Origin of the sequence: Rhodococcus sp. NPDC057529, from assembly GCF_042802055.1 — a bacterium.
In the GTDB taxonomy this organism is placed as follows: Bacteria; Actinomycetota; Actinomycetes; order Mycobacteriales; family Mycobacteriaceae; genus Rhodococcus_F.
The window spans coordinates 55,031-111,205 of record NZ_JBHVEY010000017.1; the positions used below are offsets into that span (position 1 = coordinate 55,031).

Below are 56,175 nucleotides of genomic sequence, written 5' to 3' on the forward strand. Positions count from 1 at the left end.
CCTCGGGGATCACCGCGTACTGCATCGCCAGGCTGCCATCGCTGCCGCCGCCGGTCAAGAACACCGAGAGTCCGCTTCGGTCGATCGCCAGCGGTTTCACCTACGCCGCCAAGGACTCCGTGGTCGGAGGGACACTGCTCGTCGGCTTCTGCGCGATGATGCTGACCGGCTGGAACGTGCTGCTGCCCGCTTACACGAGCCAGGTTCTCCACGCCGGGCCGGCCGCCACCGGACTGCTCTACAGCGCTCCCGCCGTCGGCGCCCTCACCGGATCGCTCACGAGCGGCTGGACGGGAACCGCGCGGCGCGGTGGCCTGGTCGTGTTCCTCGCGGCCATGATCGCGTCGGCCGGACTGATCGGCGTCGGCGCCGTCCCGATGATCGCGGTCACGTTCCTCGGGCTCGCCGCGCACGGCTTCGGGCGCGTGCTCGGCGACATCCTCCGGTACGCGGTCATCCAGACCGAGACGCCCGAGGAGTACCGCGGTCGCGTCGCCGGCGTGTGGGGAGCCCAGATCTCCACGGGCTCGGCCGCCGGTGCGCTCGTCGCGGGCGCCGTCGGCGCGGCGGTGGGCCCGCGGGAGGCGTTCCTGCTCTACGGAGCCGGCGGCATCGTGGTGCTGGCGGTTCTCGCGCTGGCCCTGAAGGGACTGCGCACCTACAGCAGTGCCGCTGCCGAGGAGGACGACCTCTCGGCAGCGGCACAGTGACGCGCTCGGGTGAAAACTAGCCGGCCTGAGCGTTGTTCGCGGCCTGCGACAGCTGCGGGAGCAGCTTGTCCAGCAGCCACGGGACGCTGAGTACGTTCGGCGAGCTCGACGCGAACACCAGCGGCGGATCGGTCAGACCCACGTAGGCGTTGTCGCGCACGGCCTTCACGCCGGCGAACAGCGGGTTCGACTGCACCTCGTTCTGCAGTTCGGGCGAGAGGTACCAGGCGAGCAGCACATCCGGGTTGTACGTGGGCAGCAGTTCCAGGCTGACCGGGGCGGCGAACTTGGTCTGGTCACTGCTCTCCCGCAACTTCTCGGCGAGCGGGTCGACCGTGAAACCGAGGCTTGCCAGCATCTTCAGGCGAGGATCGGTGTCGAAGTAGAAGTTGTACGACCCCGGCTCGGTGCCGCTGCCGAAGGCCACCGTCTTGCCGGCGAATTCGGGGTGCTGCGACTTCGCCTGCGCCAGGGTGTCCTGCGTCTGCGTCACCAGCGCCTCGGCCTGTGCCGACCGGCCGAGGGCCTTGCCGACGGTGGTGATCTGGTCTTCCCAGCTGGTCGCCCAGCGACGCTCCGGGTACGCCACGGTGGGGGCGATCGCCGACAGCTTGTCGAACTGCTCCTGGTTCACACCGGAGTGCACGGCCAGGATCACGTCGGGCGCGAGTGCCGCGATCTGCTCGTACGGCATCTCCTTGCTCGACGCCGTCAGCAACGCGGGTTCCGCGTTCGGGTCGAGCTCTTCGAGCTTCGCGCGCGACCACGGCAGCAGGCCGTCGTCGGTTCCGGTGTCCGACTTCATGTTCTGCACGGCGACGGGCACGACGCCGAGCGACAGTGCCGCGTCCTCGCTGCCCCAGCCGAGCGTGACGACGCGTTCCGGTGCCTCCGGGATCTCGGCGGTGCCGAGCGCCGACGGAATCGACACGGGGAAGGCCGACGCGTCGGCCTGTCCGGTGGCGGATCCCGCCGCGTCGGTGGAGTCGGTCGTCGACTCGCTGCAGGCACCCGCGAACAGCGCGGTTGCCGCCATCATCACGATTCCGGCTCTACGCCAGTATCTTCCGGACGTTTTCATCGATCTCCCTGTTCTTTGTTGATGGGGTTCGTGTGCGAGCCGAACGAGGCGAGTGCCTCGTTCACGACGGAGCCGACTTCGCCGATCCAACGCGGCTGAGTCATGTCTTTGTGCTCGCAGTCGAGGTCGTGGTTGATGATGGTGCCGCTCAGGTAGGGCCGCCACAGGTCGTACGTCGCCGCGGTCGCAGGATTCCTCGCCGCGGTGAAGAAGAGCATGTCGGAGTCCACGACGATCTGTGAGGGTTCGGATTCGAGGCGCACGGCGTTCGCAAAGTTGTCGATCATCGCGGCCGGTGTGTGCTCGTTGATCCCGGCGAGCGCGCTGCCCTCGCCGCGCAGGATGTCGATCACCTGCTGCCGGTCGAGACCGTCCCGGAGAAGCGGTTCGGGGTCGTAGCCGACCATGTAGAGCAGAGCGGCGAGCGCGTCCTGCTCCGTCGGCATCGACGCCCACGCGTCCGACGGGAAGGAGTCGAGCATGACGAGCATGCCGAGCTCCTCACCCTGGTTCTGCAGCGCACCCGCGATGGCGTGCGCGACGACGCCGCCCAGCGACCACCCGAGGAGGTGGTACGGGCCCGTCGGCTGCACGGTCCGCATGTGCTCGATGTATTCGGCGGCCATGTCCTCGAGTGTTTCCGGCGGCCGCTTGGACGTCGACAGGTTGGACGCCTGCACGCCGTACAGCGGGTAGTCGTCGTCGATGTGCCGCAGCAGGCCCGAATAGCCCCAGCTGATCCCACCGGCGGGGTGGAAGCAGAACACCGGCGGCTTGGAGCCCTCGGTGCGGAACGGAAGGAGCACGGCGAGTGCGTCCGCGTCGTGATCGTCGTCGAGGCGGCCCGCCAGCTGGGCCACGGTCGGCGCCGCGAACAGCGACGCCACAGTCGCGGTGACGGACAGGCGCTTCGAGATCGCGCTCATCAACCCGGCCGCCATCAGCGAGTGGCCACCGAGGTCGAAGAAGCTGTCGTCGATGCCGACCCGCTCGATGCCGAGGGCCTCCGCGAACAATTGGCACAGCACCTCTTCGCGGGCCGTGCGCGGCCCCCGCTCGGACACCTGCAGCGACAGGTGCGGAACGGGCAGCGACGACTGGTCGAGTTTGCCGTTGGGGAGCGTCGGGAACTCGTCGACGGCGATGAACGCGGCCGGGATCATGTAGTCCGGCAACCGGCTGGCGGCGCGGCGGTGCAGCTGGTCGGGGTCGATCCGGCCGCCCGGCACCGACGTGGCGTACGCGACCAGCCGCTGATCACCGGGCCGGTCCTCGCGGACCACCACGACGATGTGCTCGACGTCCGGGTCACCGGACAGCACGGCCTCGATCTCGTTGAGTTCGATGCGGAATCCGCGCACCTTGACCTGCGAATCGGCCCGGCCGGTGAAGTAGATCTGACCGTCCCGGCCCCACCACACCACATCCGACGTCCGGTACATGCGGCTGCCCGGCTCGGCGAACGGGTCGGCGATGAACCGTTCCGCCGTCTTCGGAGTCTGGTTGCGGTATCCGCGGGTGACGCTGTCGCCCGCGAGATACAGCTCGCCGGACACGCCGGGAGGCACCGGCCGCAGCGCGTGGTCCAGGACGTAGGCGTGCTTGCCGGGGTCGACGACGCCGATGGGGACGGGACCTTCGTGTCCCGGTTCGACGAGGGCCAGCGTGGCGTTGACCGTGCACTCGGTGGGTCCGTACGCGTTGAACAGCCGGCGGCCGGGTGCGTACCGCTCGATCAGCTGCGGGGTGAGCTTCTCGGCGCCCAGCATCAGGTCGACGCCGTCCGGGATGGGATGCTCCGGCGGGAACGCGGCGGCGAAAGACGGTGGCACGCCGACGAAGTTCACGTCGTGCTCGTTGATGACGCGGGCGAGCGGCTCACCCGGAATGCGGTCGGCGTCCGTCGCGACCACCAGCGTCCCGCCCGAGAGCACGCCCCACATGATCTGCCAGAACGCGAGGTCGAAGCTGATGGACGAGAAGTGCAGCGCCCGCGTGGTGTGGTCCATGCCGATCACGTCCGCCTGCAGCGACAGCAGGTCCGCGATGCCCAGGTGGGGGACGACGACGCCCTTCGGCACCCCCGTCGAACCGGACGTGTAGATGAGATACGCGGCGTCGTCGAGTTGCAGCGGCCTGCTCCGGTCGGCGTCCGTGGGGGCGGTGACGGGCTGGGCGTCGAGCAGTGCCTGCAGGTCCGGATCGTCCAGGTCCAGAACGGGCACGGCGGTGCCCAGCGGCGTGCGGTCGGGCACACCGACCGAGGAGGTCAGGATCGCGACCGGGGCGCCGTCGGCGAGCATGTGCGCGATCCGGTCGGCCGGGTACGTCGGGTCGACGGGAAGATACGCGGCGCCGCTCTTCAGCACGGCGAGAACGCTGACGATCAACTCGGCGGAGCGGTCCAGTGCGAGCGCGACCACGTCGCCGGGCCCGGCGCCACGCGAGATCAGCAGGTGGGCAACCCGGTTCGCGCGTTCGTCGAGCTGCCGGTACGTGAGGGACACCGCAGGCCGCACGCTCGCGCCGACGGCGAGGGCCTCGGCGTCGGGTGTCTCCGCCACCTGCGCGGAGAAGTACTCGTCGAAGGTGCGGGCCGGGACGGAATGCCCCGCGTGCGACCATTCGCCGAGCACCCGGCCCCGCTCCTGCGGGGTCAGGATGTCGAGCCGGGCGATCCGCTGTTCGTGGTTCTCGACGAGGCGCTCGATCACCACGGCGAGGCGGTCGGCGAACGATTCGACGGTCGCTGCGTCGAAGAGTTCGGTGGCGTACTCGAATGTCACGTCGACCCCGCCGCTGTCCGGACGTTCCTGGAAGCGCAGCGCCAGATCGAATTTCGCGGACGTCGCGTCGAGCATCCGCACCTCGGCCGTCGTTCCGTCGAAACGCTCCGCGGCGCCGTCCTGCTTCCAGTGCGACAGCATCACCTGGAACAGGGGGTGACGGGCGGAGGAACGTGGGGGATTGACGAGTTCGACGATGCGGTTGAACGGCACGTCGGCGTGGTCGACGGCGTCGAGGTCGACCGTCTTGACCCGGTCCAGCAGTTCGTCGAACGTGGGGTCGCCCGACACGTCGGTCCGCAGGACCACCGTGTTGATGAAGCAGCCCACCATGGCGTCGAGATCGGGGTGGCTGCGACCGGCGACGGGCACCCCGAGGGCGATGTCCGCACCGGCGCCGAGCCTTTCGAGGAGCACAGCCACCGCGGCGTGGACGATCATGAAGAAGCTCGCGCGCCGCTCGGCGGCCAGCGCATCGACCGCCGCGTGCAGCGCCGGCGACAGCGTGCGGTGCACACTCGCGCCGCGGTTGGTCGGCAGGGCCGGCCGCGGGCGGTCGGTGCGCCAGCCCAGTTCGAGTGGCAGACCGGCGAGTTGCTCACGCCAGTAGTCGAGCTGGCCGGTCAGCAACGGGGTCGCGTCGTCGCCCGCGCCGATGCGTTCACGCTGCCACACGGCGACGTCCGGGTACTGCAGCGGCAGCGGCGTGAACTCCGGTGCCCGTCCGGCGCGGCGAGCGTTGTAGGCGAACGCGAGATCGTCGAGCAGCTTCGCCTGCGACCACTCGTCGCCGATGATGTGGTGCATCAACAGGACCAGCGTGTGCTGCGGTTCGTACAGCACGGCCCGCAGTGGCGGCTGGTCGGTCAGCCCGAGTCCGACGGTGGTCATCGCCGCGATGTGTCCCTCGATGTTGCCGACGTTGTCGACGCGCTCGAGCCGGACCTTCGCGTGTGCCGCGGGAAGCACGACCTGGTGGGGCATCGAGTCGACGAGGGGGAACACCGTCCGCAACGACTGGTGCCGGGTCACGACGTCCGCGAGCGCCGCGGACAGTGCATCCGGTTCGAGGCCGTCCCCGAAATCGACCGCCAGTGCCAGCAGGTACGTTCCGCCGCCGGCCGCGCTGTCGAGGAACCACAGGCGTTCCTGCGCGGGGGACAACGGCACCGGGGTGCCCTCGGGGAGGTCCCGCGGGGACGGCCTGCTCGCCTGCACCCGCTCGCCGGCGTCCTCCAGCTGCGCGGCGACGGCGGCCACGGTGGGATTCTCGAAGACCGTCGCGACCCGCAGCGGCACACCGAGTTCCGCGGTGATCGCGGACACGAGGGCGGCGGCGAGGAGAGAGTTTCCGCCGAGCGCGAAGAAGTCGTCGTGGACGCCGACCTGCTCGGCGCCGAGGATCGACGTGAACAGCGGGAGGATCCGGGCCTCGGTGTCGGTCCGCGGTGTGGCGTCGGACTGTCCGAGCCAACGAGGGGCGGGCAGCGCGTCCTTGTCGACCTTGCCGTTGTGGGTCAACGGCAAGCGGTCGAGCATTACCAGCGCGGACGGTGTCATGTACCCGGGTAGCGAGCGGACGAGGTGCGCGCGCACGTCCCCCTCGACCGCGTCGGGCGCGCTGCCCGGCCGGGGAACGACGTACCCGACGATCCGCTGGTCGCCGCCGGCCTGCTCGTGCACGGTCGCGACCGCCGCCTGCACGTCGGGAACCGCGGTCATCGCCGCGGTGATTTCGCCGAGTTCCACACGGTAACCGCGTAATTGGATCTGGTCGTCGATCCGGCCGTGGTAGTGGAGGGTGCCGGTCGCGTCGTACCGGGCGAGGTCGCCGGTCCGGTACATGCGCGTACCGGTCGAGGCGAACGGGTCGGCGACGAACCGCGCCGACGTCAGGTCGGGACGCCCGAGGTAGCCCGGGGACAGTCCGGGCCCGGACACGTAGATCTCCCCGGTCACGCCGGGCGGCACCGGACGTAGCCCCGGCCCGAGCACGTACGTGCACAGGTCGCCGAGCGGCACGCCGATGTCCACGACGTCGGCGGCGGTGACCTTCGTGGCGGTGACGTGGACGGTGGTCTCGGTGATGCCGTACATGTTGACCAGGGCCGTTTCCGTAGCCGGACCCGAGGCGGCGAACCAGGCGCGCAGGACCGCCGGATCGAGTGCCTCACCGCCGAACACGACGTACCGCAGTCGCAGCCGATCGAACGCCTCCGCGCGGACGAGAGCGTCGACGAGATGCCCGAATGCGGACGGCGTCTGGTTGAGCACGGTGACACCCTCGTCGACGAGAAGGGCGGCGAGGTCGGCCGGTGACGTGAGGGTGGTCTCGTCGACCGTGACGAGGCGGCCGCCGTGCAGCAGCGCCCCCCAGATCTCCCAGACGGAGAAGTCGAACGCATACGAGTGCAGCAGCGGCCAGCAGTCGTCCTCGGTGAAGGTGAACCATTCCCGGGACACCTCGAACAGGCGCAGCACGTTGCGGTGTGGAATCGGAACGCCCTTGGGCACACCGGTGGATCCGGACGTGTAGATGATGTACGCGATGTCGTCGGCACGCACCGTGCTGTCGAGTTCCCCGGCGCCGGACTGCGGCGCGCCCTCCTCGACGCGGGGAAGGTCGCCGAGCAGATCGGCGGATCCGATGCCCAGCGTCGGCTGCGCGTCCCGCAGGATGAACCGGGCCCGCTCGGCAGGGGAGGACGGATCGATCGGCAGGTAGGTCGCGCCGCTGCGGAGAATCGCGAGGACGGCGACGATCAGATCGGTGCCGCGGGGGAGGCTGACCGCCACGACCGTCCCGCGGCCGGCGCCTGCCGCCCTCAGCCGGCGGGCCAGGGCGGCGCTGCGATCCGAGAGTGCCCGGTACGTCAGGTCGTTCACCGCGGCCCGGTCAGGGTGGGCGCGCACCTGCGCGAGGAAGGCCGAGACGATGCTGTCGGGAAGTGCCGCTGCAGCCGCGCGCCGGTCGAGTCCGGCCGCCGACCGCCACGAGTGCAGTTCGTCCGGGGCGCAGACGTCCACGACGGCGACGGGTTCTGTTGCCACGGAGATGCTTCGGAGGTAGTGCGCGAAGCGGTGTGCGTGGTTCCGGATCTCGACGTCCGTGTAGACCCCGGGGTTTCCGGCCCATTCGAGCGTGAGTTCGTCGCCGGCGCCGGAGACGGAGATCACCACGTCCTCCACCGGACCGGTGGCCAGTTGGTGCACCGACCCGGAGGTGGGGCCGAAAGCGATTCTGGCGGCGAACGGTTTGACGTTCACCACCGCTCCGCCGGTGACGCGGCTCCCGGCGTCCCGGACGCGCTGGAACGGCCGGGTGTCGGACAGGGCTGCGGCCACCCGGCCGGTCACGTCGGCGAACGTCGGCCGGGCGTGGAGGGGGATGCGGAGCGGCACGATGTTCGTGGCCGTCACGGGCGATGCCAGCTCGATTCCGTTGCGGGCCAGCACCGGAATCCGGAGCGTCACCTCCTCGGCTCCCGTGTGGGAGCCCAGGTACGCGGCAGCGGCCGCGTACACCGCCTCCGCCCACGTGGTCGCCTGCGCGGCGGCCGCGGCGCGCAGGCTCCGTGCGACGTCGGGGTCGATCGGGATCGTGCACCGATGGGGATCGGGGGCAGGCCGGCGCACCGTGTCACTGAATCCGACCGGACGCGAGACGGCGGGCGGCGCGCCGGCTGGGGCCGCGGCGTCGAACTCCTGTGCCGCGCGGACGTGCTCGCGCAGCGGCGGAAACGTGGCAGGCCGGGGTTCGGTGCCCGCGAGCCGGGCCGCGTACAGCGCCGCTACACGGCGGGTGAGCAGCGAATACCCGTAGGCGTCCAGCAGTGCGTGGGGCGCGCGGAGGTACCAGATCGCACCGGATTCGGTGCTGATCAGCGCGGTCCGCACGAGGGGAGCGGTGGCGAAGTCGAGTGGTCGGCGCACGTCCTCGCGCATCCACTCCACGGCCGCGGCCCTGTCGAGGTCGAGGCACTCGAGTTCGGGTGCGTGATGTCGATCGTGCACCTGGATCACGTCGTCCGAATCGGCGTCCGGTGGGGCACCGGCCCGGCGGCGCATGTCGGGCTCGGCCTCGAATCGGATCGAGAGGACCTCGGCCTCCTCGATTACCGTGCGTATCGCCGCGGCGAGAGCGTCGAGGTCGACGGGGGCCGCGACCTCCACGTATTCGGCTGTCGTGAACGCCGACCGGGTCGGGTCCAGGTGGTGCCCGGCCCACAGTTCGCGCTGGGCGGCGGTCAAGCTGACGTCGGTGTCCGCCCCGGTCTGCAGGGTGGACGGCGACGATATCGAAAGGGACATCTAACAGGCACTCCTGATGCTTTCGGCTTTCGGGCTTGGGGCTTTCGGGCTTTCAGCTACTCAGCGTGTCAGGTTAGCCTAACCACATCGGCCGTGGTGATCCGACCGCCGACGCACACCGGCGCAGGCTTCGGAAGCGATGCACTGCGCCGGAGTGGGGCCTTCGCGGTCGACTCAGCCGACTTCGAGCGGGGACAGCGCCGAGACCAGCGCATCCGTGGTGGTCACGGAACCGCAGCGCTTGGCCGCGTACGTGAGCGCCATGAGGTGCTCGTCGCGGCTGAAATCCGCAGTCGCGTCGGCGACCAGGAACGGCTGGACGTCCGACATGAACGCCTCGGCGGCGCTCAGCATGCAGCCCATGTGCGTGTAGACACCCGTCACGATCAGCTGGTCGCGGCCGTGGTGACCGAGCAACTGCCGGAGGTCGGTGCGCTGGAAGGCCGAATACCGCCATTTGGTCACCTGGATGTCGCCGTCGCGGGGGGCGAGCGGCTCGACCACCTCGGTGTCGCGACCCGACGTCAGTCCCGGGCCCCAGAAGTCGGCGAGGATGCCGCGACGCGACGGGTGCTGGTCGCCCGGCTGCATCGTGTAGATCACGGGAATCCCGGCTTCCGAGCAGAGTTCGCGAATCCGGACCATGTTGGCCATCGCGGTCGACATCGGCTCCGCACGCACGTCGTACGCGTCGATGAAGTAGTTCTGCATGTCGTGGACCAGTAGTGCGGAGCGCCGGGGGTCGAGGCGCCAGGACACCTTCGATTCGGGGACCTCCTGGATCTCCGGAATCGTGTAGGTCGAAATGGGCGGGATGGCCATATGGTTCCTCACTGTCGGTTCTGTCGACTTCTGGGCGTATGCCGCGCGAATCGCGGTGAACGACAGCGCTCCGCCCCACCGCTCGCGCGTTCGGTTAGGCTAGCCTTTGCTACCTGGCTTCTGCAATCGCTAGGTGTGCGGGTGTGCGGCGCACAGTAAGGTGACTGACCGGTGGGGGGCCGGGCACCGGCCTCCCGAGCCGGATCCGCCGACCAGGAGAGATCGTTGACCAAGCTGCTGCTACTGCTGCTGATCGTTGTCGTGATCGTGGGCATCGTGCTGATCCTGCGGAATCGGTCCGGAAAGAAACAAGCGCCCGCTGCCAGGGTCGATCCGCTCGCCGACTACCCGGAGGTCTACGACCCGTACAAGATCGGAGTCGGCGACATCATCACGTACGCCGGAATCGATCACGTCGTGCGCGGGACCATCACCCTCGACGAAGAGGGATACATCTGGCACGAACACCTCCTCGACGGGTCGACCGGTCAGCGGTGGCTCACCGTCGAGAACGACGAGGGCAACCTCGACATGACGCTGTGGATGCGCCGCGAGGGCACGGGCCTCGAACCGGGCGGAGACGTGATCCTCGACGACGTCGTGCACCGGCAGATCGAGCGCGGCACCGCCGCGTTCACGGCGGAAGGCACCACCGGGACCGCACCCCAGGGCATCGTCGACTACGCCGACTACGCGACCGCCGACAAGACCGGCCTGCTGTCCTTCGAGCGCTGGGCGCGGACGCAGTCGTGGGAGGTCTCCACGGGCCGCGCCGTGACGCGGGGTGAGCTCACCGTGATCCACTCCGGTCCGCCGCAGTGACGCTGCACGTCCTCGACATCGAATCGCGGGATGTGACGGCGGAGGCGCTCGGTCTCGTCGTGAACGCCGAAACTCCGCGTCCGCTGGCCGAACTCACCATCACGTACGGCGACGAGCGGGTGACCCTCGGCGTGCTCGGGGCGTCGCACGCGGTGACGGCGTCCGCGGCGGGCAACCGGATCACCGAGCAGGTGTCGTGCGACGCGATCCAGGCAGGCGGCAGACCGCTGCCGGTGTCCGACAGCATGGGCGGGTACCGATTCGACTCCACCACCGACATCGTCGACCGCGCCCGCCTCGAACAGACCGCCGACTGGTTGCGGCGGCAGGCCACCGAGGTGGAGGGGTGGATCTGCGGGGCGTTTCCCGGAGACCACACCGCGCTGACCGCGCTCACGGCGACGCGTGAACATTCCGGCGGGTGGGCCTGGCAGACCTGGCATCTGTATCCGGTGGACCATCTGTACGGAGGAGACAGGGGTGGGGTGATCGTGAAGACACGAAGCAGGTGGCTGCCGTGAGCAGGTTCGGGACACGGATGCGGCTCGCCCCGATGCTGCTCCTGGTGTCGGCCGCGACCGCGTGCGGCGGCGGGGTGCGCGACTACATCGCCGACACCTACGCCCTGCAGAACACGGCGGGCGACGCGAAGACGTACACGTCGACAGACCCGGTGGGCACCACCGTCTCGTCGATCGTCGAGGAAGAGCCGCCTGCGGCTCGGAAGGCCGACGGCGGCAGCGAATACCTGCGCTACGACGACGACATCGTCACGGTCAGCGCCGCGCCGGGCGGCGGCAGCCTCGTGCGCGTCGAAGACATCGACGGACGCTACCGCAGCGGCGGGTTCGCCTATCTGGGGCCCGGTTTCAACCCCGGCTCACCGGCGGGCGGCGCCGGCGGCAGCGGTGGATCCGGCAGCGCGAAATGACAGAGACCACACGACTGGGGAGAAGCGCGTGAACACCATCTACACGGCGGCAGCAACGGAAATCGGCAGTGTCGACGTCGGACTGCTCGCCGTCGGCATGCTCGGCACCCTGGCGTACTTCGTCGTCGGCATTGCCGTCCTCGGCGTCGGCTTCGCCGTCCTCGACCTCGCCACCCCCGGCAATCTCCGGCACCAGGTGTACGTCGACAAGAACCCCAACGCGGCAATCCTCCTGGCGTCGAACCACCTCGCCCTCGCCGTCGTCGTGGTCACCGCGATCGTCACCAGTTCCGACGGATTCGCACAGGGACTCGCCGACTCCGCGGTCTACGGCCTCTTCGGGGTGCTGCTGCAGGTCATCGCGCTGCGGTTGATGAACGTGCTGCTGCCGGGCCAGTTGGTCGGCCTGGTCGGGAACCCGCAGATGTGCGGTGCCGCATGGGCGGTCGGCGCGAGCCTGTTCGCCATCGGCCTCGTGAACGCCGCCGCGCTCACCTGATCTCGTGACCACCACAGCGGCACAGCCGAACGCCCCCCGCGCGCTCAGTGGACGGTCCAGGGCATTCCTGCTCGCCGCGGTCGCCGCCTGCGCGGCGTGCGGCCTGATCTACGAACTGGCGCTGCTGACACTGTCGGTCAGCCTCACCGGCGGCGGAATCACCCAGACGTCCCTGATCGTCGCGGGTTTCGTGGCCGCACTGGGGGTGGGCGCCCTCGCCGCCAAACCGCTGCTGTCCACCGCCGCCGCGTCGTTCGTGGTCGTCGAGATCGTCCTCGGACTCGTCGGTGGCTTCAGCGCGGTGACCCTGTACGTGACCTTCACGTTCTTCGGTTCCAGCGCAATCGTTCTGGTGCTCGCCACCGCGCTGATCGGTGTGCTGGTGGGCGCCGAGGTACCGCTGCTGATGACCCTGCTGCAGTCGGGCCGCAACGACACCGACGCCGAGAGCACCGGAAAGGTGCTGGCGAACCTCAACGCCGCCGACTACGCGGGCGCGCTCGTCGGCGGCCTGCTCTGGCCGTTCGTTCTGCTGCCGGTCGCCGGGATGATCCGCGGCGCCGCGATCACCGGCATCATCAATCTCGTCGCCGCCGCCGTGGTGGCGCTGATCCTGCTCAGATGGCAGCTGAGCCTGCGCACCCGGCTCCTCGCGGTCGTGGCGTTGCTCGTCGCCGCCGCCTGCATCGCGGTGCTGCTGGTCCGCGCCGACGGCATCGAAACCACGTCCCGCCAACGCCTCTACACCGATCCCGTCGTCGCCGCGGAAAGGTCGCAGTACCAGGAGATCGTCGTCACCGAACGCGGCGGAGACGTGCGGCTCTTCCTCGACGGCGACCTCCAGTTCTCCAGCGTCGACGAACACCGGTACACCGAATCGCTGGTGTACCCCGCGATGGCGGACGACCCCGAACGGATACTGATCCTCGGCGGGGGCGACGGCCTCGCCGCCCGAGAAGTCCTGCGACTGCCCGGCGTCGAGGACATCGTGCAGGTGGAACTCGACCCGGCGGTCATCGAACTCGCGAACACGCGACTGTCCGGGCTGAATCAGGGTGCTCTGCAGGACCCGCGCGTGCACGTGGTCCTCGACGACGCGTTCCGGTGGCTCCGCGACGCACCGGACTCGGGATTCGACGCCGTCATCGTGGACCTCCCCGACCCCGACACCCCGGCGCTCGGCCGCCTGTACTCCACCGAGTTCTACGGTCTCGCCGCCGCGGTCCTGAACCCCGGCGGACTGATGGTCGTGCAGTCGGGCAGTCCCTACTCGACGCCCGACGCGTTCTGGCGCACCACGTCGACCGTCGCGTCGGCGGGTCTGGCCGTCACGCCGTACCACGTGCTGGTGCCGAGCTTCGGGGACTGGGGGTACGTCCTCGCCCGGCGCGGCCCCGAACCGCCGGCGCTGCGCCTCCCCTGCGACGTCCCCGAACTCCGCTTCCTCGACGAACCGACCCTCGCCGCGTCCGCGATCTTCCCGCGCGACCGTCCCCGCCGCGAACTCGAGCCCTCGACCCTCGACCGACCACGCATCGTCGACGACATGCGGAAGGGCTACGAGCGCTGACGCACCCGTGAGTACTTATCAACCGCCGGGCGTTAATAAGTACTCACGGGCGCGTCAGCGCAACTAGTTCATAGATATACTAAAGGCGGAGGTGGCGGGCGCTGGGCCCGCCACCGGCTCGCGATAGGGTTCCTCCATGACCGATGACGTAGCGCCGGTGCCCGTCGAGGTGCCCGACAGCCTCGACTTCTGGTCGTTCATCGAACTGGCGAACAGGCGTCTGAGCACGGAATACGGTTCGACGCACGAACTCGCCACCCAGGTGCTCCTGACGTTGAACCGCGCGTCGAACGTGGTGACGTACGACCTGGAGTCGTCGATCCACCGACCGCGCGGGCTGTCGTGGTCGGCGTTCCGGCTGATGTTCGTGACGTGGCTGGCGGGTCCGGTCGAGTCGAAGACCGCCGCCAAGCTCACCGGCATGAGCCGGGCCGCCGTGTCGAATCTTACGAAGACGCTGGTCAGTGGCGGTCTGATGGAGCGGTCCCCTGACGAGCGGGACGGCCGGTCGGTCCAGTTGTCGCTCACCGAGAAGGGCCGCAGCGAGATCGGTGAGATCTACCGTGAGCAGAACGAGCGCGAACACGCCTGGGCGAGCGTCCTCACCGAGCCGGAGCAGCGCATTCTCGTCATGCTGCTCGACAAGTTGATCACCAATCGCAGCCAGTTCGACGTCCGCGGCCGCAACTGACCCTGCTGTGCCTCCCGGAAAACCTGTGCTTGCCATCACGCCCCTAATTTAGTTAATGTGTTTACTACTACGAACACGCACTTCTAGGGAGGCCGGTCATGGCGTTCTATCGGCACGTGGGCAACATTCCGCCCAAGCGGCACACGCAGCACCGTGACGACAACGGTCAGCTCTACTTCGAGGAGCTGATGGGAGAAGAGGGCTTCTCCTCCGACTCCTCGCTGCTCTACCACCGCCACATCCCGTCGGCGATCGTCGACGCAACGGTGTGGGAGCTGCCCGACCAGAGCACCACCCCCAATCATCCGCTCAAGCCCCGCCACCTGAAGCTGCACGACCTCTTCCCCGAGGCGGTCTGGGCCGACACCGACGTGGTCACCGGACGCCGGCTGATCCTCGGCAACGCCGACGTCCGCATCTCCTACGTCGTCGCCGCCAAGGAGTCGCCGCTGTACCGCAACGCGATCGGCGACGAAATGGTGTACGTCGAATCCGGTGCCGCCACTGTCGAAACCGTGTTCGGCGCGCTCGAGGCGAAGCAGGGCGACTACGTCCTGATTCCGATGTCGACCACGCACCGCTGGATTCCACAGGGCCCGGAACCGTTGCGCGCCTACGCGATGGAAGCCAACAGTCACATCGTCCCGCCGAAGCGCTACCTGTCCCGGTTCGGCCAGCTGCTCGAGAACGCGCCCTACTGCGAGCGCGACCTGCACGGGCCGTCCGACACACTGCAGTCCGAGGGCACGGACGTCGAGGTGCTCGTCAAGCACCGGACGTCGCACGGGATCGTCGGCACGCGAATGGTGTACCCGCAGCATCCCTTCGACGTCGTGGGCTGGGACGGGTGCCTGTACCCGTACACGTTCAACATCTCCGACTACGAACCCATCACCGGGCGCGTGCACCAGCCGCCGCCGGCGCATCAGGCGTTCGAGGGCAACAACTTCGTCATCTGCAACTTCGTGCCCCGCAAGGTCGACTACCATCCGCTGTCGATTCCGGTGCCGTACTACCATTCGAACGTCGACTCCGACGAGATCATGTTCTACGTCGGCGGCGACTACGAGGCGCGCAAGGGTTCCGGCATCGGGCAGGGGTCCATCTCGATCCACCCCGGCGGCCACGCGCACGGACCGCAGCCCGGCGCGTACGAACGCAGCATCGGGGCCGAGTTCTTCGACGAACTGGCCGTCATGGTCGACACGTTCCGTCCGCTCGAACTCGGCGAGGGCGCACTGGCCTGCGAGGACTCGGGCTACGCGTGGACCTGGGCAGGACGGGGGCCGAAGCAGTGATCCCCGCTCTCTTCTCCGGTCTCTGCGACGACGCCGCCCTGTTTCCGCCCGGAAACGCGCCGCTCCCCGACGCTCTGCCCGCGCACACCCGGCATCTGTCGGCGCCGTACGGGGATCTCGTCGGACCCTTCGTGTTCCCCGTCCCCCGGCTGGACGAACTGTCAGCGGGTGCGATCGAGTTGAGCCTGACGCTGCCCGGTGGCCCGGCCACTCTCGAATCCGCACTCGACCGCCTCGCGCAGATCGACGGTGCCACCGCGGTAGCGCTCGAGATCGCGGCGCCCGCCGAGCAGACGGCCGCGGAGTTCTTCGCCGCACTGGACGCCGCGGCAGACCTGACGTCCGGCTGTGAGGTGTTCGTCGAGGTTCCGCGCGGCGAGCGCCGGGCCGACTTCCTCGCCGCACTTGTCGGCGGCCCGTTCGCGGCGAAGTTCCGCACGGGAGGCGTTGTCGCCGAGGCCTACCCGGACGAGAGCGAACTCGCGTCCGCTGTGCGCGCCGCCGTGACGACGGGCGTGCCGTTCAAGGCCACGGCGGGACTGCACCACGCCGTGCGCAACACCGATCCGCACACCGGCTTCGAGCAGCACGGTTTCCTCAACGTGCTTCTCGCCACCCGGCACGCACTCGACGGCGCCGACACCGACCGGGTGGTCGCGACCCTCGCGGAGCGTGACGGCACCCGGATCGCCCGCGAACTGGGCGACCTCCCCGCCGACGTCGTCGGCGCCGTCCGCACCGCCTTCCGGTCCTTCGGCACGTGCAGCATCCTCGAGCCCGTCGTAGATCTCGTCGCACTGCACCTCGTGCCGTCGTCCGCCCTCGCCCCCGCCGATGAACACGCTTCCGCCGATGAAGGAGCCCACGCATGACCGTCCTCGATATTCCCGCCGATTCCCTGTTCGGGCTGGAGAACCTGCCGTACGGCGTGTTCTCGACCGCGGACTCGGCCCCCCGGGTCGGTGTGCGGGTGGGAGATTCCGTCGTGGATCTCGCCGCCGCCCTCGGTGACGACGTCTTCGCGCAGCCCACCCTCAACGCGTTCATGGCGCAGGGCCCGGCCCGCTGGAGTGAGGTTCGCCGGCAGATCACCGAATTCGTCCAGGGTGACCTCGCCGACACGGCGGTGTTCGCGGTCGAGGACGTGACGATGCACCTGCCGGTGGCAATCGCCGACTACGCCGACTTCTACGCGTCCGAGTATCACGCCACCAACCTCGGACGGTTGTTCCGCCCCGACTCCGAGCCACTGATGCCCAACTGGAAGCACCTGCCGGTCGGATACCACGGGCGGTCGAGCACCGTCATCGTGTCGGGCACCGACGTGATCCGGCCGTGCGGGCAGCGCAAGGCCCCGAATCAGGACGCCCCCGACTTCGGCCCGTCCCGGCGCCTCGACATCGAGGCCGAGATGGGCTTCCTCGTCGGTGTCCCGACGAAGCTGGGGGAGACCATCACCCCGGATCGGTTCGCGGACCACGTGTTCGGCGCGGTCGTCGTGAACGATTGGTCGGCCCGCGACATCCAGGCCTGGGAGTACGTGCCGCTCGGCCCGTTCCTCGGGAAGAGTTTCGCGACGTCCATCTCCCCGTGGGTGGTGCCGCTGGCGGCTCTCGAGGCGGCTCGCATCGACACCCCGACGCAGGATCCGCAGCCGCTGCCGTACCTGCGCGGCGAGGAGAAGTGGGGTCTGGACATCGACCTGGCCGTCGAATGGAACGGGCACGTCGTCTCGCGCCCGCCGTACGCGCAGATGTACTGGTCGCCGGCGCAGATGCTCGCGCACACCACGGTCAACGGCGCCGCGGCCAGCACCGGTGACCTGTTCGCGTCGGGCACCATCTCCGGACCGGAGAAGGACCAGCGCGGCGCGTTCATCGAACTGACGTGGGGCGGGCAGGAACCCGTCGTCGTAGGCGACGAGAAGCGCACGTTCCTCGAGGACGGCGACGAGATCGCCATCTCCGCCACCGCGCCGGGCCCCAACGGCACCCGCATCGGCTTCGGTGAGGTGCGGGCCCGCATTGCTCCCCCTGTGAGTACTTGTTAACCGCGGGCGGTTAACAAGTACTCACGGGTGGTAGGCAGTAGTCATGACCGAGAACTTCGTCGAGACCACTGCCTTGCCGGACACCGGCGTCGCGTTCCTCACCCTGAACCGCCCCGAACAGCGCAATCCGCTGTCGTCCGAGGCCATGCGGGATGTCACCGCAGCGCTTCGGAAGCTGGGCGACGACGACACCACCCGCGTCGTCGTCATCAGGGCTGCAGGACCGGTGTTCTCCGCGGGTCACGACCTGAAGGAGATGATCGGCCGCACCCTCGAGGACGAGCAGGCCATCTTCGACACCTGCGTCGAGATGATGCAGGCCGTGCAGGAGATTCCGCAGCCGGTCATCGCGTCCGTCCAGGGTGCGGCGGTCGCGGCGGGCTGTCAGCTCGCCGCGTCGTGCGACCTCGTGGTGGCGTCGTCGAACGCGGTGTTCGGGACGCCGGGCGTGAAGATCGGCCTGTTCTGCTCCACCCCGATGGTGGCCCTGAGCCGCGCGATCGGACGTAAGCGCGCCCTGCAGATGTTGCTCACCGGTGAGACGATCGATGCGGAGACCGCCGCGGACTGGGGTCTGGTGAACCTGGTGGTCGCGCCGGAGGACCTCGACGCGCAGACCCGGGCGCTCGCCGCGAAGATCACGACGGCCAGCCCGCTCACCGTGAAGATCGGCAAGCAGGCGTTCTACCGCCAGATCGACCTTCCCCAGGGCGAGGCGTATCAGGCGATGGCCGAGACGATGGCCACCAACGCCGTCACCTGCGACGCCCAGGAAGGCATGCAGGCGTTCGTCGAGAAGCGCACTCCGCAGTGGCAGGGAAAATAGCCTTCCGCGACAGGCCCTGCCTGCATTGCGTGGTGTCGCGAACCGGCGAAAGATCAGGGGTGCAGTGGCTGCGGCCGCGGGCCGTCGGCGCCCGCCGACGGTGGACCGCGACAGGCCGGCCACCGAGAATGTTCTCACTGCGGGGCGACGGTCCCGCGGGAGGTGACATCGATGTTCATCCAAGTCATTCAAGGAAAGGTGTCGGACGAGGCCGGCCTCGTCCGGTGCATGGACCGCTGGACCGAGGACGTGCGTCCGGGGGCGACGGGCTTCCTCGGATGCACCCAGGGATTGTGCGACGACGGAACGTTCATCGCGCTGGCGCGATTCGAATCGGCAGAGGCTGCCCGGCTCAACAGTGAGCGCCCCGAGCAGGGCGCCTGGTGGGCGGAGACCGAGCGGTGCTTCGACGGCCCGGTGTCCTTCATGGACTGCCCCGAGGTGGCCGAGTGGATGGGCGGCGGTTCGGACGACGCGACGTTCGTGCAGGTCATGGAGGGCCACACCACGGACGCGCACCGGATGCGGGAGTTGCTGGACGAGTCCGCCGACCGGGTGCACGAGCTGCGGCCGGAGATCCTCGGTGGAACGCTGTGCACGTACGGCGACGGCGGGTACGTCGAGGCGGTGTACTTCACGTCCGAAGCGGAGGCCCGTTCCCACGAGAAGTTGGAGATTCCGGACGACCTGAGGTCGTTGTTCGAGAAGGAGGGCCGGCTGACCGACGACGTGACGTACTACGACATGCATTCGCCGATGCTGGTGTCGTCGGGGCGGTAGCGAACCTCTGGCGAGGTAGTTGGACGTCCTATAACCTTCGTGCATGAGTCTGGATGCGCGCACCGATACCGTCGACGGAGTGCTGCGGCGCTCGGCCGCCAAGTTCCCCGACCGCAGGGCGTTGACGTTCGAGGACCGCACGTGGACGTACCGCGAACTCGACGACGCCGTCAGCCGCGCCGCCGCCTACCTGCAGTCGCTGGGACTGTCGGCCGGTGAGCGCGTCGCCGCGTACGGCACCAACTCGGACGCGTACACGATCGGCTTCCTGGCCTGCGCGCGTGCGGGTCTCGTGCACGTCCCCGTCAACTATGCGCTCAGGGGCGACGAGCTGACCTACCTGGTGTCGCAGTCCGGGAGCACCGCGGTGCTGGTCGATCCGGCGCTGCGGGGCACCCTCGACTCGATCCGGGACGGACTGGACCTGCGTCACGTGGTGCCGCTGCGTGACGCCGAGGATTCCCTGCTCGCCCACTCCGGCTCCGGCGACGTGCCCGCCGTGGCCGCGCCGGTCGCGTCCACCGACCTGGCGCAGCTGCTGTACACGTCGGGGACGACGTCGAAGCCGAAGGGCGCCATGATGACTCACGGTGGACTCGTGCACGAGTACGTGTCCTCCGTGATCGCCCTCGCGCTGGACGAGCGTGACAATCCGCTGATCTGCATGCCGCTGTACCACTCGGCGGGCATGCACGTGTTCATGCTGCCGTACCTGTCGGTGGGTGCCTCGGTGCATCTGATGCAGACCCCCGACATCCCGGAGATCCTGCGCCGCATCGAGGCGGATCGCATCGGCTCGCTGTTCCTGGCGCCGACGGTGTGGGTGCCGCTCGCCGGACATCCCGATCTCGAGACCCGCGACCTGTCGTCGTTGAAGAAGGCGCAGTACGGCGCGTCGATCATGCCGGTGACGGTGCTGAACCGGCTGCGCGAACGCTACCCCGACCTCGGCTTCTACAACTGCTTCGGACAGTCCGAGATCGGGCCGCTCGCCACCGTGCTGCAGCCCGCCGAGCACGAGGCGCGGCCGTCGTCGTGCGGCAAGGCCGTGTTCTTCGTCGAGACCCGGGTGGTGGACCCGGACGGCAACGACGTTCCGGACGGCACGCCCGGCGAGGTGCTCTACCGCTCGCCCCAGCTGTGCCTCGGGTACTGGGACAACCCCGACGCCACCGCGGAGGCGTTCCGCGACGGCTGGTTCCACTCGGGTGATCTGGTGACGCGAGACCCGGAGGGGTACATCACCGTCGTCGACCGCATCAAGGACGTCATCAACACCGGCGGCATCCTGGTGGCGTCACGGGAGGTCGAGGACGCCGTCTACACGCACCCGGACGTCGCCGAGGTGGCGGTCATCGGGACGCCGGACGACAAGTGGATCGAGGCGATCACCGCGGTGGTGGTGCTGCGGGAGGACGCGGCCGGCGTGACGCCCGACGGGTTGATCGCCCACGTCAAGGAGCGCATCGCGCCGTTCAAGGTGCCCAAGCAGGTGGTGTTCGTGGACGAGCTGCCCCGCAACCAGAGCGGAAAGCTGCTCAAGCGGGAACTGCGGGCGACACTCTGACTACTACTTCTTGGTGGACGCCCTCTCGATCAGCTCGACCGGAAGCTTCACCGATTCGACGTCGTTGCCCGCGATGAGCGACAGGAGATGACGCACCCCCGTCGCGCCGATCAGGCGCGCGGGTGACCGGACGGTCGTCAGCGGCACCGGCAGCTGGGCGACCACCGGAATGTCGTTGTACCCGACGAGCGCGAGGTCGTCGGGGATCCGCAGCCCGAGGTCGCGGGCGACGCCGAGGACGCCGATTGCGATGGTGTCGCTGACGGTGAAGATCGCCTCGGGGCGCGAATCCGACTCGAGGAGAATGGCGGCGGCGGCGACACCGCCGGACACGTCGAAGTCGGAGCGGACGACGCGCTCCGGCCGGAGTTCGATGCCGTTCTCGGCCAGCGCGTCCCGGAATCCGGCGAGCCGATCACGGGAGGTGCTCGCGTGGTCGGGGCCGGCGATGGCGGCGATCTCGGTGAACCCGCGGTCGAGGAGGTGGCGTCCGGCGAGGTAGCCGCCCCGGTGGTCGTCACCGGACACGAACGGCAGACCGACGTCGGCGTGCCGATTGAGCTGCAGCATCGGCAGCGACCCCACCGACAGTGAGTCGACGAACTCGCGGCCGGGACTGTGCAGGCTGCTGAGCAGCAGGCCGTCGACCTGCCTGCTGACGAGGAACTCGATGGCGCGGCGCTGGGCGTCGAGGTCGTCGGGTGGGCTCGACAGCAGCACCGAATAGCCGGCCTGCGTGGCCGTCTCCTCGATGCCCTGGAACATCGTCGCGACCACCCCGTCGGTGAGTCGCGGCATGACGACGCCGAGGGTGGTGGTCTTGCGGGTGCGCAGGCTCGCGGCCCACAGGTTGGGCTGGTAGCCGAGTTCCACCGCCACCTCGCGCACTCGCAGCGCGGCGTCGGACCAGCCGTCGGCGGGCTCGGGTTGCCGGAGCACCCGCGACGCCGTCGACACGTGGACGCCGGCACGTTCGGCGATCTCGCGGAGGGTCGGCGGACGCCCGGACGTGCGGGTCGGGCGATCCGGCAGGTTCACGGGCAATCCTCGCGCTCGGGGTCGGGGACCCGGCGGCCTCGTGGTTGACGTCCGCCGGAACGCGACTTAGTCTACGTGACGAAATCGTTCGTGCAATCGTTCTCGCGAACGTTTGCACACCAGCCCCGCCGGCCCCGTGGAGGAACACATGTCCGACTCGCAGACCCTGTCCCAGCTGTTCGCCCTCGACTCGTTGCTCGACACCGAGGAGATCGCGATCCGCGACACCGTGCGCCGATTCGCGGACGAGAAGATCCGGCCCCACATCGGCGAATGGTTCGAAGCGGCCGCGCTGCCCGTGCGCGAACTGGCGGAAGGGCTGGGCGAACTCGGTGTGCTCGGCATGCACCTCGAGGGATACGGCTGTGCCGGCACGAGCGCCACCGCCTACGGCCTGGCCTGCCTGGAACTCGAGGCCGTCGACTCCGGAATCCGCAGTCTCGTGTCCGTGCAGGGCTCGCTGGCCATGTACGCGATCCACCACTACGGCAGCGAGGATCAGAAGCAGGAATGGCTGCCCCGCATGGCCGCAGGCAAGGCGATCGGCTGCTTCGGCCTGACCGAACCCGACTTCGGCTCCAACCCCGCAGGCATGCGCACCAATGCCAAGCGGGACGGTGACGACTGGATCCTCAACGGCACCAAGATGTGGATCACCAACGGATCCGTCGCCGACGTGGCCGTCGTGTGGGCGCGCACCGACGACGGCATCCGCGGATTCGTCGTGCCCACCGACACCCCCGGCTTCTCGGCGCCCGAGATCAAGCACAAGATGTCGCTGCGCGCGTCCGTCACGTCGGAACTCGTGCTCGAGGACGTCCGGCTGCCCGAATCCGCGATGCTGCCGGAGGCCAAGGGACTGTCCGGTCCGCTCGGCTGCCTCAACGAGGCTCGGTTCGGCATCATCTTCGGTGCGATGGGCGCGGCCCGCGACTGCCTGGAGTCCGCGATCTCCTATGCGCAGGACCGTCAGGTGTTCGACAAGTCGCTGGCGGCCTACCAGATCACGCAGGTGAAGATCGCCGACATGGCCCTCGAGGTCGGCAAGGGCCACCTGCTGGCGTACCACCTCGGACGTCTGAAGGATCGCGGCGAGGCCCGCCCCGAGCAGGTCAGCACGGGCAAGCTGAACAACGTCCGCGAGGCCATCGCCATCGCCCGCGAGTGCCGGACCATCCTCGGCGCCAACGGAATCACGTTGGAGTACCCCGTGATCCGTCATGCCAACAACCTCGAGTCGGTGCTGACCTACGAGGGAACGTCCGAGGTGCACCAGCTGGTGATCGGCCGTGCGCTGACGGGCGAGGCAGCGTTCCGGTGAGCGGGTCGCTCGAATCTGCCCGGACTGCTTCGCTGGACGGCCTGCTGATCGCCGACTTCGGCCGGGTGCTCGCCGGGCCGTACGCCACGATGCTGCTCGCCGATCTCGGCGCGGAGGTCGTGAAGATCGAGCGTGCCGGCGTCGGCGACGACACCCGGCAGTGGGGTCCGCCGTGGGTGGGCGACGAGTCCACCTACTTCCAGTCCGTCAACCGCAACAAGCGGTCCGTCGCGTGGGACCTGCGCGACCCCGTCGACCTGGAACAGGCGCGGGAACTGGCCGCCCGGGCCGACGTGGTGGTGGAGAACTTCCTGCCCGGCACGATGGACCGGCTCGGGCTCGGTTACGACGCCGTGCGGGAGATCAATCCGGACGTCGTCTACTGCTCCGTGACGGGGTTCGGCGGCCGGAACAACCTCCCCGGATACGACCTGCTGATCCAGGCCGTCGGCGGGTTGATGAGCATCACCGGTCCCGAACCCGGCGTTCCGACGAAGGTCGGGGTGGCCGTCGTCGACGTCATCACCGGACTGCACGCCGCGGTCGGGATCCTGGCGGCGCTGCGGCACCGCGACCGGAGCGGGGAGGGGCAGCGGGTCGAGGTGAACCTGCTGTCGTCGCTGCTGTCCGCCCTCGCGAACCAGACGTCGGGGTATGTGGGCGCCGGAGTCGTCCCGCAGGCGATGGGAAACCGGCACCCCAGCATCGCGCCGTACGAGGTGTTCCAGACCGGCGACCGTCCGCTGGTGCTGGCGGTGGGGAACAACCGTCAGTTCTCCTCTCTCGTCGAGGTTCTCGGTGTGCCCGAACTCGCCGGCGACGAGCGGTACGCGACCAACACGCAACGGGTGGCGCATCGTGAGCAACTGGTCCGGGACATCACCGACGCGCTGTCCGTGGACTCCGCGGACGTGTGGTTCGAGAAGCTCACCGAGCAGGGCGTCCCGTGCGGGCCGCTCAACGACATCGCCGACGCCGTCGCGCTCGCCGAGCGGCTCGGGCTGAACCCGGTGGTCGAGATCGACGACCCGCGCAGGGACCGGCCGGTGCGGCAGGTGGCGAACCCGATCCGGCTCAGCGCCACCCCGGCGAGCTATCGCAGCGCCCCGCCGCGGCTGGGCGAGGACACCCCAGCCGTGAGTACTTGTTAACCGCCCGCGGTTAACAAGTACTCACGGGGGCTCTTTCCTAAGGGAGTGTTAGGAAGGCTCCGCGGCCCTTCCGTATCGATGTGACGTGACCCACTGTGGTGTGAACGCAGAGATCCAGGGCATCGAGAGGAGTCCCGCGTGAGCACCACATCGACGGGTGAGCGCCGAGTCATCGGCAATGTTTTGAAGGGTTCGGTCGGCAACCTGATCGAATGGTACGACTGGTACGTCTACGCGGCGTTCAGCGTGTACTTCGCGAAGGAATTCTTCCCCGAGGGCGACACCACCGCGCAGTTGCTGTCCACGGCAGCCGTTTTCGCAGTCGGGTTCCTGATGCGGCCGATCGGCGGCTGGATCATGGGCCGCTACGCGGACCGCCGCGGTCGCCGGTCGGCGCTCACCCTGTCGGTGACCGTGATGGCGGCGGGATCGCTCGTCATCGCCGTCACACCGTCCTATGCGAGCATCGGGCTCGTGGCGCCGGTACTGCTGGTGATCGCCCGGATGCTGCAGGGACTGTCGGTCGGCGGCGAGTACGCCACCAGTGCCACGTACCTGGCCGAGGTCGCCTCGCCGGGCAGGCGCGGGTTCTACTCGAGCTTCCAGTACGTCACGCTCGTCGCCGGTCAGCTGATCGCGCTGGGTGTGCAGATCGTCCTGCAGCTGACATTGCCCGCGGAGGCCATGCAGTCGTGGGGCTGGCGGATCCCGTTCGTCATCGGCGCCGCCGGTGCCGTCGCGGTGATGTGGCTGCGTCGCACGATGGACGAGTCGGAGGCGTTCACCGAAGAGGTGGAGGCCACACGCGAGAACGACGTGCCGAACAGTGGCCCGAAGGAGGGTTCGCTACGGATGCTGCTGCAGTACCCGCGCGAGTGCCTGCTCGTGTGCGCCCTGACGCTGGGTGGGTGCGTGGCGTTCTACACGTACACCACGTACATGCAGAAGTACATGATCAACACGTCCGGAATCTCCAAGGACACGGTGGCGTGGATCAACTTCGCGGCCCTGCTGGTGTTCATCGTGCTGCAGCCGATCGGCGGCGCACTGTCCGACCGCATCGGCCGCCGGAAGCTGCTGATCTTCTTCGGCATCGGCGGAACCGTCCTCACCGTGCCGCTGATGACCGTGCTCGGGAAGACGACGAACCCGGTGCTCGCGTTCGCGCTGATGATGCTCGGACTGATCGTCGTCACCGGGTACACGTCGGTGAACGCGATCGTGAAGACCGAGCTGTTCCCGACCAAGGTTCGCGCGCTCGGCGTCGGCCTGCCGTATGCCCTCACGTTGGCGATCTTCGGCGGAACCGTCGAGACCGTCGCCCTCGCCCTGAAGCGGGCCGGCCACGAATCGCTATTCTTCTACTACGTGACCGGGTGTATCGCCATCTCGCTCGTCGTCTACTTCTTCATGCGTGAGACTTCGGACGGTTCGCCCCTCGACCGGACGACCAGCCGGGAGGACACTCCGGACGACGACGTCGAGCTGGTCGACTCGCGGAGCTGATCGAAGGGAAGTGACGTGCAGATCGCGGTGGTCGAGGACGACGACGGTGTCGGCGACGCACTCGTGGAGGCGCTGGGAACCCACGGCCACGAGGCGGTGCGCATGCGCCGCGGCTCCGATCTCCTTCTCGGCCATCGCGGTATGGACGCGGTGATCCTCGACCTCGGTCTCCCCGACGCGGACGGCCTGCAGGTGCTCCGGCAACTGCGGGCCGTCAGCGACGTTCCGGTGGTGATCCTCACGGCCCGCGACGACGAACGGTCGGTGGTGCGGGGACTGCGCGGCGGCGCGGACGACTATCTCGTCAAACCGGCGCGGCTCGCGGAACTACTGGCGCGGCTCGACGTCGTGACCCAGCGCCGCCGGGCGACCGGACCTTCGTCTGCGCAGACGGTCACCCAGGGTGATGTGGTGGTGGATCTGGCGGCGCGTGAGGTGGAGGTCGGCGGCGCTCCGGTTTCCTTGACGGCCAAGGAGTTCGAGCTGCTCGAGGTGCTCGTCACCCGCCCCGGCGCCGCGGTGAGCCGTCAGCAGTTGATGGACGCGGTGTGGGGCGACGCGTACGTGGCGATCTCCCGCACCCTGGACGTCCACATGACCGGGTTGCGGGCGAAACTCGGCCGCCCCGGGCTTATCTCGACCATCCGCGGGTACGGCTACCGCTGGGGTACGTGACGTGCGCCGGCGTGTGCTCGCGGTCCTGCTGGTGTTCGCGGCCGTCGCGGTGGTGGCCTTCGCCGTCCCGCTGGCGCTGGCCACGAGCGCCGGGCGAACGCAGGCCCTGCGGCTGAGCAGGGAGGCGGACGCGACGCATTTCGCCGGCCTCGCCGGGCAGACGCAGGCCCCGGGGAGTGCCACGTTGTTGCGCGAGGAGGTGGCCCGCTACCACGAGTTGTACGGCGAGGGTGTCCTCATCGTCGACACCAGGGGCAACGTCCGCGCCGGGGCGGGACTGTCGCCGGACGACTCCGCCGTCGCCGCGGCGATCACCGCGGGACTGCGCAACCAGAAGCAGGGGATCAGCGGTTCGCTGACCCCGTGGTCGGCGGACCGCGTGCTGTCGGCTGTGCCCGTCGGCACCGGGGCGCAGGTCGACGGCGCCGTCGTCCTGGACGTGTCCACCCGCGCCGCACGCGATTCCATCCGGACGTCGTGGCTGGTGATCGTCGCGGGGGCGCTCGGCGCGCTGGCAGCGGTCACGGCCGTCGCGATCGCCCTGTCCCGGTGGACCGTTCGCCCGCTCGGGGCGCTCACCGCCAGGGTCGGCGCCCTCACCGAGGCGGTCCCGTCCCCGCGCCCGCGGTCGGGTCGCGTCTCGGGGCGGCCGTCCGGCCGGTACAGCGGACCGCCGGAGGTGCAGGAACTCGCGAAGGCGTTCGACACCATGTCGGGCGCCGTGCAGGCGTCCGGTCAGGCTCAGCGTCAGCTGATCGCCGACACCGCCCATCAACTCCGAAACCCGCTCGCGGCCCTGCACATCCGGCTGGACTCCCTCGGGCCGCACGTCGCCGAGGCCGGTGCCGAAACGTACCGCCGGACGGGGATGGAGGTCGATCGGCTCGGCGGAATCCTGGACGGACTGCTGGCGCTCGCCGTCGCCGAATCACCCGCCGACGCCGGCGAGGACGAGTCCGCGCGCGGCGGGTGCGACGTCGGTGCCGTCCTCGCGGACCGAGCCGACGCCTGGACGGAGGCGCTCGGCGAATCGGGGATGGCCCTCGTGTTCCGGCCGCCGGCCGAGCCGCTGGCCGCGGACTTCCGGGACAGTCACCTGTCCCAGGTCCTGGACGTCCTGCTCAGCAACGCGCACGCGTACGCCGGTCGCGGTTCGACGGTCCGGATCGACACGGGACGGTCCGCCGTGGGAATCGAGATCCGGGTCAGCGACGACGGGGTCGGGGTGAGCGAGGACGAGATCGGCAAACTGTCGTCACGCTTCTTCCGCGGGTCCGGGGCGGCGCAGCAGGGCACCGGGCTCGGACTGTCGATCGCGACCGCATTGGTCGAGGGCGGCGGTGGAACGCTGACGATCGCCGCGGAGCAGCCACACGGGCTCCGGGTGACGCTGACACTTCCGGCGGTGGCACCGTGATCACGCGACGAGCCTTACTGCGCGGCGTCCTCGCGGCGGGCGCGACCGCCGTTACGGGCGCGGGTCTCTCCGCATGCTCGGGCAGCGGCGGTGATCCGCTGCGACTCGCCGCGGGTGAAGAAGGCGGATTCTTCTGGGAGTTCGCCCAGTTGACGGCCGCGGCCGCGGAACGTGCCGCACTGCCGGTGCGGATCGTCCCGGTCCGGACCGCGGGGTCGATGGAGAATCTGGCGGCGCTCGCGTCGGGGGAGGCGGAACTGGCGCTGAGTCTCGCCGACGCCGCCGTGTCGGCCATGGAGGCCGGCGCCGCGTTCACCGCCCTCGGCAAGGTGTACGAGAACTACATGCAGCTCGCGGTGCGCGCCGATTCCGGGATCGCGGACACCTCGCAGCTGCGGGGCGCCCGAATCAGTCTGGGCGCCACAGGCTCCGGAGCGGAACTGACGGGCGAACGCATCCTCGACGTCCTGGGACTGGCGGGTCCGGGAGACGTGACGCGACTGCATCTGTCGATGACCGATGCGGGGCAGGCCCTGCGGAACGGCACCGTCGATGCGGTGCTGTGGGCGGGCGGGGTGCCGACGCCGTCGTTCGCGGATCTCGGGATCCCGCTGCGACTACTCGACCTGTCCGCCGAACTGGAACGACTGCGGGTGCGGTTCGGCCCACGCTACGAGCCGGTGCTGATTCCGCCCGGCACGTACGGACAGCAGACGTCGGTCGCGACGATCGGTCTCGCGAACCTGCTGCTCGCCGATCCGGCGGTGTCCGACGGCGCCGCGGGCGCGATCGTCGAGGTGCTCATCGACCACGCCGCGGAACTGGTGCCGGATCAGGCGACCGGCAGCCAGTTCCTGGACCGGCAGTCGCTGATCGTCACCGCAGGCGTGCCGCTGCACCCCGGAGCGGCCGCCGCATACCGCAGGCACCACGGCTGAGCCGGTCCTACTGCACCCGGGCGACGACGAAGATGCGCCGGAACGGGAAGAATGTGCTCCCGTCCGGTCGCCGGGGATACGCCTCGTCGAGGAGCGGGACGAGTTCCTCGCGGAAGCGGTCCCAGTCCGGCGCCGAGAGGGCATCCTTGACCGGTCGGAGCGCGGTGCCGGTGATCCACTCGAGCACCGGGTTCTCCCCGGTCAACTGCTGGACGTACGTGGTCTCCCAGGCGTCGACGGCGCATCCGGCGTCCGCGAGCAGGCCCGCGTACCCGACGGGATCGTCGACGACGTTGTCCGCCCGGAACGGCACGTCCGTCAACCACCGGGACCACCGCTCGGTCCCGGCGAGGTCGCGGACGATCGCGTGCGAGGGCGCGTCGAAGTTGCCGGGGACCTGCACCGCGATCCACGCCCCCGGCGGCAGCTGTGCCGGCCAGCGGCGCAGCAATTCCCGGTGTTCGGGCACCCATTGCAGGGCGGCGTTGGAGACGACGACGTCGGTGTCGGGCTGCGGCGTCCAGTCGCGGACGTCCAGCCGGGCGGCGTCGAGGCCGCGGTCACGCGCGGCCCGGACCATCTCGGGTGAGCTGTCGGACGCCTCCAGGACGGCGTCCGGCCACCGCTGGGCGAGGCTGACGGTCAGGTTTCCCGGGCCGCAGCCGAGGTCGACCACGCGGCGGGGTGACCGCGCGTCGACACGCGTCAGCAACTCGTAGAACGGGCGCCCCCGATGGTCCGCGAAGGCGAGGTACTTGTCCGGATCCCAGATGTCGTCCACGCCTTCAAACAGTACGCCCATACTGTTGGTGTGTGGGGTCAGAGGCCGAGATCCTTCGCGATGATCGTCTTCATGACCTCGCTCGTCCCGCCGTAGATGCGGGACACGCGGGTGTCCGCGTACAGGCGCGCGATGGGGTATTCGAGGATGTAGCCGTACCCGCCGTGCAGTTGCAGGCACTTGTCGATGACCCGGCCCGCAGCCTCGGTGCAGAACAGTTTCGCCTTCGCGGCGTCGGCGACCGTCAGTTCGCCCGCGTCGTGCAGTTCGAGTGCGCGGTCGGCCATCAACTGGATCGCCTCGACCTCGGTGGCGCACTCGGCGAGCACGAACTTGGTGTTCTGGAACGCCGCGACGGGCTTGCCGAACACCTTGCGTTCCTTGACGTACGCGATCGCGTGCTGCAACGCCGCCGCCGCGGTCGCCGACCCGCCGAGCGCGATGGACAGACGTTCCTGCGCGAGGTTGTGGGTGAGGTAGCTGAAACCGGCCCCCTCCTCGCCGAGGCGGTCCGCCACCGGCACCTGCACGTCGGTGAAGGACAGTTCGGCGGTGTCCGACGCCTTCAGGCCGATCTTCTCGATCTTGCGGCCCACCGCGAAACCCTCGGACGCGGTGTCGACGACGAGAATGGTGAGACCGGCCCGGCGGTCCTCGGGAGTGCTGGGCGCGGTTCGGCACACCACGAGGATCCGGTCGGCGAGCGCGCCACCGGTGATGAACGTCTTCGCGCCGTTGAGGACGTAGTGCGACCCGTCCGCCGACAGCTTCGCCGACGTCGCGATGTTCGCGAGGTCGGAACCGGTGCCCGGTTCGGTCATCGCGATCGCGAACATGATGTCACCGGACGCGAATCCGGGGAGCCACCGCTGCTTCTGCTCGTCACTGGCGTACTCGAGCAGGTACGGCAGAATCAGGTTGGTGTGCACGGAATAGCTGCCGAACGTGACGCCGGCGGCCGCCGTCTCCTCGCCGACCACCGCGGCGAACTTGAAACTCTTCTCACCGCCGCCGCCGAACTCCTCCGGCACCTGGATCCCGAGCACGCCGAGCTCGCCGAGACGGCGGTAGAAGTCGCGCGGCGGATGCCCTTCGCCCTCCCAGTCGTGGTGGACGGGCGCGACTTCCTTGGCGATGAAGTCGCGGATCGTCTTCCGGAACGCGTCGTGATCTTCGTTGAACACCGTACGCTGCACGGGTTTTCTCCTTCGGATTACAGTGCGTAACTGCGCAGTACGCCCTTGCTGATGATCATTTTCTGAATCTCGCTGGTGCCCTCGCCGATGAGGAGGAACGGTGCCTCGCGCATCAGGCGCTCGATCTCGTACTCCTTCGAGTACCCGTAGCCGCCGTGGATGCGGAAGCTGGCCTGGGTCACCTCGGAGCAGTACTCGCTGGTGAGGTACTTGGCCATGCCCGCTGCGACGTCGTTGCGTTCCCCGGAGTCCTTCAGGCGGGCCGCGTTCACCATCATCAGATGCGCGGCTTCCACTTTCGTCGCCATCTCGGCGAGGCTGAACGCGACCGCCTGATGCTCCGCGATCGGCTTGCCGAACGTGCTGCGTTGCTGCGCGTATCGAGCGGCGAGCTCGAACGCCCGGATCGCCACTCCGCACGCGCGGGCGGAGACGTTGACCCGGCCGACCTCGACGCCGTCCATCATCTGGGAGAACCCGCGGCCCGGGGTCCCGCCGAGGACGTCGCCGGCGGCCGCGCGGTAGCTGTCGAACACGAGCTCGGTGGTGTCGATGCCCTTGTAGCCCATTTTGTCGATCTTCCCCGGGATGGTGAGTCCGGGGAGGACCTCGCCGAAACCGGCGGGCTTCTCGATCAGGAACGTGGTCAGATTGTCGTGTGGCTTGGCGGCGCCTTCCTCGGTGCGCACCAATGCGGCGACGAGAGTCGAACTGCCGCCGTTGGTGAGCCACATCTTCTGGCCGTTGATCACGTAGTTGCCATCGGCGTTGCGCTTGGCCTTGGTCCGGATCGCGGCGACGTCGGAACCCAGCTCGGGCTCGGACATCGAGAACGCGCCGCGCACCTCGCCGGTCGCCATCCGCGGCAGGTAGTGGTTCTTCTGGGCGTCGGTGCCGTGCTGACGGATCATGTACGCGACGATGAAGTGGGTGTTGATCACACCCGACACGCTCATCCAGCCGCGGGCGAGTTCCTCGACGCACAACGCGTACGTGAGCAGCGATTCGCCCAGCCCGCCGTACTCCTCGGGAATCATCAGCCCGAACAGGCCCATGTCGCGCATCTTGTCGACGATGGCCTGGGGGTAGGTGTCCGAGTGTTCGAGTTCCTGTGCGGCCGGGATGATGTCGCGATCGACGAAAGTGCGAACGGTGTCGACGATCTCGGTCTGGAACTCGGTCAGATCGAGAGTGTGGGCGAGGCGGCTCATGGAATTCAGAATGCCCGATCCACGGGTGCCCTTCCAGAGGTGTTCGGGCTATCGGTCGGATAGCGCAGTCCAATGAACCCGCACCTCGGCGACTCATAGGCAGACGTAGCCGGTGCCTTCGCCGAGTGCGTATTGATCGGGGGCTGCCCGGTCCGTTGAATGGGCCGTGACACTGTGACCCACGCCACCACATTCTTCGAAGGGATCACCACGTGACCCGCTCCACTGCCACCCTCGACCGGGCCGTCGCCATCGGTTCCGAGTCCCGCAGCCGCGCTTGGGGCCTGACCGCGCTCCTCGTGCTGCTCTACGTCGTCAACTACGCCGACAAGGCCGTCCTCGGCATCATCGCCCAGCCCCTCGCCCACGAGCTGGGGCTGAGCGCCTCGCAGATCGGGCTGGTGGGAAGCCTCTTCTTCCTGACCTTCACCGTCGGCGGGTTCTTCGCCGGTGCGCTGAACCGCTGGATGTCGCTGCGATGGGCGCTGCTGCTGCTCGCCATCGCCTGGTCCGTCGCGGTGCTCCCGCTCGTGGTCGTCGCGAGTTTCGCGGTGCTGCTGATCAGCCGTCTGCTGCTCGGGCTCGCGGAAGGCCCGAGTTCCGCTCTGCTGCACACCGCGGCATACTCCTGGCACGCACCTGCCAGGCGCGGGCTTCCGAGCGCCCTGCTCGCCGGCGCCGCGTCGATCGCGAAGATCGCCGTCGCGCCTGCTCTCGCGTTCGTGACCGTCACGTTCGGGTGGCGCTACGCGCTGGTCGCGCTGGCAGCCATCGGAGTCGTGTGGTGCGTCGTCTGGCTGACCGTCTGGAGCGAAGGCCCGTACATCCGCAGCGGCAAGGGCGCCGATTCCGGCGCCGGTGACGCGGGCGAACCGGCGGTGCCGTGGGGTCGCATCTTCCGGACCCGCACGTTCATCAGCGGCGCGCTTCTCGTCATGAGCGTGTACGCGCTGGTCGCCGTGGTTCTGACATGGCTGCCGTCGTACTTCGAGGTGGGCCTCGGGTACAGCCGCCTGCAGGCCGGCTCCATGTTCGCGTTCCCGAGCATCGCCGGGCTGATCCTGATGCTGTTGTCGTCCGTGATCGGCGACCGACTGCTCGCCCGCGGCTCGACGTCCCGCGTGGTCCGCGTCGTCGTCCCCGCTGTCGGGGTGCTGATCTGCGGTGCGATCCTGCTGGCCCTCCCGTCCATCACCGCGCCCGCGGTGGCCGTCCTCGTCGTCTCCGTCGGCTACGGCTTCGCGGCGTCGGTGTTCCCGCTGCTCAACGCAGCGATCTCGGAGATCTGCCCGCCCCGCCAGACCGCCGGCACCCTGGGCGTCTTCCTCGCGGTCATGGCGATCGGCGGTCTCGTCGCCCCGTACGCGACCGGTCTGATCGTCGACGCGGCCGCCTCGCCCGCCGAGGGGTACGCCACCGCGTTCCAGGCCCTCGGACTCGTCGCCGCCGTGTGCGCCGTCGGGGCGCTGCTCTTCGCGAACCCCGAGCGCGACAAGAAGCTGGTGCGGGGCGTCGCCGCGGACATAGGCACGAACTAACGCTGCCATCGGCCGAAAGTCGTTGTGCTGACGACTTCGCCCGTGATTGATTCGAGTCACCCCCTCAGATCGAAGGAACACACCATGCGCGATGCAGTGATCGTCGACGCCGTCCGCACGCCCATCGGGCGGCGTGGCGGTTCCCTGTCCGGAATCCACCCCGCAAATCTGTCGGCGCACGTCCTCGAGGCCCTCGCGGCGCGCACCGGACTCTCCCCGGATCAGGTCGGCGACGTCGTCTGGGGCTGCGTCAGCCAGGTGGGGGAGCAGGCTGGCAATGTCGCCCGCACCGCCGTGCTCGCCGCAGGCTGGCCCGAAACGGTGCCGGGCACCACCCTCACCCGGGCGTGCGGATCGAGCCAGCAGGCCGTGAGCTTCGCCGCCGCCACCGTCATCGCCGGCCACGAGGACATCGTCGTCGCCGGTGGTGTGGAGTCGATGAGCCGGGTTCCCATGGGCAGCGCCAGCACGAACGGCGAACACTTCCCGGCGGCCGTCCTCGACCGGTACGGCGTCGGCGGGTTCAGCCAGGGCACCGGCGCCGAGATGATGGCCGAGAAGTGGGGGCTGTCCCGTCAGGCGCTCGACGAGTACGCGCTGCGATCCCACGCACTCGCGGCCGACGCCGCGGACCGGGGCGCATTCGACGGGCAACTCGCACCGCTCTCCGACGTCCTCGCCGGCGACGAGGGGATCCGCCGCGGCGGCACCCTCGAATCGCTCGGCAAGCTGAAGACCGTCTTCAAGGAGGACGGCGTGATCCACGCCGGCAACTCCTCACAGATCTCCGACGGCGCCGGTGCGCTGCTCGTCACGACGAGCGAGAAGGCCGCCCAACTGGGCCTGACCCCGATGGCCCGCATCCACACGTGCGCCGTCGCCGGCGACGACCCGGTGATCATGCTGACCGGACCCATCGCGGCGACGGAGAAGGCACTGTCCCGCTCGGGACTGAAGATCGACGACATCGGCGCATTCGAGGTGAACGAGGCGTTCGCTCCCGTCCCGATGGCATGGCAGGCGGAGACCGGCGCCGCGAAGGACCGCCTCAATCCGCTCGGCGGCGCCATCGCCGTCGGGCACCCGCTCGGCGGTTCCGGGGCGATCCTCATGACCAGGCTCGTCCACCACATGCGGGACAACGGCATTCGGTACGGACTGCAGACGATGTGTGAGGCGGGTGGCCTCGCCAACGCCACCATTCTCGAACTTCTCTGATCCGGCAACACTTTTCGAAGGGAACACACGCACGATGGAACTCAAGGGAATTTCGACCGCGGTCACCGGCGGCGCGTCCGGTCTCGGACTGGCGACGGCCCGCCGGCTCGTCGACGCGGGCGCTCAGGTCACGCTCATCGACCTGCCGAACTCCGATGGCGAGGCGGCCGCGAAGGAATTGGGCAGCGCCGCCCAGTTCGCCCCCGCCGACGTGACCGATTCCGAGCAGTTCGCGGCCGCACTCGACGTCGCCGACGACCGCGGCGGACTGCGCGGCCTCGTGCACTGCGCAGGCGCCGGACGCCGGATGCGCATCCTCGACTCCGACGGCAAGGCAGGCTCCGTCGAGGACTTCGAGTTCGTGATCCGGCTCAACCTCGTCGGCTCGTTCAACGCCCTGCGGCTCGGGGCGGAGCGGATGGCGCGGCAGGAGGAGATCGACGGCGAGCGCGGCGCGGTCGTGCTGACGGCGTCCGTCGCCGCGTTCGAGGGCCAGATCGGCCAGATCAACTACACCGCATCGAAGGCAGGCATCGTCGGCATGACGGTCACCGCGGCCCGGGACCTCGCCAGCCGTAACATCCGGGTGTGCACCATCGCCCCGGGGATCATGGACACCCCGCTCCTCGCCCGGCTGCGCGACGACGTACGCGCGTCGCTGGAGAAGTCGGTGCCGAACCCGTCGCGTCTGGGCAAGCCGAGCGAGTTCGGGCAGCTCGCCTGCCAGATCCTCGAGAACGGTTACCTCAACGGCGAGACCATCCGCCTGGACGGCGCCATCCGCATGGCACCTCGCTGACGAACTAAGGACCCGACGTGAATTCTGCTGCACCGGCATTGCATTACCCCGAACTGACGTTGGCGGCGTTTCCGCCCGGCATGGCGAACCTGTACGGCGACAAGGCCGCAGTGGTCGACGGCGACACGGTGTGCACCTACCGTGAGCTGGACCAGCGCTCGGCCGCGTTCGCCGCCGCGCTGCGGGATGCGGGGGTGACCGAGCGCGACGTGGTGCTCCTGCACCTCGGCAACTGCATCGAATTCGTGGTGGCCTACTACGGCGCGCTGCGGGCCGGCGCAACCGTCACCCTGGTCAACCCGCTGCAGCCGGGCCCCGGCCTGCGCTCGCAGATCGTCGACACGGGGGCGGTCGCCGCGGTCACCCAGCCCGGGCAATTGGACACCCTCACCGAGGCGGCGAGCGGCACCACCGTGCGCACCATCGTGGTGGCCGGCCTCCCCGTGGGCGTCGGTCGCGGCCAGTTCGGGTTCGACGAGTTCGTCCACGGGTACACCGCCGCACCGTTCGCCCCGAAGGTGTCCGGTGACGACGTCGCCCACCTCGCCTACACCGGCGGCACCACCGGCTTGTCCAAGGGGGTGCGGGTGCTGCACCGCAACGTCCTCGCCAACGTCACCCAGATGATCGCCTGGCGGGCGGGCCACGAGGTGCGGGCCACCGACGACGGCGGACTCGAACTGCGTCCCCTCGAGAGTCTCGGCGACCGCGGGGTGGTGCCCGGCGCCGGCGCGACCGTCGTCGTGTCGCCGCTGTTCCACGCGCACGCGCTGATCAACATGTCGTTCCTGCTGCTGTGCGGGGCGACGCAGGTGTTCGCCGGACGCTTCGAGCCCGGCCGGATGCTGGAGTTGATCGAAACGCACCGCGCCACGTACATCACCGGGAGCCCGGCGATGTGGCACGCGGTCGCCACGCATCCCGACGCCGCGACCCGGGACACCGATTCGGTGCGGGTGGTCTCCTCGGGTGCCGCACCGATCGACCACGTGACGCTCGAGGCGCTGGGCCGGGCGTTCCCGTCGGCGAGCGTGGTCGAGGGGTACGGGCTGACGGAGGGAACCTGCCTGGTCGCCTCCGCACCGCTGACCGGTTCCGTCGCCTACAAACTCGGCAGTGTGGGGTTGCCGGTCTTCGACACCGAGGTGCAGATCCGCGCCCAGGACGATTCCGGTGCCGTACTGGAGGCCGGCGACCGCGGCAAGCTGTGGGTCCGCGGACCGCAGGTCACGGACGGCTACCTGAACCACCCGGAGATCACGGCGCAGCAGTTCGTCGACGGCTGGCTCGACACCGGCGACATCGCCTACCTCGACGAGGACGGGTACCTGTTCATCTGCGACCGCACCAAGGACATGCTGATCTACAAGGGCTACAACGTGTATCCCCGTGAGCTCGAGGAGATCCTCGTCTCGCACCCGGACGTGTCCTCCGCCGCCGTCGTCGGCCGGGAGGCGGGCAGCGTCGGCCAGGAGCCGGTGGCATTCGTGGTGCCGATGCCGGGTGTGACGGTCGACGGGGATGCGGTGTCCGCGTTCGTCGCCGAGCGGGTGCTGCCGTACAAGAAAGTGCGCGACGTCGTGGTGGTCGAGCAGTTGCCGACCTCCGCGGCCGGGAAGATCCTCAAGACGAAACTGCGCGAGCAACTCGCGGCCGCGGCGACGTAGCTCCCGCTGGGTGGACGCAACCCTGTGACGCGCTCCCTCCGTCCCCTACCGTCCTGGTAGCGGGAAGGAGGGAGCGCTGATGGTTGCGGCCGAGCCGATCGTGTACGTCGTCGACGAGATGGTGGTGACGCCCGGTCGGGCGCGCACGTTTCTCGCCGCCTACCTGGAACGCTATGCGCCCGGCGCGCGGGCGCGCGGGCTTACCCTCGACCGCGTGCTCGTCTCCCCGCCGGTGTGGCTGGAGGCCCAGTCCAACACCGTCAGTGTCAGCTGGACCGTGCGCGGCGCTCGCGCCTGGTGGCACCAGAGCCTGCTCGCACGCCACGACGCGGAGGTGCTCCGCTGGTGGGAGGACGCCGACGAGCTTCTCACCACCCGGCGACGCACTGTCTCCTGCGCGCCCGCGGACGTGGAGGTCGCGACCGATGTTTAAGGTGACCACGCTCATTCACCTCGTCGCGGACTCGGACGGCAGCGCCGCTGCGTCGCTGGCAGGCAGGCTGCACGACGTCGCGGCTCCCCGGGCCCGGCGTGTTCTCGTGGCACCGACACTGCCCGGGGGCATCAACGGCGGCGACGTGATCGCGCACCTCCAGTTCGACGACGAATCCGACTGGCGCGCCGCCGAACCCGACATCACCGCACAGCTGTCCGTCCCCGAGATCGGGCACGTCGACAGCGTCGCCTACACGGGCGTGCCCGCGCCCGCCCCACGCGCTCTCGTACCGGCCGTGTACCGGACGCTCCTCGTCTCGGTCGAAGATTCGGCCGACCCGGCAGCGGTGCAGCAGTTCGAATCCGAGACGCGGGCCATGCCGGACTACATCCGCACCGTCGGGACGTCACAGCTGAGCCGCGTGCACGAGTCGGCCGGCGCCGCGCGGTGGACCCACGTCTGGGAGCAGGAGTACGCCGACCTCGACGGACTGTCCGGGCCGTACATGACGCACCCCTACCACTGGGCGCACATCGATCGGTGGTTCGACCCCGAACGCGGGTCGCGGATCGTCACCCGGCTGTGCCACAGCTTCTGCGCGATCGACGGTGCGATCATCTAGCGGTTCCTACGACGGTTGCGGCACCTGCCATTCCCCGCTGAATGCGGGCGGACGCTTTTCCACGAAGGCGCGCAATGCGGCGGGTGCGTCGGTCGCGAAGTTGACCGCCTGCGAACGGGCCTCGTTCTCGAGTGCGTCCCGCAGCGACGACGTGGTGCCGTCCTCGATCAGTCGCGCCGACTGCATGACGGCCACGGTCGGCGATCGCGTGAGGCCGGCGGCGAACCGGGCGACCGTGGCGTCCAGTTCTTCCGGTTCGACGAGTTCGCTGACGAGTCCCAGCGCGTCCGCCTGCTCGGCGTCGAGCATCTCGGCGAGCATGACCAAGCGTTTCGCGCGGTGCAGTCCCACCATGCGCGGCAGGAGCCAGGAGCCGCCGAAATCCACCGACAGGCCGCGTTTGGCGAAGATCTGGCTGAACTGTGCGTCGCGGGAGGCGATGAGCAGATCGCACAGCAGTGCCAGGTTCCAGCCGGCTCCGACGGCGTAGCCGCGCACCTTCGCAATCAGCGGTTTGGGGAATTCCGCGACCGCGAGCGCTGTCGCGTTGATCCGCCGCATCCGGTCCAGTGGGTGCATCGGGGCGCGTTTGTCGAGGTCCGCGCCGGTGCAGAAGTCGCTGCCCGCGCCGGTGAGGACCACGACGCGGGTGGCGTCGTCGAGGGCGAGTTCGCCGAGCGCCTCGCGCAACGCGATCCACGAGTCGAGGGTCAGCGCGTTACGCCGTGCGGGCCGGTTCAGTGTGATCGTCGCAACCGCGCCGTCCCGGCCGACCAGGATGTCGGATTCGGCGGCTGCGGGTCCTGCTGTGGAGGGGAGGGATTCGATGCTCATGCGCGGCTCCAGACGTGGGCGCGGTTCTCGGCGACGCCCGGGGTGGCCGGCGCCGTGCCGCTCCCCGTCAGTCGATCACCGGAGGCGCCCCGTCGCAAAGTCGTTCTGGGACACGCAGGATGAGGTGAAACCTATGGGCTGTGTTCAGGTCTTCGAGGTGTGCGCCCGCACCAGTTCGACGAACGCGTGCCCGACAGGGGAGAGCATGTCGGGGTCGAACGCGATCCCGAAGGTGCGGGCGATCGTCGGCTCCGCCCGGCGGACCACGGCGCGATCCCGGGCCGCGTCCGCGATCGACCGTTCCAGCAGGGTCCCGCCGATCCCGGCGAGTACCAGGGGAAGTCGCGCCTCGCGGTGATCGGACAGCGCCGCGAGGTGCGGTCGTGCCCCGGCGTGGCGGATCGATTCCTCGATCTCGTCCGCGACGGAGTGGCCGCGGGGAACGAACACCATCGGGACGTCGGGGAGGTCGGCGAGCGGAACCGGGCCCTCCGGCAGGTCGGTGCCCGGAGGGTACACGAGCCAGTACTCCTGTTCGCCGAGTTCGAGGACGTCCAGCCGGGCGTCGTCGAGCGGGAGGTGGGCCACCACGAATTCGCAGTGCCCGTCCTCGATCAGCGAGCCGGCCTGGGCCTCGTCTTTCAATTCGCCCAAGCGCACCAGCACGTTCGGGTGGGTTCGCCGGAATTCGGTGACGAGGTCGACGAGGGGACCGATCGCCAGCGCCGGAAACGCCATGACGTCGAGCCGGCCGGACAGTGCCCCGTCGGAGGTGGCGAGGAGGTCTTCGACGGCGGTGACGTCGCGCAGGATCTGCCTGCTCGGCCCGACCAAGCTGCGGCCTGCGGCGCTGAGCACCATGCCGCGGCCGATGCGGTGGAACAGTTGCACGCCCAGTTCCCGCTCGAGCCCGCGCAGTGCCTGCGAGATGGTGGGTTGTGCGACGCCGAGTGACGCGGCGGCACCGTTGATGCCTTCGTGTTCCACGACGGCGAGGAAGTACTCGACCTGACGCAACTCCATGTGGTCAGTTCCCCTCTCGAGTGCCAGTGGCCTGGGTGGCCTGCGCGATCGAGACGAACGCCGAGGCCGCCGGCGATCCCGGGCCGGACCGCTGGACGAGTCCGACGGGGCGGGTCAGTTTCGGCGTCATCGACCGGATCGCGACCCCGCGCAATTGTTCCTCCGCGACCAGGCGGGGCAGGACGGTGGCCCCCGCGCCGCGCATCACCAGTTCCCACGTCGCGCCCGGGTGGGTGCAGTCGACGACCACGTTCGCGGGATCACCCACGAGATCCGTGATCAGGCCCGCGTCGCTCTTGTCCCCGAGATCCTGGATCAGGGGAATGTCCCGGACCGCCGAGCGGGGCACCGGATCCGGGAGGGTGTCGGCGAGGGCGTCTGGCAGGGCCAGTACCAGTTCCTGATCACCGATGGGGACCGAGTGCAGTGCACTGTGGTCGACGGACAGGTCGATCACCCCGAGTTCGGCCTCGCCGCGGCGCAGGGCACCGAGGACCCCGGTGGGGCCGTCGGCGTCGATGACGCGGACCGTCACCCGGGGGTACTGCTCACGGAACCGGCGCACCAGGTCGACGATCGGATCGATCGAGAACGCCGCGTACGTGACGACGTCGACGCGGCCGGACACGAGTTCGCGCACCGCAGCGACCTTGGCCTTGGCCCGCTCGACGTCGGCGAGGATGCGCCGGGCGGCGACGTCGAGCGTGCGGCCGTCCTCGGTCAGTTCGAGACGCCGCCCGGTGCGGTCGAACAGGGTGACACCGAGGCGGCGTTCGAGGGTGCGGATCGCCTGCGAAAGGGACGGTTGCGAGATGTAGAGGGACTGCGCGGCCCTGGTGATCCCGCCGTGATCGACTACCGCGACGAAGTAGGTGACGAGATGCAGGTCCACGCCGTCATCGTACGGAAGCTGTGACGCGGGCTGTGCCGGTCATGCGGCTATCGGCCACGCCACACCGGCGGGCGCTTCTCCGCGAACGCACGCGCACCCTCCTGGGCGTCCTCGGAGGCGAACACCGGATCGAGGAAGCGCCGTTGCCCGGCGAACGCGTCGGGGTCGGTGTAGGCGGCCGTCATCGCGAGTACCTGCTTGGTGGCCCGGACTGCGAGGGGACCGTTGGCGGCGACCCGGGCCGCCAGGTCGCGGGCGGCGGCGAGGGCCTGCCCGGGCTCGGTGAGCCGGTTGACGAGTCCGTGTGCGTGCGCGACCTCGGCGGTGAGGGGATCGCCGGTGATCGCCATCTCCATCGCGATCGGATAGGGCAGCACCTTCGGGAGCCGCAGCAGACCGCCGGCGGCCGCGGCGAGGCCCCGCTTGACCTCGGGGATGCCGAACTTGGCGTCGCGGGCCGCGACGATCAGGTCGGCCGACAGCGCCAACTCGCAGCCGCCGGCGAGCGCCCACCCTTCGACGGCGGCGATCAGCGGTTTCGTCGGCGGGGCCTCGGTGAGTCCGCCGAACCCGCGGCCGGGCAGCGACGGCCGTTCCCCGCGGCTGAACGCCTTCAGATCCATGCCCGCGCAGAACGTTCCCCCGGCGCCGGTGAGGATCGCGATCGTCAGGTCGGGCCGCGCCTCGAATTCGTCGATCGCGGCGGCGAGTGCCTTCGCGACCTCCAGGTCGACGGCGTTCTTCGCCTCCGGGCGGTTCAGGGTGATGACGGCGACGCCGTCGGCGAATTCGGTGAGAACCACACTCATGGGGTGTCTTCCTTACGGGAGGTGGGGGTCCAGCGTTCGGGGTGGCCGCCGAGCGAGCGGATGCTTCCGCGGTCGGCGAGAACGAGCAGGTGGGCGTGGGTTTCGCGGACGGCGAGGCGCAGCAGGCGGTCGGACATGGTGTCGAACGGACGCGACCACGAAATGTGTTGCGAGATCTCCCACGCCGTCGATTCGGGGCGCACGCTCAGAGCGGCGACGATCTCGGTGAAGCGTTCCTCGTGATGCCCCATCAGCTGCCGGGCACGGTCGGCGATCCCCCGGAACCGGTACTCGTGCGCGGGCAGCACCTCGCCGTCGGGCATCGTGGTGGTGGCGTGCAGCGACAGCAGGTACCGGTGCAGCGGATTCTCCAATTCGCCCGGGACCGTGGAGATGTTGGGACTGATGCGCGGGAGCATGTGGTCGCCGCTGAACATGAGACCGTGGGTGTCGTCGACGAACGTCAGATGACCGGGCGTGTGCCCCGGAGTCCAGACCGCCCGCAGATCCCAGCCGGGCAGGTCCAGGGGAGTGCCGTCGCCGAGCACGACGTCCACGGATTCGCCGGGCCCCAGCCGGACGAGGTCGACGCGCGCGGCGGCGAGGATGCCGGTGGGTGCCCCCAACTGGGCGAGTTGGGTGTTCCACGTGTGTTCGTCGGCTGCGGTGTCCGCCGGCGAATGGTGGCAGAGCAGTGCGGCGTCCGCGCCGTGCATCGCGAGCGCGGCGCCGCTGACCTCCCGCAGTCGGGGTGCGAGACCGAAATGGTCGGGATGCAGGTGGGTGACGGCGGCGTACCGGACGTCGGTGACGTGGTGCCCGGTCTGCGCGATCCCGTCGACGAGCGCCCGCCACGACTCCTCGGAATCCCAGCCGACGTCGATCAGCGCGAGACCGTCGGGTATCGCGAGCGCGTAGATCAGGACGTACCGCAACGGGTTTCGTGGCATCGGCACCGGGATCGACCACAATCCGGGGCGCACCTGTTCGACGGGTGGGAGCACGCCTCGGGCCCAGGCCTCGCGCTGGACGGTGCCGACGTCTTCGGTGACGATCACGACGGCACCTCCGTGTCGCGGAGTCCTTCGCGCAGGGCGCGTTTGAGGACCTTGCCGCTCGCGCCCCGCGGAAGTTCGGCGACGTAGACGATCTCGCGCGGCTTCTTGTACGACGCGAGACGGTCGGCGGCGAATGCGATCAGATCCTGCTCGTCCGGTGCGTCCGACGGATCGACGAGCCGGACGGCCGCCGTCACGGATTCGCCCCAGGTCCGGTGCGGCACACCGACCACCGCGACCTCGGCCACCGCCGGGTGCTCGGCGAGCACCGTTTCGACCTCGGTCGGGTACACGTTCTCGCCGCCGGTGATGATCATGTCCTTCACCCGGTCGGTGACGAACAGATAACCCTCCGCGTCGATGTGCCCGGCGTCGCCGGTGCGCAGGAAACCGTCGTGGGTGAGCAGCTTCGCCGTCTCGTCCGGCCGTTTCCAGTAGCCCGCGACGTTGTTGCGTGAGCGGCACACGATTTCCCCGGATTCGCCCACCGGGAGCCGGGCGCCGGTCACCACGTCCCGGATCTCGACCTCGACGCCGGGCATGGGCCTGCCTGCGGATCGCAGCAGATGAGCGCGGTCCCCGGACGGGTCGTGGTCCCGGGCGGCGAGGGCGGTGACCGAGCCCGTCGTCTCCGTCATGCCGTAGCGCTGCACGAATCCGCAGCCGAGGCGATCGATCGCCCGCCGGAGCAGCGTGGTGGTGATTGGCGCCGAACCGTACGCGACCAGCTCGAGGCTCGACACGTCGTAGCGCTCGAGGTCGGGCACGTCGAGGAGCATCTGGATGGTCGAGGGAACCAGGAACGCGTGGGTGATCCGATGCCGTTCGATCAGTTCGGCGACCTGCCGCGCGTCGAACGCGCCGAGCAGCACCACGTGAACGCCCGCGGACAGGCAGGTGCTCAGCCAGCCGGCGCCCGCGATGTGGAACAGCGGCAAGGCGTCGAGTGCCACCGAGTCGGTTTTCCAGTGGTAGATCAGCAGGCCGTCGGGTTCGTTGTGCAGGTTGCGATGCGTCGCGACCACACCTTTCGGACGCCCGGTCGTGCCCGAGGTGTAGAGCTGCAGCACCTCGGCGGCGGGGTCGTCCCCGAGCCCCGGGTCGGTGGCGGTGCCGGACGTGACCAGCCGGTCCCACGTCCAGGCGCCGGGCGGGAGGGCGTCGCCGTCGACCGCATCGACCACCACCACGATCAGCCGCGGGAGTGCGTCGCGGACGGTGTCGGCGGTGGAAGCGAATTCGGATTCGACGATCAGCACCTCGAGCCCGGCGTCGACCGCGACCGCGGCGGCCTCGGCGGCGGGGAGACGCCAGTTCAGCGGGACGAACACGAGCCCCGACTTGGCGGCGGCCACGAACGTCTCGACGCCTTCGGTGCGCATCCGGAGCAGTGCACCGACCCGGCCTCCCCGGGATGTCAACGCCGACAGCGCTGTTGCGATCCGGTTCGTCCGCCAGTCGAGCTCCGCGTACGTCAGTGTGGTGTCACCGCACGTCACCGCGGGTGCTCCGGGCCGTTCCGCGGCATGGTGCCGTACGCGCTGGGGAAGATGCAGACCGCTCACATCAGGCTCCTCGATGAGTCGTCGACGCCGCCGGGGGACCGGGTGACGTGTGGTGCCAGTCGACCACCGGTGTGAGTGCGGAAACAAAGTCACAGAGCCGAACGGACAGTGAGGAATCGCCTATGGATGCCCGGCCGGACCGCCTCGCGGCGTTTGTAGACTGGCGTGATGGCCGCCACCCCCGCCCTGAACCCCGAGGACGTTCGGCGTGCGGCGGCGGCACTGCACACCCCCGACATCGACGGCTGGGCCAACCGGTTCGAACTGTTGTCGGACGGTAACCGCCTCCGCCTGCTGCTGTGCCTGCACCACGCCCCCGACATCTGCGTCGGCGACCTGGCGGCGGCCCTCGACATGACCGGGACCGCGGTCTCGCACGCGCTGCGGTTGCTCCGCAACCAGGGGTGGGTGTCGGCGACGCGGGACGGCCGTTCGATGCGGTACCGGCTCGCCGACGACACCGTGCACGAACTGCTGCACACCATCGGTGCCACGCACTATCACAATCACACGGGAGCCGAAGAGGAAAGGTGAATCCTGGCATGGAGAACGACCCCGGACTGCTGCCGCTCGACGGCATCACCGTCGTGGCACTCGAGCAGGCCGTGGCCGCTCCGCTCGCCACCCGCCATCTCGCGGACATGGGCGCGCGGGTCATCAAGATCGAACGCGTCGGCGAGGGCGACTTCGCCCGCAACTACGACGACGCGGTGTTCGGGCAAGCCTCGCATTTCGTGTGGCTGAACCGGTCGAAGGAATCGATCGGCGTCGACCTGAAGTCCGAGGTCGGGCGGGACACCGTCGCGCAGTTGATCGACAAGGCCGACGTCTTCATCCAGAATCTCGCCCCCGACGCCGCCGACCGTCTCGGGTTCGGCGCCGACGCACTGCGCGCCGCGCATCCGGAACTGATCGTCGTGAACATGTCGGGTTACGGGTCGGCCGGGCCGCGGCGCGAACGCAAGGCGTACGACATGCTGGTCCAGGCGGAGACGGGGATGATCTCGGTGACCGGCACCCCGGACACCGCGACCAAGACGGGTGTCCCGGTCTCGGACATCGCGGCGGGAATGTATGCGATGACGTCCGTCCTCGGTGCCCTGTTCCGGCGGCAGCGCACCGGCGTGGGAGCGCGGATCGACGTGTCGATGTTCGACGCGACCGCCGAATGGCTGGGCCATCCGATGTACATGAAGATGTACGCCGACAAGCAGATCCCGCGCGTCGGGCTCGGTCATGCGGCGATCGTCCCGTACGACTCGTATCCCACCCTGGACGGTCAGATCCTCATCGGCGTCCAGAACGACCGCGGCTGGCGGCAATTGGTAACGGACGTGTTCACGCGCCCCGACCTCGCCGACCATCCCCGGTTCGCGACCAACATGCTGCGGGTGCAGCACCGGGCGGAGGTGGACGCCCTGGTGGCCGAGGAGACGCAACGGTTCACGAGCGCCGCTCTCGACCAGGCGCTCGCGGACGCCGGGATCCCGGCGGCGGAACTCAACGACCTCGGCGGGCTGATCGAGCACCCGCAACTCGATCAGCGCGACCGCTGGCGTGACGTCGGCACCGAGGCCGGGCCGATCCGGGCGATGCTGCCGCCGATGACGTTCTCCGACGTGGAGTTGCGGATGGGGGACGTACCCGCACTCGGCGCGCACACCGATCTGATCCTCGGTGAGCTGGGCTGGTCGGCGGAGGACATCGCGCACCGGCGCGCGGAGGGTGTCGTCGGCTGAGGTCCGATGCTCAGTGCCGAGCGTGGACCCGGTCGTAGGCGGCCCGCTCTTCGTCGTGCCTGCGGCGGACCTTCGGGTTCTCGAGGTCCGGCGGCAGTCCGTGGCGTTCGAGGCGCCGGGACCGGTTCTGTGCCATGTAGGCGACGCTGTAGAACAGGGCGAGGAAGACACCGAGCAGCACCATCGCACCCCGCAGCCACACCGGACCTGGGAACAGGAAGAATGCCGCGAACACCGGCAGGAAGGGCACCATGCTGCGGACGAGATGTCGCGGCACGGCCCAGTCGCCGATCAGGTCGTTCTTCACCCACTCCCGCATCGAGTCGGGGAGCTTGCGGCCGAACGAATAGCCCACCCACTGGATCGGGCCGGGCCGCGTGCGGGGGCGTCGTTCGATTCTGGTCATTCGTCGGGCCTTCCCAGTGCTCCCGCCTGCACGGCGGCGGCGTTGATGTGCGTGAGCACCCTGTGTAATTCCATGAGTTCGGAGAGTTCGACGCCCAGCGCTGCGACGACGGCGGGCGGCACCTTCTCGGCCTGTGAGCGCAGGGCCTTGCCCGTGTCGGTCAGTTCGACGACCAGTTGCCGTTCGTCGTCGCGGCTGCGAGTGCGGGTGAGGAGCCCGGAGGTCTCGAGGCGTTTGAGGAGCGGCGACAGCGTCGGCGAATCGAGTTGCAGGGCGGCCCCGATCTCCTTGACCGACATGGGGGAGGTGCCCCACAGGGCCAGCATCACCAGATACTGCGGATGGGTGAGGCCCATGGGTTCGAGGAGTGGCCGGTAGACGCTCAGTACCGCGCGGTTGGCGACGGCGAGGGCGAAGCACACCTGCCGGTCGAGCGCGAGGGGATCTTCGATGTCCGTGGTCACGGCACCAGACTAGCAGAATAGTTAATGCACTAACTAGTCATGCACGAATTGATCGTGGGCGAACACGCCGCAGCCCCGGCCCGAGTGAGGCCGGGGCTGCAGCCCGCTCTTCGCTCAGGGTGTAGCGAAGAACTGCTCTACGGCAGGCTGGGCATTGGGGTTGCCCACGCCGATGCCGATGACGGCACCGGCGATGGTGCCGACCACGGCGCCGACGATGCAGCCTGCGATGAAGTTGGGGAAGATCGACACGCACCCGATGGCCATGCCCACGTTGGAACCGATCGCCATGCCCTGCAGGCCCGCGTTGTTCCAGCCGGTGTTGATCTCGTTGGTCATGTTGTCGAACGCATCCTGCTTGGTCTCGTTCTCCGGGAAGAACTGCTCCGCCACCTGGCTGCTACCGCCATCGGCGGCCGGGGTCATGAGCGGCTGCGACCAGTCGATTCCCTGCGGTGCCGGATCGGCGTACGCCGTTCCCGCCCCGACAGCCATCGCGGACACGACGAATATGGACAATGCCAGAGTTCTCAAGAGTTTCATGGAAATTCCCACCATGTCGTAGGACGAACACGGTCCCCACCTGAGTGCACCGAACATCGTTGTGCGTGGACCATATTCGCTGGAAAACCGGAACGGCTACATGCATATGTGGGTGCGCGGTGATGCTCCCCGTGTGCGAACTAACCCATAGTCCTCCCGGAATCGTCGCTCGAGGTCGAAACGGAAGCCCCGCTACAGGGTTCCGAGGAATTCGTATACCGCCGGTGTCGCAGCGGGGTTCGCGTTGCTGATACCGGTGACGGCGCCGATCGCTGCGCCGACCGCGGCACCGGGGAGACATCCGCCGAGGATGAGGAAGATGCACCCGGCGACGAATCCGATGCCTGCGCCGATCGCGGTCGCGGTCCCGCCGCCGTTCACCCAGCCGATCTCGAGCTGCGTCATCATGTTGGCGTACGCGGAATCCCTGTCGACCGGGGTGAGGGCGAGTGTTCCCGCGACCGGGGTCGTCGTGGGTGTCAGGCTCAGGAACCGGCCGCCGTCGGTGACGAGCGGATCGATCGCGAACTGCACGCCGGCGATCGAGTACCGCAGTGGGATCGTGGCCACCGTGGTTCCGGAATCGTTGGAGATGTCGACCGCGGCGGCCGTCCTCGACAGGGTGAAATATCCCGCGTCGAGTGCGGTACCGACCGATCGGCCGTCGGCACCGAGGCTGGTGTGCGAGATGACGGCCTGGTCGGCGGGAGTGGGGGCGGCGTACGCGGTACCCATTCCGACACACAGGGTGGCGATCAGCAGCGCTGCCGGCGCTGTCACTCTATGCAGTTTCATGGTGTTTCCCATGCGTAGTAGCGGATGACAAACGACAAATCTGGTTCGACCTGGCGCTTCACAGTTGCCCCGACCGGCGAAAGCGTCCGTAACCTGCCTACTGCAGACATCTTCCCCCTTCGGACGCCCCAGTTTTCGGCCTTTCCGCAAAATACGTACGTATCGGGGTGCCGGTGCGAGGATTACACCGTCAGCCGGTAGAACCGGAAGAACCCGAAATCCTCGATCGGCAGGACGTCCATGGAGCCGAAACCGGCGGACTCCGCGTAGCCGCGCAATGTGCTCGGGCGCATGACCGTTCCGGTGCCCACACTCGGAGAGTGGTTCATGCCGTCGGGCAGGCACACGGTGAGACTGAACCCGTACATCAGTCGCTCGACGTCGCTTCCCGGCGCGGAGAATTCGTCGTCGACGGCCTCGTCCATCACGATCATCGCGCCGCCGGGGGCCAGCGCCCTGCGGACCGCCGACAGCACCTCGACCGGGGCGGGCATGTCGTGGATGCACTCGAACGCGAAGGCCGCGGTGCAACTGCCCTCGGGGATTCCCGCGGCATCCGATTCGGTGATCGTGATCCGACCGGCGACATCCGGCTGCTCTCGCACGTTGGACCTCGCGAGTTCGACGGTCGCGGTGTCGATGTCGTAGCCGTGGAGCGTGGCGTCCGGGTAGGCGCGCGCGAGTGCGATCGTGGACCAGGCGCCGCCGCATCCGACGTCGGCGATGGTGGCGCCGGGCGTCCGGAGCAGTGCGTCCACCTCGGGGACCGATGCCAGCGCGCCGGGAAGAACCTGCTCGTACCACGGTCGATTCATATCGGCTTGCGACTCACGGGCATCCGCGCCGTACTGGGACCACCCCACCCCGCCGCCGGTGCGATACGCCTCGAGCAGCGCGGGCATCTGCGTGGTCGCGGCGACGAAGATCCGCGCGAGCGGTGCCAGATAGTTGAGACTCTGCTCGTCCGTGAGTACTTCGGCGGCGCCGGCCGGGAGCGTGAACTTCGGCGGGTCCGCGGCGTCCGCCGTGAGAAGTCCCGACACGGCCTGCTGCTCGAGCCACTCGCGCGCGTACCGCGGATGCGTGGAGGTGCGTTCCGCCAGCTCGTCCGCAGTCGCCGGGCCCTCCGACGCGAGACTGCGGTACCAGCCGAGGCGGTCTCCCAGATGGACGGCCAGCAGGTCGATGGCCCCGAGCGACGCGTCGAAGATGCGCTGGGAGACCGCTGCGGCGTCGGCTTCGGGTGTGGACATCGCTGACCTCCGGTCGGAGTGCGGGCGAAGCTTCGTCACCCCATCGTGGGCTACCCGGTCGGCGGTGTCACGGATCGTTCGCCGGGCGAATGAGACCCGGTCGCGGGAAGCCGGAAACCCCACGGCAACTCGAGACGATGCCGGGCGAGCAAAGCGGGGTCGCCGAGCACGTCCAGGATCGGGCCGTCGGCCATCAGGTGCCCCTCGTCGAGGATCACGGCGCGCGTGCACAACTGGGCGGCGTACGGGAGGTCGTGTGTGACGAGCAGGTGAGTGGTGTCGATACCCAGCAGAACCTCGGCCAGTTCGCGCCGGGCGACGGGGTCGAGATTGCTCGACGGCTCGTCCAGCACCAGGACGTTCGGTGCGCATGCGAGCACGGTCGCGAGCGCGACCCGGCGCCGCTGGCCCACCGAGAGGTGCGCGGGGTTGCGGTCGGCATGCGCCGTCATGTCCACGGCTGCCAGCGCGTCGCGCACCCGCGCGTCGAGCGCGGTCCCGGTGAGGCCGAAATTGACCGGACCGAACGCGACGTCCTGCGCGACGGTCGGCATGAACAACTGGTCGTCGGGATCCTGGAAGACGATCCCGACCCGCCGCCGAACCTCGCGCACCGTGTCCCGCGACGCACCCCGCGACAGCGCCAGCCCGCCTACCGTCACGGTGCCGTCGGTGGCCGTCAGAATGCCGTTCAGGTGCAGCATCAGTGTGGTCTTGCCTGCCCCGTTCGGGCCGAGGACGGCCACCCGCTCTCCGGGTTGCACCGTCAGGTCGATCCGGTGCAGTGCGGCCCGGCCGTCCGGATACGCGAACGAGACGCCCTCGAGGTGCACGGCCGCGGTCATCGGAGCACCCACGCCGTGACACAGATCCCCACCGCGCACACTGCGGGCACGAGCCCCGCCCGCCACGCCGCAGCGGTCGCCGGCGGCGCCCCGATCGTGGGAACCGAACCCGTGAACCCCCGCGACAGCATCGCCAGGTGGACGCGCTCGCCGCGCTCGTAGGAACGCACGAACAATCCACCGACGCCCCGGGCGGTGGCGCCGATCTGCCGGAACGTCCGGGGGTCGTCGCCGCGGGACAGCCGGGCCGTGCGCATCCGCTCGACCTCGGCGGTGAGCAGGTCGAGGTAGCGCAGCATCAGAACCACGATCGTCGTGAGCATCGCGGGCACGCGCAGTCGCGCCAGACCCGACGGCAGGTCCCGGGCCGGCGTCGTCGCCGCGAGCGTCAGCGAGACGAGGACGCCGAGAGTGCCCTTCACGAGAATGCCCCAGGCTGCGTAGAGACCCGCGACGGACAGCGACAGTCCCGCGACCGTGACGCGGGCGCCGCCCTCGGCGAACGGCAGCAGCACCGCGAGCGCGACGAACGGCAACTCGATCAGCATCCTCGGCCCGATCCACCCGAGCGCGATGCCGGCGATCCGCCAGATCACGATCAGGACGGCGAGGTAACCGGCGAACGCCCAGAATGCCTCGCGCGGTGTCGCGACCACCGCGAAGACGAAGACGACGGCGCAGACGATCTCGACCTCGGCGGGCAGTCGGTGCACGGGGGACGCGCCGTCGAGGTAGAGCGGATGGGCGTGGCCGGCTCCCACGGTCAGGGGCTCGTTCGGTTCCGACGCGCGCGGGCGAGCAGCCAGAACAGACCACCTGCGACGGCGAACGTGGCGGTCGCACCGATGACGCCGGCGATCCCGGTGAGATGCGGACGGCCGGCCACCGTGTAGTCGGCGAGCGGCGATTCCGACAGGTGATGCGTGGACGCGTTCCGGGCGATGCAGTCACCCACGAGCGCCTCCCCGGTGTCGGTCTCCACCGTCTCGCACCCGCGTGTCGTCGCGGCATCGAGACCGTCCGGGCTCGAGCTGGCGAGGTACGAGACCGCGCCGGCGACGAGCAGCGACACCAGCGCGAAGCCGATCAGGAAACGGCGGAGGGAGATCACGCGCGCACCCCCACTCGCCGGGGTGCCGTCCGCAGCAGGTACACGAGGTCGGGGCGCGCCTTCGCGACGGCCGTCACCGTGACGGCGGTGATGAGGCCCTCCCCGATGCCGATCAGCACGTGCGCCCCGAGCATGTAGGCGGCCACCGCGCCCAGCGACGTCGACTCCCCGGACGTGGCGTGTCCGCCGATCGCGTACTCGAGCACGAAGCCCATCGACGCCGCCACCGTTCCGCACAGGGCCGCGGCGAACGACAGTCCGCCGAGAACACGGAAGCGCAGTCGCTCCTGCCGCACGACGAGCGGACGCAACGCGACCGCGACGCCGTAGCCGACGACGACCCCGATGATCGCCATGTTGGTGATGTTCGCTCCCAGCGCTGTCAGCCCACCGTCGGCGAACAGCAGGGCCTGCACGATCAGCACGATCGAGACGCAGAGCATGCCGGTGTACGGGCCGACCAGGACGGCGGCGAGTGCGCCGCCGAGGAGGTGGCCGCTCACGCCGGGAAGGATCGGGAAGTTGACCATCTGGACCGCGAAGATGAAGGCCGCCACGAGACCGGCCATCGGCGCGGTGCGTTCGTCGAGTTCCGAGCGCGCACGCCAGGCGGCGATCGACAGTCCCGCCACGGCGACGACGACGAACAGCAGGGAAGTCGGTGCGTTGATCAGGCCGTCGCTCATGTGCATTGCCACGGATTCCACGGCGTCTCCTCCGGCCGGCAGCTGATCCTTCGAAGTCTAGTTGTTCGTATGAACACTTGAACAGGTGTTCACAGGTAACGGAATGCGGGGACGTGCCGTGCGTGAATGACGTTCAGTGCCAGCTGTGATCGACGACCGTCGTGCGGGGGCCGAACTTGGGTTTGACGGCCTGCCCGCTCACCTCCAGCAGTCGCACGGCGCGCTGGCGGTGCGGCTGCAGCGGGGCCAGATACTCCACCATCCCGGCGTCGTCGAGGGGCTTCCCGAGCAGCGACCACCCGACCATCGCGGCCAGGTGATAGTCGCCGACCGACAGGGCATCGGGATCGCCGAGCGCGCGCTGCGACACCTCGGCGGCCGTCCAGACCCCGACACCCGGGACGGACATCAGCCTGCGGTTCGCCTCCTCGCGGGGGAGGTCGACGATCTTCTCCAGCCGGTCGGCGACCTGCGCGCAGCGCACGATCGTCCTCGACCGGTTGGGATCGACGTTGGCCCGGTGGAATTCCCACGACGGCACCCGCCGCCACACGTCCGCGGTCGGGGGCAGGCGCATGCCGTCCGGGGCCGGACCGGGGGCCGGCGCGCCGAACTTCCACACGAGACGCCGCCACGACGCGAACGCGGCGATGCCGTGCACCCGCTGCTCGAGGATCGCGGGCACGAGGGCCTCCAGCACCCGGTCCGTGCGGCCGAGCCGCAGGTGCGGGAAACGCCGGTGGGCCTCGACGAGGATCGGATGGTCGGGGGCGAAGTCCGCGCACTCGTCGTGCTCGCCGACGAGGCGGCCCAGCCCCGCAGCCAGTTCGGGAGCACCCGCTCCCCACGCCTGGCACCGCACCGAATGACGATCGATCTGGGTCAGGCGATAGGTGACCGGGCCCGACTTCTGCACCGACGTCCGCCAGATCGCGCCGTCGGCCGTCCGGCGGTGGCAGGGGTCGCCCTTCCCGCGCTGCAGCGGCTGCAACGACATGGCGACGTCCAGGGGACGCCGCCCGGTCACGGTGGTCTCGACCACCTCGAGCGAAACCGTCATCGAATGCAGCGTATCCACTGTGAAGGCGACCGCTACCGGCGGCTGTCGGAGCGCGCACGTAAAGTCCCAGCCATGATCATCGTGAGTACCGACGGATCCTGCCTCCGCAACCCCGGTGGGGCGATCGGCTGGGCATGGGTCAATCACGAGGGTCCCAGCCAATCGGGTGGCGAACCCTCCGGGACCAACCAGATCGCCGAGCTGCGGGCGCTGCTCGAAGCGATCACCGCGCATCCCGGGGCCGATCCGCTGCTGATCGAATCCGACTCCCAGTACGCCATCAAGTGCGCGTCGGAATGGCTGCCCGGGTGGAAACGCAAGGGTTGGAAGACGGCGGGCGGCGCCCCCGTCAAGAACCTCGCGCTGGTGCAGTCCATCGACCGGGCCATCGCCGAACGCCCCGGGCCGGTCCGGTTCCGATGGGTTCGCGGCCACGTCGGCAACCACTACAACGAGATGGCCGACGTCCTCGCCGGCGAGGCGGCTCGTGCCGTCGCATCCGGTGCGGTCGCACCGGCACCGGTCGCGGCCCCTGCCGTTGCATCGGCGCCTGTCGCGCCGGCACCCGAGGCCGAGGACGCGTTCACACTGTTCTGAGTCGGCCCCGTTCCGATCCGCCGGGGTTCGTGGTCCGGCACTGCGTCGAGGAGAAGAGTGTTGTCCGAGGATCTACGGGTGCAGGAGTTCTGGCGTGCGCTGGGGCTGCCCGGCATCATCGACATCCACACCCACTTCATGCCCGCGAACGTGATGGAGAAGGTGTGGGGCTACTTCGACGCCGTCGGTCCCCTCACCGGCCGTGAGTGGCCCATCCACTACCGGCACGAAGAGGACGTCCGCGTCGAGCACCTCCGCGGGTTCGGTGTCCGCCGGTTCACGTCGATGATCTACCCACACAAGCCGGACATGGCCGCGTGGCTCAACCAGTGGTCGGCCGAATTCGCCGCGCAGACCCCCGACTGCCTGCGGACGTCCACGTTCTACCCGGAGGAGTCCGCGGCTACGTACGTCGCGGAGGCGATCGAGGCGGGGACGCGCGTGTTCAAGTCCCACATCCAGGTGGGCGACTACTCGCCGAATGATCCCCTCCTCGACCCCGTGTGGGGCGTGCTGCAGGAGGCGGGTGTGCCCGTGGTCACCCACTGCGGGTCGGGGCCGGCGCCCGGTACCCACACGGGCCCGGGCCCGATCGCCGAACTGCTGTCGCGGTACCCGCGGCTGCACCTGATCATCGCCCACATGGGGCTGCCGGAGTACCGGGAATTCCTGGACCTGGCCGATCAGTACTCCAACGTGTATCTCGACACCACGATGACGTTCACGGACTACACCGAAGCGGCCACCCCGTTTCCGCGCGACCAGGTCCACCGGCTGTCGGAACTGCAGGAACGAATCCTGTTCGGCAGCGACTTCCCCAACATCCCGTATCCCTACCTCGACGCGCTCGAGGGCCTCACCCGATTCGACCTCGGCGAGCCGTGGCTGCGGGCGGTGTGCCACGACAACGCGGCGCGGCTCTTCGCGATCGACTGACGGTCCGGGGCACCGTCATTCGCCGTCTGACCAGTCGCCGCTGCTCTCGCCCGGGCGTAGGGTGCCGAATGTCCACTCGAATCCTTCGAGGTCGAGGACCCGGCAGCGGTAGTTGCCCCATTCGGTGTTCGCGGGTGCCCAGACCGAGGTGGCTCCGGCCTCGAGGGCGGTGGCATAGACCGCATCGACTTCGCCAGGGGTGCCGACGCTGAGATAGGTGCCGTGCCCGACGGTCTCACCCCGGAGCGCCGGCCGGTCGTAGTCGCCGTCGTCGCTGAAGACCATGATGGCGGCATCGCCTCGTCGCAATTCCGAATGCATGATCCCGCCGTTGTCGTCCGGGAACTCGAGGGTGGTCTCGAAACCGAACGCGCGCTCGAGCCAGCGCAGAGCGCCCGGGGCGTCACGGTAGGCGAAGTAGGAGTGCAGGGCGGCCGGGCGGTTCTCTGTAGTGGTCATGGGGGCGACGATACGGATAATCGAGGTCAGCCACGGTCCGCGATAGCCGACTCCCTGGAATGTCGGTCTGCGCGTCTACGCTGCGATTCCCACGCGACGAAGGCGGCCCGATGGATGACTATCTGTGTAGCGCTCGGCCACGCGTACGGCGGGAACTGGGTGCTGGTGTCCATTCCCTTCTCTCTCGGCTCGCTGGGCCCGGGATTCGTGTACTGCACGTACCTGAAGGAGTTCAGAACCGAATCCCGGGCCTTCAGTGCACTCGAGGCCCCGGCAGTCCTGGAGCAGATGCGGTACGAGATGGAGGAGGCAGAGAAGGCGAAGCGGAAGGCCCGGTGGTGGCGGCGCCTGCGCTGACCGGGCTGCCGTGCGCTGGAAAGGGTTCCGCCTGCCGCGGAGTACCGGCCGCGGCCTGACCCGCGTGACCACGAGGTGGAGAAAGTGCCCTCGGCAGGATTCGAACCTGCGACCTACCCTTTAGGAGAGGGTTGCTCTATCCCCTGAGCTACGAAGGCGCGGTGCACGCGCGGGGCGCACACCGAGGTGAGTGTAGCGGGAACGGTGGTGCGCTCGCGATGGGGAGGGCATGGTTGTCGCAGATGTTCTGGAAGTGACGACGGAACGGGAGACGCACATGTCCGAGATCGACTTGACCGACCTCGCTGCGCGGCACGACGGTTCGCTGAACTTGCACGGCTATCTGGCGAGGCCGTCGGGTGACGGTCCGTGGCCGGGTGTGGTGATGGTGCACGAGGCGTTCGGCTTGGACGACGTGATGCGGCGTCAGGCGGACAGGCTGGCGTCGGCGGGGTTTCTGACCTTGGCGCCGGATCTGTTCAGCG

Annotated in this window: 55 protein-coding genes and 1 tRNA gene (2 of these 56 only partly in view); 31 read left to right on the forward strand and 25 right to left on the reverse strand. The window is 69.2% G+C overall.

The window, feature by feature from the left end:
* Positions 1-710: the 3' portion of an enterobactin transporter EntS gene (gene entS, locus ACFU5V_RS29250; protein WP_378703375.1), read on the forward strand. Its footprint begins 556 nt before the window's first position; the window shows 710 of its 1,266 coding nt (coding positions 557-1,266); the start codon falls outside the window, past its left edge; it ends in the stop codon at positions 708-710.
* Positions 711-726: 16 nt separating this feature from the next.
* Here entS and ACFU5V_RS29255 read toward each other — a convergent pair whose 3' ends face one another.
* The 3 genes from ACFU5V_RS29255 to ACFU5V_RS29265 form a co-directional block, all read right to left on the reverse strand.
* Positions 727-1,791 carry an iron-siderophore ABC transporter substrate-binding protein gene (locus tag ACFU5V_RS29255; protein WP_378703376.1) on the reverse strand — a complete coding sequence of 355 codons (1,065 nt, stop codon included), beginning with the start codon at positions 1,789-1,791 and terminating at the stop codon, positions 727-729.
* Positions 1,788-8,888: an amino acid adenylation domain-containing protein gene (locus ACFU5V_RS29260; RefSeq protein WP_378703377.1), complete on the reverse strand. Its 7,101-nt coding sequence runs from the start codon at positions 8,886-8,888 to the stop codon at positions 1,788-1,790. The genes ACFU5V_RS29255 and ACFU5V_RS29260 overlap by 4 nt, the downstream gene beginning before the upstream one ends.
* Positions 8,889-9,062: 174 nt before the next feature.
* The gene (locus tag ACFU5V_RS29265; RefSeq protein ID WP_378703378.1) at positions 9,063-9,710 is read right to left on the reverse strand and encodes an isochorismatase family protein; all 648 of its coding nucleotides are present in this window, start codon (positions 9,708-9,710) and stop codon (positions 9,063-9,065) included.
* A 225-nt stretch (positions 9,711-9,935) separates the two neighbouring features.
* Here ACFU5V_RS29265 and ACFU5V_RS29270 point away from each other — a divergent pair, with 225 nt between their 5' ends.
* The 12 genes from ACFU5V_RS29270 to ACFU5V_RS29325 all read left to right on the forward strand — a co-directional run bounded on the left by ACFU5V_RS29270 (position 9,936) and on the right by ACFU5V_RS29325 (position 20,744).
* On the forward strand, positions 9,936-10,532 hold the full coding sequence (locus tag ACFU5V_RS29270) for a DUF4178 domain-containing protein (protein WP_378703379.1): 597 nt from the start codon (positions 9,936-9,938) through the stop codon (positions 10,530-10,532).
* Positions 10,529-11,053: a DUF2617 family protein gene (locus tag ACFU5V_RS29275; protein ID WP_378703380.1), complete on the forward strand. Its 525-nt coding sequence runs from the start codon at positions 10,529-10,531 to the stop codon at positions 11,051-11,053. Before ACFU5V_RS29270 ends, ACFU5V_RS29275 begins: the two co-directional genes overlap by 4 nt.
* The gene (locus ACFU5V_RS29280) at positions 11,041-11,463 is read left to right on the forward strand and encodes a DUF4247 domain-containing protein (protein WP_378703381.1); all 423 of its coding nucleotides are present in this window, start codon (positions 11,041-11,043) and stop codon (positions 11,461-11,463) included. Before ACFU5V_RS29275 ends, ACFU5V_RS29280 begins: the two co-directional genes overlap by 13 nt.
* A gap of 28 nt (positions 11,464-11,491) precedes the next feature.
* Positions 11,492-11,962: a DUF350 domain-containing protein gene (locus ACFU5V_RS29285; RefSeq protein ID WP_378703382.1), complete on the forward strand. Its 471-nt coding sequence runs from the start codon at positions 11,492-11,494 to the stop codon at positions 11,960-11,962.
* A 4-nt stretch (positions 11,963-11,966) separates the two neighbouring features.
* Positions 11,967-13,532, forward strand: a complete 1,566-nt coding sequence (locus tag ACFU5V_RS29290; RefSeq protein ID WP_378703383.1) for a polyamine aminopropyltransferase — start codon at positions 11,967-11,969, stop codon at positions 13,530-13,532.
* Positions 13,533-13,668: 136 nt separating this feature from the next.
* The gene (locus ACFU5V_RS29295) at positions 13,669-14,223 is read left to right on the forward strand and encodes a MarR family winged helix-turn-helix transcriptional regulator (RefSeq protein ID WP_124391150.1); all 555 of its coding nucleotides are present in this window, start codon (positions 13,669-13,671) and stop codon (positions 14,221-14,223) included.
* 98 nt (positions 14,224-14,321) lie between these two features.
* Positions 14,322-15,521, forward strand: coding sequence for a homogentisate 1,2-dioxygenase (locus ACFU5V_RS29300; RefSeq protein WP_378437608.1), 1,200 nt, complete (start codon positions 14,322-14,324; stop codon positions 15,519-15,521).
* Positions 15,518-16,393: a hypothetical protein gene (locus tag ACFU5V_RS29305; RefSeq protein ID WP_378703384.1), complete on the forward strand. Its 876-nt coding sequence runs from the start codon at positions 15,518-15,520 to the stop codon at positions 16,391-16,393. The genes ACFU5V_RS29300 and ACFU5V_RS29305 overlap by 4 nt, the downstream gene beginning before the upstream one ends.
* Positions 16,390-17,571: a fumarylacetoacetase gene (gene fahA / locus ACFU5V_RS29310; protein ID WP_378703385.1), complete on the forward strand. Its 1,182-nt coding sequence runs from the start codon at positions 16,390-16,392 to the stop codon at positions 17,569-17,571. Before ACFU5V_RS29305 ends, fahA begins: the two co-directional genes overlap by 4 nt.
* Positions 17,572-17,614: 43 nt before the next feature.
* Entirely contained in the window at positions 17,615-18,397 is a 783-nt protein-coding gene (locus tag ACFU5V_RS29315; RefSeq protein ID WP_378437603.1) for an enoyl-CoA hydratase, read from the forward strand.
* A 171-nt stretch (positions 18,398-18,568) separates the two neighbouring features.
* Entirely contained in the window at positions 18,569-19,177 is a 609-nt protein-coding gene (locus tag ACFU5V_RS29320) for a hypothetical protein (RefSeq protein WP_378703386.1), read from the forward strand.
* A gap of 43 nt (positions 19,178-19,220) precedes the next feature.
* Positions 19,221-20,744 (forward strand): acyl-CoA synthetase, encoded by a 1,524-nt coding sequence (locus ACFU5V_RS29325; protein ID WP_378437599.1) that lies wholly within the window; start codon positions 19,221-19,223, stop codon positions 20,742-20,744.
* Between the two features lie 3 nt (positions 20,745-20,747).
* Here the strand turns inward: ACFU5V_RS29325 and ACFU5V_RS29330 are convergent, their stop codons facing one another.
* The gene (locus tag ACFU5V_RS29330) at positions 20,748-21,782 is read right to left on the reverse strand and encodes a LacI family DNA-binding transcriptional regulator (RefSeq protein ID WP_378703387.1); all 1,035 of its coding nucleotides are present in this window, start codon (positions 21,780-21,782) and stop codon (positions 20,748-20,750) included.
* Positions 21,783-21,930: 148 nt separating this feature from the next.
* Between ACFU5V_RS29330 and ACFU5V_RS29335 the strand changes: the two genes are divergently transcribed.
* From ACFU5V_RS29335 to ACFU5V_RS29360, 6 genes are all read left to right on the forward strand, one after another.
* Positions 21,931-23,103, forward strand: a complete 1,173-nt coding sequence (locus tag ACFU5V_RS29335; RefSeq protein WP_378435474.1) for an acyl-CoA dehydrogenase family protein — start codon at positions 21,931-21,933, stop codon at positions 23,101-23,103.
* Positions 23,100-24,254, forward strand: a complete 1,155-nt coding sequence (locus ACFU5V_RS29340) for a CaiB/BaiF CoA transferase family protein (protein WP_378703388.1) — start codon at positions 23,100-23,102, stop codon at positions 24,252-24,254. Before ACFU5V_RS29335 ends, ACFU5V_RS29340 begins: the two co-directional genes overlap by 4 nt.
* A 138-nt stretch (positions 24,255-24,392) precedes the next feature.
* A complete protein-coding gene (locus ACFU5V_RS29345) occupies positions 24,393-25,760 on the forward strand; it encodes an MFS transporter (protein WP_378703389.1) in 1,368 nt (455 codons plus the stop codon).
* Between the two features lie 15 nt (positions 25,761-25,775).
* Complete coding sequence (locus ACFU5V_RS29350; protein ID WP_378703390.1) at positions 25,776-26,435, forward strand: response regulator transcription factor; 660 nt, start codon at positions 25,776-25,778, stop codon at positions 26,433-26,435.
* Between the two features lies 1 nt (position 26,436).
* Positions 26,437-27,852, forward strand: a complete 1,416-nt coding sequence (locus ACFU5V_RS29355) for a sensor histidine kinase (RefSeq protein WP_378703391.1) — start codon at positions 26,437-26,439, stop codon at positions 27,850-27,852.
* Positions 27,849-28,790 (forward strand): TAXI family TRAP transporter solute-binding subunit, encoded by a 942-nt coding sequence (locus tag ACFU5V_RS29360; protein ID WP_378435464.1) that lies wholly within the window; start codon positions 27,849-27,851, stop codon positions 28,788-28,790. The genes ACFU5V_RS29355 and ACFU5V_RS29360 overlap by 4 nt, the downstream gene beginning before the upstream one ends.
* A 7-nt stretch (positions 28,791-28,797) precedes the next feature.
* Here ACFU5V_RS29360 and ACFU5V_RS29365 read toward each other — a convergent pair whose 3' ends face one another.
* The 3 genes from ACFU5V_RS29365 to ACFU5V_RS29375 are packed head-to-tail and all read right to left on the reverse strand — an operon-like array spanning position 28,798 to position 31,978.
* Positions 28,798-29,562, reverse strand: coding sequence for a trans-aconitate 2-methyltransferase (locus ACFU5V_RS29365; RefSeq protein WP_378435478.1), 765 nt, complete (start codon positions 29,560-29,562; stop codon positions 28,798-28,800).
* A 47-nt stretch (positions 29,563-29,609) separates the two neighbouring features.
* On the reverse strand, positions 29,610-30,767 hold the full coding sequence (locus ACFU5V_RS29370; protein WP_219459362.1) for an acyl-CoA dehydrogenase family protein: 1,158 nt from the start codon (positions 30,765-30,767) through the stop codon (positions 29,610-29,612).
* A 17-nt stretch (positions 30,768-30,784) separates the two neighbouring features.
* Complete coding sequence (locus ACFU5V_RS29375; protein WP_378435461.1) at positions 30,785-31,978, reverse strand: acyl-CoA dehydrogenase family protein; 1,194 nt, start codon at positions 31,976-31,978, stop codon at positions 30,785-30,787.
* A gap of 212 nt (positions 31,979-32,190) precedes the next feature.
* Here ACFU5V_RS29375 and ACFU5V_RS29380 point away from each other — a divergent pair, with 212 nt between their 5' ends.
* The 6 genes from ACFU5V_RS29380 (at position 32,191) to ACFU5V_RS29405 (ending at position 38,258) form a co-directional block, all read left to right on the forward strand.
* Positions 32,191-33,516, forward strand: coding sequence for an MFS transporter (locus ACFU5V_RS29380; protein WP_378703392.1), 1,326 nt, complete (start codon positions 32,191-32,193; stop codon positions 33,514-33,516).
* An 84-nt stretch (positions 33,517-33,600) separates the two neighbouring features.
* Complete coding sequence (locus ACFU5V_RS29385; RefSeq protein WP_378435457.1) at positions 33,601-34,734, forward strand: thiolase family protein; 1,134 nt, start codon at positions 33,601-33,603, stop codon at positions 34,732-34,734.
* A gap of 34 nt (positions 34,735-34,768) precedes the next feature.
* Positions 34,769-35,533 carry an SDR family NAD(P)-dependent oxidoreductase gene (locus ACFU5V_RS29390; protein WP_206013239.1) on the forward strand — a complete coding sequence of 255 codons (765 nt, stop codon included), beginning with the start codon at positions 34,769-34,771 and terminating at the stop codon, positions 35,531-35,533.
* A gap of 17 nt (positions 35,534-35,550) precedes the next feature.
* The gene (locus ACFU5V_RS29395) at positions 35,551-37,200 is read left to right on the forward strand and encodes a class I adenylate-forming enzyme family protein (protein ID WP_378703393.1); all 1,650 of its coding nucleotides are present in this window, start codon (positions 35,551-35,553) and stop codon (positions 37,198-37,200) included.
* Between the two features lie 79 nt (positions 37,201-37,279).
* Entirely contained in the window at positions 37,280-37,633 is a 354-nt protein-coding gene (locus tag ACFU5V_RS29400; protein ID WP_378703394.1) for a hypothetical protein, read from the forward strand.
* Entirely contained in the window at positions 37,626-38,258 is a 633-nt protein-coding gene (locus ACFU5V_RS29405; protein ID WP_378703395.1) for a Dabb family protein, read from the forward strand. The genes ACFU5V_RS29400 and ACFU5V_RS29405 overlap by 8 nt, the downstream gene beginning before the upstream one ends.
* A gap of 6 nt (positions 38,259-38,264) precedes the next feature.
* Here the strand turns inward: ACFU5V_RS29405 and ACFU5V_RS29410 are convergent, their stop codons facing one another.
* The 6 genes from ACFU5V_RS29410 to ACFU5V_RS29435 all read right to left on the reverse strand — a co-directional run bounded on the left by ACFU5V_RS29410 (position 38,265) and on the right by ACFU5V_RS29435 (position 44,439).
* Positions 38,265-39,092: an enoyl-CoA hydratase/isomerase family protein gene (locus tag ACFU5V_RS29410; RefSeq protein ID WP_378703396.1), complete on the reverse strand. Its 828-nt coding sequence runs from the start codon at positions 39,090-39,092 to the stop codon at positions 38,265-38,267.
* Positions 39,093-39,236: 144 nt separating this feature from the next.
* Entirely contained in the window at positions 39,237-40,115 is an 879-nt protein-coding gene (locus ACFU5V_RS29415) for a LysR family transcriptional regulator (protein WP_378435446.1), read from the reverse strand.
* A gap of 4 nt (positions 40,116-40,119) precedes the next feature.
* The gene (locus ACFU5V_RS29420; protein ID WP_378703397.1) at positions 40,120-41,007 is read right to left on the reverse strand and encodes a LysR family transcriptional regulator; all 888 of its coding nucleotides are present in this window, start codon (positions 41,005-41,007) and stop codon (positions 40,120-40,122) included.
* A gap of 47 nt (positions 41,008-41,054) precedes the next feature.
* The gene (locus ACFU5V_RS29425) at positions 41,055-41,816 is read right to left on the reverse strand and encodes a crotonase/enoyl-CoA hydratase family protein (protein WP_378703398.1); all 762 of its coding nucleotides are present in this window, start codon (positions 41,814-41,816) and stop codon (positions 41,055-41,057) included.
* Positions 41,813-42,874: an MBL fold metallo-hydrolase gene (locus tag ACFU5V_RS29430; protein WP_378703399.1), complete on the reverse strand. Its 1,062-nt coding sequence runs from the start codon at positions 42,872-42,874 to the stop codon at positions 41,813-41,815. Before ACFU5V_RS29430 ends, ACFU5V_RS29425 begins: the two co-directional genes overlap by 4 nt.
* Entirely contained in the window at positions 42,871-44,439 is a 1,569-nt protein-coding gene (locus ACFU5V_RS29435) for a long-chain-fatty-acid--CoA ligase (RefSeq protein WP_378703400.1), read from the reverse strand. Before ACFU5V_RS29435 ends, ACFU5V_RS29430 begins: the two co-directional genes overlap by 4 nt.
* A gap of 168 nt (positions 44,440-44,607) precedes the next feature.
* On the opposite strand from ACFU5V_RS29435, the gene ACFU5V_RS29440 reads away from it, so the two are divergent.
* Both ACFU5V_RS29440 and ACFU5V_RS29445 read left to right on the forward strand, forming a co-directional pair.
* Positions 44,608-44,973, forward strand: coding sequence for an ArsR/SmtB family transcription factor (locus ACFU5V_RS29440; protein WP_378430286.1), 366 nt, complete (start codon positions 44,608-44,610; stop codon positions 44,971-44,973).
* Positions 44,974-44,981: 8 nt separating this feature from the next.
* Positions 44,982-46,178, forward strand: a complete 1,197-nt coding sequence (locus ACFU5V_RS29445) for a CaiB/BaiF CoA transferase family protein (RefSeq protein WP_378703401.1) — start codon at positions 44,982-44,984, stop codon at positions 46,176-46,178.
* A gap of 10 nt (positions 46,179-46,188) precedes the next feature.
* Here ACFU5V_RS29445 and ACFU5V_RS29450 read toward each other — a convergent pair whose 3' ends face one another.
* The 10 genes from ACFU5V_RS29450 to ACFU5V_RS29495 all read right to left on the reverse strand — a co-directional run bounded on the left by ACFU5V_RS29450 (position 46,189) and on the right by ACFU5V_RS29495 (position 53,341).
* Entirely contained in the window at positions 46,189-46,584 is a 396-nt protein-coding gene (locus ACFU5V_RS29450; protein WP_378430284.1) for a DUF5313 family protein, read from the reverse strand.
* On the reverse strand, positions 46,581-47,048 hold the full coding sequence (locus tag ACFU5V_RS29455; RefSeq protein WP_378430283.1) for a MarR family winged helix-turn-helix transcriptional regulator: 468 nt from the start codon (positions 47,046-47,048) through the stop codon (positions 46,581-46,583). Before ACFU5V_RS29455 ends, ACFU5V_RS29450 begins: the two co-directional genes overlap by 4 nt.
* A gap of 114 nt (positions 47,049-47,162) precedes the next feature.
* Complete coding sequence (locus ACFU5V_RS29460) at positions 47,163-47,591, reverse strand: hypothetical protein (protein ID WP_378430282.1); 429 nt, start codon at positions 47,589-47,591, stop codon at positions 47,163-47,165.
* Between the two features lie 192 nt (positions 47,592-47,783).
* Positions 47,784-48,386 (reverse strand): hypothetical protein, encoded by a 603-nt coding sequence (locus ACFU5V_RS29465; RefSeq protein WP_378430281.1) that lies wholly within the window; start codon positions 48,384-48,386, stop codon positions 47,784-47,786.
* Between the two features lie 182 nt (positions 48,387-48,568).
* Positions 48,569-49,639: a class I SAM-dependent methyltransferase gene (locus tag ACFU5V_RS29470; RefSeq protein ID WP_378703402.1), complete on the reverse strand. Its 1,071-nt coding sequence runs from the start codon at positions 49,637-49,639 to the stop codon at positions 48,569-48,571.
* Between the two features lie 50 nt (positions 49,640-49,689).
* Complete coding sequence (locus tag ACFU5V_RS29475; protein ID WP_378703403.1) at positions 49,690-50,484, reverse strand: energy-coupling factor ABC transporter ATP-binding protein; 795 nt, start codon at positions 50,482-50,484, stop codon at positions 49,690-49,692.
* The gene (gene cbiQ, locus ACFU5V_RS29480; protein WP_378430278.1) at positions 50,481-51,245 is read right to left on the reverse strand and encodes a cobalt ECF transporter T component CbiQ; all 765 of its coding nucleotides are present in this window, start codon (positions 51,243-51,245) and stop codon (positions 50,481-50,483) included. Before cbiQ ends, ACFU5V_RS29475 begins: the two co-directional genes overlap by 4 nt.
* 2 nt (positions 51,246-51,247) lie before the next feature.
* Positions 51,248-51,595: a PDGLE domain-containing protein gene (locus ACFU5V_RS29485; protein WP_378703404.1), complete on the reverse strand. Its 348-nt coding sequence runs from the start codon at positions 51,593-51,595 to the stop codon at positions 51,248-51,250.
* Positions 51,592-52,287, reverse strand: a complete 696-nt coding sequence (locus ACFU5V_RS29490) for an energy-coupling factor ABC transporter permease (protein WP_378703460.1) — start codon at positions 52,285-52,287, stop codon at positions 51,592-51,594. Before ACFU5V_RS29490 ends, ACFU5V_RS29485 begins: the two co-directional genes overlap by 4 nt.
* A gap of 127 nt (positions 52,288-52,414) precedes the next feature.
* The gene (locus ACFU5V_RS29495; protein WP_378703405.1) at positions 52,415-53,341 is read right to left on the reverse strand and encodes a DNA-3-methyladenine glycosylase family protein; all 927 of its coding nucleotides are present in this window, start codon (positions 53,339-53,341) and stop codon (positions 52,415-52,417) included.
* A 72-nt stretch (positions 53,342-53,413) separates the two neighbouring features.
* Here ACFU5V_RS29495 and ACFU5V_RS29500 point away from each other — a divergent pair, with 72 nt between their 5' ends.
* The gene (locus ACFU5V_RS29500) at positions 53,414-53,938 is read left to right on the forward strand and encodes a ribonuclease H (RefSeq protein ID WP_378703406.1); all 525 of its coding nucleotides are present in this window, start codon (positions 53,414-53,416) and stop codon (positions 53,936-53,938) included.
* A gap of 60 nt (positions 53,939-53,998) precedes the next feature.
* Positions 53,999-54,874 carry an amidohydrolase family protein gene (locus ACFU5V_RS29505; protein WP_378703407.1) on the forward strand — a complete coding sequence of 292 codons (876 nt, stop codon included), beginning with the start codon at positions 53,999-54,001 and terminating at the stop codon, positions 54,872-54,874.
* Between the two features lie 15 nt (positions 54,875-54,889).
* On the opposite strand, the gene ACFU5V_RS29510 is transcribed toward ACFU5V_RS29505, so the two are convergent.
* Positions 54,890-55,333: a VOC family protein gene (locus tag ACFU5V_RS29510; RefSeq protein ID WP_378430274.1), complete on the reverse strand. Its 444-nt coding sequence runs from the start codon at positions 55,331-55,333 to the stop codon at positions 54,890-54,892.
* Positions 55,334-55,447: 114 nt separating this feature from the next.
* Between ACFU5V_RS29510 and ACFU5V_RS29515 the strand changes: the two genes are divergently transcribed.
* On the forward strand, positions 55,448-55,690 hold the full coding sequence (locus tag ACFU5V_RS29515) for a hypothetical protein (RefSeq protein ID WP_378430273.1): 243 nt from the start codon (positions 55,448-55,450) through the stop codon (positions 55,688-55,690).
* A gap of 85 nt (positions 55,691-55,775) precedes the next feature.
* Here ACFU5V_RS29515 and ACFU5V_RS29520 read toward each other — a convergent pair.
* Positions 55,776-55,848: transfer RNA gene (locus ACFU5V_RS29520), tRNA-Arg, on the reverse strand.
* A gap of 71 nt (positions 55,849-55,919) precedes the next feature.
* Here ACFU5V_RS29520 and ACFU5V_RS29525 point away from each other — a divergent pair.
* Positions 55,920-56,175, forward strand: the beginning of a protein-coding gene (locus ACFU5V_RS29525) for a dienelactone hydrolase family protein (RefSeq protein WP_378703408.1). 515 nt of this gene lie beyond the right edge of the window; only the first 256 of its 771 coding nucleotides appear in the window; its start codon is at positions 55,920-55,922; the stop codon falls past the right edge of the window.

Bases quoted from the DNA above. Each gene is read 5' to 3' on its own strand.
- ACFU5V_RS29255 (WP_378703376.1), bottom strand. From the start codon at position 1,791: ATGAAAACGTCCGGAAGATACTGGCGTAGAGCCGGAATCGTGATGATG.
- ACFU5V_RS29260 (WP_378703377.1), bottom strand. From the start codon at position 8,888: ATGTCCCTTTCGATATCGTCGCCGTCCACCCTGCAGACCGGGGCGGAC.
- ACFU5V_RS29265 (WP_378703378.1), bottom strand. From the start codon at position 9,710: ATGGCCATCCCGCCCATTTCGACCTACACGATTCCGGAGATCCAGGAG.
- ACFU5V_RS29295 (WP_124391150.1), top strand. From the start codon at position 13,669: ATGACCGATGACGTAGCGCCGGTGCCCGTCGAGGTGCCCGACAGCCTC.
- ACFU5V_RS29300 (WP_378437608.1), top strand. From the start codon at position 14,322: ATGGCGTTCTATCGGCACGTGGGCAACATTCCGCCCAAGCGGCACACG.
- fahA (WP_378703385.1), top strand. From the start codon at position 16,390: ATGACCGTCCTCGATATTCCCGCCGATTCCCTGTTCGGGCTGGAGAAC.
- ACFU5V_RS29315 (WP_378437603.1), top strand. From the start codon at position 17,615: ATGACCGAGAACTTCGTCGAGACCACTGCCTTGCCGGACACCGGCGTC.
- ACFU5V_RS29320 (WP_378703386.1), top strand. From the start codon at position 18,569: ATGTTCATCCAAGTCATTCAAGGAAAGGTGTCGGACGAGGCCGGCCTC.
- ACFU5V_RS29325 (WP_378437599.1), top strand. From the start codon at position 19,221: ATGAGTCTGGATGCGCGCACCGATACCGTCGACGGAGTGCTGCGGCGC.
- ACFU5V_RS29335 (WP_378435474.1), top strand. From the start codon at position 21,931: ATGTCCGACTCGCAGACCCTGTCCCAGCTGTTCGCCCTCGACTCGTTG.
- ACFU5V_RS29375 (WP_378435461.1), bottom strand. From the start codon at position 31,978: ATGAGCCGCCTCGCCCACACTCTCGATCTGACCGAGTTCCAGACCGAG.
- ACFU5V_RS29385 (WP_378435457.1), top strand. From the start codon at position 33,601: ATGCGCGATGCAGTGATCGTCGACGCCGTCCGCACGCCCATCGGGCGG.
- ACFU5V_RS29390 (WP_206013239.1), top strand. From the start codon at position 34,769: ATGGAACTCAAGGGAATTTCGACCGCGGTCACCGGCGGCGCGTCCGGT.
- ACFU5V_RS29400 (WP_378703394.1), top strand. From the start codon at position 37,280: ATGGTTGCGGCCGAGCCGATCGTGTACGTCGTCGACGAGATGGTGGTG.
- ACFU5V_RS29405 (WP_378703395.1), top strand. From the start codon at position 37,626: ATGTTTAAGGTGACCACGCTCATTCACCTCGTCGCGGACTCGGACGGC.
- ACFU5V_RS29410 (WP_378703396.1), bottom strand. From the start codon at position 39,092: ATGAGCATCGAATCCCTCCCCTCCACAGCAGGACCCGCAGCCGCCGAA.
- ACFU5V_RS29415 (WP_378435446.1), bottom strand. From the start codon at position 40,115: ATGGAGTTGCGTCAGGTCGAGTACTTCCTCGCCGTCGTGGAACACGAA.
- ACFU5V_RS29425 (WP_378703398.1), bottom strand. From the start codon at position 41,816: ATGAGTGTGGTTCTCACCGAATTCGCCGACGGCGTCGCCGTCATCACC.
- ACFU5V_RS29440 (WP_378430286.1), top strand. From the start codon at position 44,608: ATGGCCGCCACCCCCGCCCTGAACCCCGAGGACGTTCGGCGTGCGGCG.
- ACFU5V_RS29445 (WP_378703401.1), top strand. From the start codon at position 44,982: ATGGAGAACGACCCCGGACTGCTGCCGCTCGACGGCATCACCGTCGTG.
- ACFU5V_RS29450 (WP_378430284.1), bottom strand. From the start codon at position 46,584: ATGACCAGAATCGAACGACGCCCCCGCACGCGGCCCGGCCCGATCCAG.
- ACFU5V_RS29460 (WP_378430282.1), bottom strand. From the start codon at position 47,591: ATGAAACTCTTGAGAACTCTGGCATTGTCCATATTCGTCGTGTCCGCG.
- ACFU5V_RS29465 (WP_378430281.1), bottom strand. From the start codon at position 48,386: ATGAAACTGCATAGAGTGACAGCGCCGGCAGCGCTGCTGATCGCCACC.
- ACFU5V_RS29470 (WP_378703402.1), bottom strand. From the start codon at position 49,639: ATGTCCACACCCGAAGCCGACGCCGCAGCGGTCTCCCAGCGCATCTTC.
- ACFU5V_RS29475 (WP_378703403.1), bottom strand. From the start codon at position 50,484: ATGACCGCGGCCGTGCACCTCGAGGGCGTCTCGTTCGCGTATCCGGAC.
- ACFU5V_RS29490 (WP_378703460.1), bottom strand. From the start codon at position 52,287: ATGCACATGAGCGACGGCCTGATCAACGCACCGACTTCCCTGCTGTTC.
- ACFU5V_RS29495 (WP_378703405.1), bottom strand. From the start codon at position 53,341: ATGACGGTTTCGCTCGAGGTGGTCGAGACCACCGTGACCGGGCGGCGT.
- ACFU5V_RS29500 (WP_378703406.1), top strand. From the start codon at position 53,414: ATGATCATCGTGAGTACCGACGGATCCTGCCTCCGCAACCCCGGTGGG.
- ACFU5V_RS29510 (WP_378430274.1), bottom strand. From the start codon at position 55,333: ATGACCACTACAGAGAACCGCCCGGCCGCCCTGCACTCCTACTTCGCC.
- ACFU5V_RS29515 (WP_378430273.1), top strand. From the start codon at position 55,448: ATGACTATCTGTGTAGCGCTCGGCCACGCGTACGGCGGGAACTGGGTG.